The sequence below is a fragment of the Hymenobacter cheonanensis genome, assembly GCF_030581075.1.
Classification (GTDB): domain Bacteria; phylum Bacteroidota; class Bacteroidia; order Cytophagales; family Hymenobacteraceae; genus Hymenobacter.
Map to the genome: position 1 here is coordinate 281,805 of NZ_JAUQSW010000005.1, position 56,525 is coordinate 338,329.

Annotated in this window: 53 protein-coding genes (2 of these 53 cut by a window edge); 29 read left to right on the forward strand and 24 right to left on the reverse strand. The window is 61.0% G+C overall.

From position 1 onward, the window contains the following. The 8 genes from Q5H89_RS12200 to Q5H89_RS12235 all read right to left on the reverse strand — a co-directional run. Positions 1-1,354, reverse strand: partial view of a hypothetical protein gene (locus Q5H89_RS12200; RefSeq protein ID WP_305019595.1) — the 5' portion only. 200 nt of this gene lie to the left of the window's left edge; the window shows 1,354 of its 1,554 coding nt (coding positions 1-1,354); its start codon is at positions 1,352-1,354; the stop codon falls past the left edge of the window. Between the two features lie 105 nt (positions 1,355-1,459). Beyond that, complete coding sequence (locus tag Q5H89_RS12205) at positions 1,460-1,912, reverse strand: hypothetical protein (RefSeq protein WP_305019596.1); 453 nt, start codon at positions 1,910-1,912, stop codon at positions 1,460-1,462. A gap of 69 nt (positions 1,913-1,981) precedes the next feature. Next, positions 1,982-3,331 (reverse strand): hypothetical protein, encoded by a 1,350-nt coding sequence (locus Q5H89_RS12210; RefSeq protein WP_305019597.1) that lies wholly within the window; start codon positions 3,329-3,331, stop codon positions 1,982-1,984. A 96-nt stretch (positions 3,332-3,427) separates the two neighbouring features. After that, positions 3,428-3,715, reverse strand: a complete 288-nt coding sequence (locus tag Q5H89_RS12215; protein WP_305019598.1) for a hypothetical protein — start codon at positions 3,713-3,715, stop codon at positions 3,428-3,430. Positions 3,716-3,744: 29 nt separating this feature from the next. Further along, a complete protein-coding gene (locus Q5H89_RS12220) occupies positions 3,745-6,744 on the reverse strand; it encodes a DEAD/DEAH box helicase (protein ID WP_305019599.1) in 3,000 nt (999 codons plus the stop codon). 108 nt (positions 6,745-6,852) lie between these two features. After that, positions 6,853-8,085: an ABC transporter permease gene (locus Q5H89_RS12225; RefSeq protein ID WP_305019600.1), complete on the reverse strand. Its 1,233-nt coding sequence runs from the start codon at positions 8,083-8,085 to the stop codon at positions 6,853-6,855. Positions 8,086-8,311: 226 nt separating this feature from the next. After that, positions 8,312-9,121, reverse strand: coding sequence for a class I SAM-dependent methyltransferase (locus Q5H89_RS12230; protein WP_305019601.1), 810 nt, complete (start codon positions 9,119-9,121; stop codon positions 8,312-8,314). A 51-nt stretch (positions 9,122-9,172) separates the two neighbouring features. Continuing rightward, a complete protein-coding gene (locus tag Q5H89_RS12235) occupies positions 9,173-9,607 on the reverse strand; it encodes a ribosome-binding factor A (protein ID WP_305019602.1) in 435 nt (144 codons plus the stop codon). A gap of 245 nt (positions 9,608-9,852) precedes the next feature. Between Q5H89_RS12235 and Q5H89_RS12240 the strand changes: the two genes are divergently transcribed. After that, complete coding sequence (locus tag Q5H89_RS12240) at positions 9,853-11,283, forward strand: hypothetical protein (RefSeq protein ID WP_305019603.1); 1,431 nt, start codon at positions 9,853-9,855, stop codon at positions 11,281-11,283. Positions 11,284-11,397: 114 nt separating this feature from the next. On the opposite strand, the gene tatC is transcribed toward Q5H89_RS12240, so the two are convergent. Next, positions 11,398-12,282 carry a twin-arginine translocase subunit TatC gene (tatC, locus tag Q5H89_RS12245; RefSeq protein WP_305019604.1) on the reverse strand — a complete coding sequence of 295 codons (885 nt, stop codon included), beginning with the start codon at positions 12,280-12,282 and terminating at the stop codon, positions 11,398-11,400. Positions 12,283-12,471: 189 nt separating this feature from the next. Then, positions 12,472-13,779, reverse strand: coding sequence for a serine hydroxymethyltransferase (locus tag Q5H89_RS12250; protein ID WP_305019605.1), 1,308 nt, complete (start codon positions 13,777-13,779; stop codon positions 12,472-12,474). 85 nt (positions 13,780-13,864) lie between these two features. Here Q5H89_RS12250 and Q5H89_RS12255 point away from each other — a divergent pair, with 85 nt between their 5' ends. Then, the gene (locus Q5H89_RS12255; RefSeq protein ID WP_305019606.1) at positions 13,865-14,446 is read left to right on the forward strand and encodes a Crp/Fnr family transcriptional regulator; all 582 of its coding nucleotides are present in this window, start codon (positions 13,865-13,867) and stop codon (positions 14,444-14,446) included. A 95-nt stretch (positions 14,447-14,541) separates the two neighbouring features. After that, on the forward strand, positions 14,542-15,255 hold the full coding sequence (locus tag Q5H89_RS12260; RefSeq protein WP_305019607.1) for a hypothetical protein: 714 nt from the start codon (positions 14,542-14,544) through the stop codon (positions 15,253-15,255). Here the strand turns inward: Q5H89_RS12260 and Q5H89_RS12265 are convergent. The 3 genes from Q5H89_RS12265 to Q5H89_RS12275 all read right to left on the reverse strand — a co-directional run bounded on the left by Q5H89_RS12265 (position 15,252) and on the right by Q5H89_RS12275 (position 17,137). After that, positions 15,252-15,959, reverse strand: coding sequence for a metallophosphoesterase family protein (locus Q5H89_RS12265; protein ID WP_305019608.1), 708 nt, complete (start codon positions 15,957-15,959; stop codon positions 15,252-15,254). The two genes, Q5H89_RS12260 and Q5H89_RS12265, sit on opposite strands and share 4 nt — an antisense overlap. Positions 15,960-16,085: 126 nt before the next feature. Next, positions 16,086-16,298: a hypothetical protein gene (locus Q5H89_RS12270; RefSeq protein WP_305019609.1), complete on the reverse strand. Its 213-nt coding sequence runs from the start codon at positions 16,296-16,298 to the stop codon at positions 16,086-16,088. A 317-nt stretch (positions 16,299-16,615) separates the two neighbouring features. Continuing rightward, positions 16,616-17,137: a hypothetical protein gene (locus Q5H89_RS12275; RefSeq protein WP_305019610.1), complete on the reverse strand. Its 522-nt coding sequence runs from the start codon at positions 17,135-17,137 to the stop codon at positions 16,616-16,618. Between the two features lie 77 nt (positions 17,138-17,214). Between Q5H89_RS12275 and rsmI the strand changes: the two genes are divergently transcribed. The 6 genes from rsmI (at position 17,215) to Q5H89_RS12305 (ending at position 22,383) form a co-directional block, all read left to right on the forward strand. After that, positions 17,215-17,994, forward strand: coding sequence for a 16S rRNA (cytidine(1402)-2'-O)-methyltransferase (gene rsmI / locus Q5H89_RS12280; RefSeq protein WP_305019611.1), 780 nt, complete (start codon positions 17,215-17,217; stop codon positions 17,992-17,994). Then, positions 17,978-19,633 (forward strand): apolipoprotein N-acyltransferase, encoded by a 1,656-nt coding sequence (lnt, locus tag Q5H89_RS12285; protein WP_305019612.1) that lies wholly within the window; start codon positions 17,978-17,980, stop codon positions 19,631-19,633. The genes rsmI and lnt overlap by 17 nt, the downstream gene beginning before the upstream one ends. Positions 19,634-19,786: 153 nt before the next feature. Further along, the gene (locus tag Q5H89_RS12290; protein ID WP_305019613.1) at positions 19,787-20,605 is read left to right on the forward strand and encodes an inositol monophosphatase family protein; all 819 of its coding nucleotides are present in this window, start codon (positions 19,787-19,789) and stop codon (positions 20,603-20,605) included. 29 nt (positions 20,606-20,634) lie between these two features. After that, positions 20,635-21,681 (forward strand): TlpA disulfide reductase family protein, encoded by a 1,047-nt coding sequence (locus tag Q5H89_RS12295; RefSeq protein ID WP_305019614.1) that lies wholly within the window; start codon positions 20,635-20,637, stop codon positions 21,679-21,681. A 53-nt stretch (positions 21,682-21,734) separates the two neighbouring features. Then, positions 21,735-21,932 (forward strand): FeoB-associated Cys-rich membrane protein, encoded by a 198-nt coding sequence (locus tag Q5H89_RS12300; protein ID WP_305019615.1) that lies wholly within the window; start codon positions 21,735-21,737, stop codon positions 21,930-21,932. Between the two features lie 109 nt (positions 21,933-22,041). Further along, positions 22,042-22,383 carry a hypothetical protein gene (locus tag Q5H89_RS12305; RefSeq protein ID WP_305019616.1) on the forward strand — a complete coding sequence of 114 codons (342 nt, stop codon included), beginning with the start codon at positions 22,042-22,044 and terminating at the stop codon, positions 22,381-22,383. Positions 22,384-22,565: 182 nt separating this feature from the next. Here the strand turns inward: Q5H89_RS12305 and Q5H89_RS12310 are convergent, their stop codons facing one another. From Q5H89_RS12310 to radA, 3 genes are all read right to left on the reverse strand, one after another. Further along, positions 22,566-23,588 carry an SPASM domain-containing protein gene (locus Q5H89_RS12310; RefSeq protein WP_305019617.1) on the reverse strand — a complete coding sequence of 341 codons (1,023 nt, stop codon included), beginning with the start codon at positions 23,586-23,588 and terminating at the stop codon, positions 22,566-22,568. A 92-nt stretch (positions 23,589-23,680) separates the two neighbouring features. Next, positions 23,681-25,252, reverse strand: coding sequence for a TlpA family protein disulfide reductase (locus tag Q5H89_RS12315; RefSeq protein WP_305019618.1), 1,572 nt, complete (start codon positions 25,250-25,252; stop codon positions 23,681-23,683). A gap of 248 nt (positions 25,253-25,500) precedes the next feature. Next, the gene (gene radA, locus Q5H89_RS12320; RefSeq protein ID WP_305019619.1) at positions 25,501-26,901 is read right to left on the reverse strand and encodes a DNA repair protein RadA; all 1,401 of its coding nucleotides are present in this window, start codon (positions 26,899-26,901) and stop codon (positions 25,501-25,503) included. Between radA and Q5H89_RS12325 the strand changes: the two genes are divergently transcribed. Next, the gene (locus tag Q5H89_RS12325) at positions 26,894-27,049 is read left to right on the forward strand and encodes a hypothetical protein (protein WP_305019620.1); all 156 of its coding nucleotides are present in this window, start codon (positions 26,894-26,896) and stop codon (positions 27,047-27,049) included. The two genes, radA and Q5H89_RS12325, sit on opposite strands and share 8 nt — an antisense overlap. 52 nt (positions 27,050-27,101) lie before the next feature. On the opposite strand, the gene Q5H89_RS12330 is transcribed toward Q5H89_RS12325, so the two are convergent. After that, entirely contained in the window at positions 27,102-28,304 is a 1,203-nt protein-coding gene (locus Q5H89_RS12330) for a PQQ-dependent sugar dehydrogenase (RefSeq protein WP_305019621.1), read from the reverse strand. A gap of 124 nt (positions 28,305-28,428) precedes the next feature. Next, a complete protein-coding gene (locus Q5H89_RS12335) occupies positions 28,429-30,597 on the reverse strand; it encodes a sigma-54-dependent Fis family transcriptional regulator (protein ID WP_305019622.1) in 2,169 nt (722 codons plus the stop codon). Positions 30,598-30,785: 188 nt separating this feature from the next. Between Q5H89_RS12335 and Q5H89_RS12340 the strand changes: the two genes are divergently transcribed. The 4 genes from Q5H89_RS12340 (at position 30,786) to Q5H89_RS12355 (ending at position 35,566) form a co-directional block, all read left to right on the forward strand. Continuing rightward, a complete protein-coding gene (locus tag Q5H89_RS12340) occupies positions 30,786-32,171 on the forward strand; it encodes a TolC family protein (protein WP_305019623.1) in 1,386 nt (461 codons plus the stop codon). A 112-nt stretch (positions 32,172-32,283) separates the two neighbouring features. Next, a complete protein-coding gene (locus Q5H89_RS12345) occupies positions 32,284-32,673 on the forward strand; it encodes a universal stress protein (RefSeq protein WP_305019624.1) in 390 nt (129 codons plus the stop codon). A 92-nt stretch (positions 32,674-32,765) separates the two neighbouring features. Then, complete coding sequence (locus Q5H89_RS12350) at positions 32,766-33,893, forward strand: HlyD family secretion protein (protein WP_305019625.1); 1,128 nt, start codon at positions 32,766-32,768, stop codon at positions 33,891-33,893. A gap of 98 nt (positions 33,894-33,991) precedes the next feature. Next, a complete protein-coding gene (locus tag Q5H89_RS12355; RefSeq protein WP_305019626.1) occupies positions 33,992-35,566 on the forward strand; it encodes a DHA2 family efflux MFS transporter permease subunit in 1,575 nt (524 codons plus the stop codon). A gap of 131 nt (positions 35,567-35,697) precedes the next feature. Here Q5H89_RS12355 and Q5H89_RS12360 read toward each other — a convergent pair whose 3' ends face one another. Beyond that, a complete protein-coding gene (locus Q5H89_RS12360; RefSeq protein WP_305019627.1) occupies positions 35,698-36,729 on the reverse strand; it encodes a hypothetical protein in 1,032 nt (343 codons plus the stop codon). Positions 36,730-36,828: 99 nt separating this feature from the next. Further along, on the reverse strand, positions 36,829-37,551 hold the full coding sequence (locus Q5H89_RS12365; protein ID WP_305019628.1) for a pyridoxine 5'-phosphate synthase: 723 nt from the start codon (positions 37,549-37,551) through the stop codon (positions 36,829-36,831). Positions 37,552-37,714: 163 nt separating this feature from the next. Here Q5H89_RS12365 and Q5H89_RS12370 point away from each other — a divergent pair, with 163 nt between their 5' ends. The 15 genes from Q5H89_RS12370 (at position 37,715) to Q5H89_RS12440 (ending at position 52,773) form a co-directional block, all read left to right on the forward strand. Then, on the forward strand, positions 37,715-38,740 hold the full coding sequence (locus Q5H89_RS12370; protein WP_305019629.1) for a hypothetical protein: 1,026 nt from the start codon (positions 37,715-37,717) through the stop codon (positions 38,738-38,740). 63 nt (positions 38,741-38,803) lie between these two features. After that, positions 38,804-39,268: a GatB/YqeY domain-containing protein gene (locus Q5H89_RS12375; RefSeq protein WP_305019630.1), complete on the forward strand. Its 465-nt coding sequence runs from the start codon at positions 38,804-38,806 to the stop codon at positions 39,266-39,268. A gap of 97 nt (positions 39,269-39,365) precedes the next feature. After that, positions 39,366-39,887 (forward strand): CvpA family protein, encoded by a 522-nt coding sequence (locus tag Q5H89_RS12380; protein ID WP_305019631.1) that lies wholly within the window; start codon positions 39,366-39,368, stop codon positions 39,885-39,887. A 78-nt stretch (positions 39,888-39,965) separates the two neighbouring features. Further along, positions 39,966-40,550, forward strand: a complete 585-nt coding sequence (locus Q5H89_RS12385; protein WP_305019632.1) for an anthranilate synthase component II — start codon at positions 39,966-39,968, stop codon at positions 40,548-40,550. Between the two features lie 102 nt (positions 40,551-40,652). Further along, a complete protein-coding gene (locus Q5H89_RS12390) occupies positions 40,653-41,453 on the forward strand; it encodes an alpha/beta fold hydrolase (protein ID WP_305019633.1) in 801 nt (266 codons plus the stop codon). 221 nt (positions 41,454-41,674) lie between these two features. Further along, a complete protein-coding gene (locus Q5H89_RS12395; RefSeq protein WP_305019634.1) occupies positions 41,675-42,352 on the forward strand; it encodes a CBS domain-containing protein in 678 nt (225 codons plus the stop codon). Positions 42,353-42,361: 9 nt separating this feature from the next. Then, entirely contained in the window at positions 42,362-43,921 is a 1,560-nt protein-coding gene (locus Q5H89_RS12400) for a POTRA domain-containing protein (RefSeq protein WP_305019635.1), read from the forward strand. Positions 43,922-43,946: 25 nt separating this feature from the next. Then, a complete protein-coding gene (locus Q5H89_RS12405) occupies positions 43,947-44,846 on the forward strand; it encodes an NAD kinase (protein ID WP_305019636.1) in 900 nt (299 codons plus the stop codon). Positions 44,847-44,980: 134 nt separating this feature from the next. Next, complete coding sequence (locus tag Q5H89_RS12410; RefSeq protein ID WP_305019637.1) at positions 44,981-45,874, forward strand: DUF6089 family protein; 894 nt, start codon at positions 44,981-44,983, stop codon at positions 45,872-45,874. A gap of 42 nt (positions 45,875-45,916) precedes the next feature. Then, positions 45,917-46,681: a type IX secretion system protein PorG gene (gene porG / locus Q5H89_RS12415; RefSeq protein WP_305019638.1), complete on the forward strand. Its 765-nt coding sequence runs from the start codon at positions 45,917-45,919 to the stop codon at positions 46,679-46,681. Between the two features lie 154 nt (positions 46,682-46,835). Continuing rightward, a complete protein-coding gene (locus Q5H89_RS12420; protein WP_305019639.1) occupies positions 46,836-47,582 on the forward strand; it encodes an isoprenyl transferase in 747 nt (248 codons plus the stop codon). Between the two features lie 14 nt (positions 47,583-47,596). Next, positions 47,597-50,110: an outer membrane protein assembly factor BamA gene (bamA, locus tag Q5H89_RS12425; RefSeq protein WP_305019640.1), complete on the forward strand. Its 2,514-nt coding sequence runs from the start codon at positions 47,597-47,599 to the stop codon at positions 50,108-50,110. Between the two features lie 141 nt (positions 50,111-50,251). After that, on the forward strand, positions 50,252-50,947 hold the full coding sequence (locus tag Q5H89_RS12430; protein ID WP_305019641.1) for an OmpH family outer membrane protein: 696 nt from the start codon (positions 50,252-50,254) through the stop codon (positions 50,945-50,947). Between the two features lie 57 nt (positions 50,948-51,004). After that, positions 51,005-51,634 (forward strand): OmpH family outer membrane protein, encoded by a 630-nt coding sequence (locus Q5H89_RS12435; RefSeq protein WP_305019642.1) that lies wholly within the window; start codon positions 51,005-51,007, stop codon positions 51,632-51,634. 80 nt (positions 51,635-51,714) lie between these two features. After that, entirely contained in the window at positions 51,715-52,773 is a 1,059-nt protein-coding gene (locus Q5H89_RS12440) for an RluA family pseudouridine synthase (RefSeq protein WP_305019643.1), read from the forward strand. Between the two features lie 49 nt (positions 52,774-52,822). Here the strand turns inward: Q5H89_RS12440 and Q5H89_RS12445 are convergent, their stop codons facing one another. From Q5H89_RS12445 to Q5H89_RS12460, 4 genes are all read right to left on the reverse strand, one after another. Further along, positions 52,823-54,457, reverse strand: a complete 1,635-nt coding sequence (locus Q5H89_RS12445; protein WP_305019644.1) for a tetratricopeptide repeat protein — start codon at positions 54,455-54,457, stop codon at positions 52,823-52,825. Positions 54,458-54,528: 71 nt separating this feature from the next. Then, the gene (locus tag Q5H89_RS12450) at positions 54,529-55,539 is read right to left on the reverse strand and encodes a PstS family phosphate ABC transporter substrate-binding protein (protein ID WP_305019645.1); all 1,011 of its coding nucleotides are present in this window, start codon (positions 55,537-55,539) and stop codon (positions 54,529-54,531) included. Continuing rightward, positions 55,526-55,792 carry a hypothetical protein gene (locus Q5H89_RS12455; RefSeq protein ID WP_305019646.1) on the reverse strand — a complete coding sequence of 89 codons (267 nt, stop codon included), beginning with the start codon at positions 55,790-55,792 and terminating at the stop codon, positions 55,526-55,528. The genes Q5H89_RS12450 and Q5H89_RS12455 overlap by 14 nt, the downstream gene beginning before the upstream one ends. Before the next feature lie 130 nt (positions 55,793-55,922). Continuing rightward, on the reverse strand, positions 55,923-56,525 hold the 3' portion of the coding sequence (locus tag Q5H89_RS12460) for an energy transducer TonB (protein ID WP_305019647.1). It continues 231 nt past the right edge of the window; the window shows 603 of its 834 coding nt (coding positions 232-834); its start codon lies beyond the right edge, outside the window — the gene reads right to left on this strand; the stop codon is at positions 55,923-55,925.

The following is a 56,525-nucleotide window of genomic DNA, read 5'->3' on the forward strand; positions in this document are numbered from 1 at the left end:
CTGCTTTGTCGAAGTCCGGCTCCAGTAGGTCGGCCATGCTGTCCCAGTGGTTTTGCGGGTCGTAGCCGTCGCGCAGGTTGAAGGGCCGGAAGCGCCGGGCATTATCGCGCAGCTCGCGCAGCCAGGCGGTGTAGCTGATAAACTGCCGGTCGGGCGAGTTGTAGTCAAACAAAAATCGCCGTAAATCCAGGTAAAACGGGTCGCGGTCCCAGGCGTTTTTCAGCCCTAGATTGGTCGCGTAAGTAGCCGACATCGTGTCATCGAGGTGATGTTGCAGCCACGTAGCGAAAAAGTGGAAGCGCGTCAGCGCCTCGCCCACCTTCGGCAAGGTTTGGCGGCGGTCGAAGTGCTCGAAGCGCAGGTCGTTCTCGTCGCGCTCCAGCCCAAACTCATAGAAGTGCTCCTCGTGGGCGATGCTGTCGGGTTTATCTAGGAAGTCGAGCACCGCCAGGGCCCCCACCACCTCGATAAAGTGGGCGTTGTTTTGCTGGCCGATGCCGCCCTCGTGGTTATCGTTTTGCTTCTGCGCCTGGTCGCCGAGGTAGTACATGGCGTTCAGGCCGTGCAGGTTTTGCTGGTAGTACGCTAGGGCCGCCTTCGTCTTGGTAATGAACGTGTTAGAATCAATGGCGCTGGTGTCCTCACTTTTCAGGCTGAAGTAAGGCAGCAGGCTGAGCGCCCCAATCGGCGCCGTATTCAGCAGCTCGATATGGGGCAGGTTGGCATCGCGGTCGCGCAGGTTCTTGAGCAGCAGCGGGAAGCCCGCCGCGCCCGTGCCCCCAAAGATGGAGCTGATGAAGAAAATGCGGTCGCCCGCTCGAAACTCATTACCGAAAAACTGAAACTCAGGCGAGTCCACCAGTTGGTTCAGCACCACGCTGCCCACGTTGGGGCTGCCTTTGAACCCGACTTTGAGGTTCTCATCGAGGCTCTTAGGGTCGAAGAGTAAATCCACCAGGTACTGGCTCTCCACCGGCAGGCTGGTGTAGCGCAGGTAGTCGCGCAGCGGCTCTTCCATGCCGCTAAAGCTGTACTCGAAGGTGTCTTTTACCCGCGTATCACGCTGCTCGCCGGGCCTGGCCAGCGAGGCCAGGGTCTGAATGTCAGCCCCGAAGAACTGCCCGGCGGTGCTAGCCCCCGGCGCGGCCGGCTTTATCTGCGAGCGCAGGCGCTGGTAGGTTTTGAGCAGCTCGATGGTGCGCTGCTTGTCACCGTTAGTAGCGTCGGGGTCGATAATGATGGGCACCACCCGGTCGCAGTTCTTGAGTTCGACCCCGGCTGCCAGCAGCATTGTGAGTGAGCGGATAACCCGCGACCCCGTGCCGCCAATACCGAAGATGTATAGCGTGGACATAGTTGATTGTTAGAGGTTTCCGTTGGTTTAAGGTTGGTGTTTCTAGCGTCGGCCACTGCGTGACACCCGTAATGAGCCGGGTAATACCGGCAGCGCGGCGCTAGCCTAGTTGGGCCAGCGCACGGGCGTGGTGCGGGCGCTTACCGACAGCGGCTTTACCACAAACGACCAGAGTACAAAAAACAAGGCCCCGTACAGCGCATTTACCACCAAAAAACCCAGCACGTACCGGTCGTAGGCCGACTTCTCAACGGCCCCTAGCGTTTCCCCATCCAGGCTAGCGTACACCACCGAGCGCGCCTGCGAGTAGGCCAAAATAGCCGAGCCAACAGCCGTGAGCAGCAGCATAATAAGCCAGTGCGAGGTCTTGTAAAAAGATGTCGTCAGCACCCGGTTGAAGATGACGTAAAACAGCAGCGCCGCCCCCAGCGCCACGCCGAAAAGCGTGCCCAGGCCCACACCCGGAAAAATGCTTTTTTGGTAAACCGGAATCAGCGACGACGGCTCGGCGGTGCCCAGCAGCGCCTGGTAGAGGGTGGTGAACAGCTTCTGAAACATGAAAGAAAAATAGGGTTTCGGGGAAAAGGAGAACGGCCAGGCCCGGGCCAGCGGCAAGAAACGGGCCGTTTAGTCGGCGGCGCGCAGCTGCACGGGCAGCGCCCACACTTCGCGGCCGGCCGGCTGCTGGTCGTAGTAGTCCTGCACGCCTTGTATTACTTCGCTCAGCAAGAAAGTTTTAGGCCCTTGCGCGGCGATGTTGCTATCGTTGAGCGTAGTGTATTTGGCAACCCAGGTGGGCTGGGTGCGGGGCAGCACGAGGCGTAGCGTGGCGGGCTTTTGGCCGGGCAGGTGCTCCAGGTGCACCCTGGCCAGGTGCGTGTAAGTGGGTAGCGCGGGGCTGCGCGGCGCCTTGGGCTCGTTGCGGGCCGCCCATACTTTGGCGAGAGTGGCGCCCGTACCGGCTTCATCGAGCTGCAGCTTGGTGGGTAGGCTAGCGGCCTCGGCGGCAGGCGCATTGCTGAGGTCGAGGCCGAGCACAAACTCGGCCGGCTCCTGGCGCGACAGGCTCTTGGTGAAATGCAGCGTCAGGGGCTGGGTTTGGCGGCTGCCGGTTTTGTCTACGTACCACTCGCCCACATTGCCAAAGTGCTCAAACACCGCCGCCGGTGGGGCTAGCGTATTGAAGCTCACCCGCTCGAAGCCCTCGCCCATGAGTGGCTTCAGCCAGGGCGTGGCGGCGGCCACGGCGGTGGGCTGGCCCAGCACCCACACGTAGTAGGGCAGGCGGCTGCCATTCAGTACCTGAAAATGCGTGCGGTTGCCCGGAAAAAATTTGTCCCGAAACTCGGAAGTACCCGCGAAGATATTGATTGCCAGGTCCGCAGCCGCCGCTTCATTCAGGGCGTCCTTCACGTCGGTTTTAACTTTCCAGGTCTGCTTGGGGTCGGGCGGGGCGTAGATGAAGTCGGAAATTACTACGCTCACCGTGCCCGGCTTGCCCTTTTGGAGCTTCAGGATTTCGCGCAGCATAGTGGGCATTTCGGTGCCTAGCGCGGGGTTTTGAATGCCCGTGCTCACCGTGTTGCTCAGCTCGGCGTAGGTAGTCGGCCGTAGCGTATGCGGGTCCTTGGCGGTGCTTTCCTGCACGAAATAATAGGTTGGCGCTACCTTATTAGCAGCCCGCTGGTCGTTGATGTTGCTTAGCAGCTCGGTAATGGCGCGCTGAAACTGGCTGCCCGTTTCGCCCGGCGCATTGGGGTGCATGAAGCCGCGCATCCCGGTGGAGGCATCCACAAAAACACTGATTTGGCTGATGGCCGCGGCGGGCGTTTTGCTGGTTGCCGCAGTGGTGACTTTCTCAGTAGGTTTATCGGACCCGCCACAGCTGCCGAGCGTGCCGCCGCCCAGCAGCAGCGCCGCTAGCGGGTAAAAAGCCGAAGAGTACCAAAAACGGGCCGCCAATAGTCGAGAATGCATGGGCAAAGAGTAGCGGGCGCCCACATGGCGCCCATCTGCCGTGCAAGTAACGACAATTGGCGGCTTGAGGATATACGCTGCCGCCAATCCGGTGCATTACCGGCTGAGGCCCGCCCAAAAGAAGGCCGCTTTATTGACCACTAGCCCGATGGCAACCACCAAAAACCCTATGGGCACAAGCAGCAGCAGCGCGGCCAAGCGCCTAGTAGTAGCCGGAAAAGGGTCCGTTTCGGCTGGCTGGCTCCACCGCTGCCCCAGCAGCTTGCACAAGTGAATTATCAGCCACCCCATGCCCGCCACCAAGGAGGCGAGGGCAAAGAATAGTAAGAAGACGATGACCCCGAAAACCGGCGAGTCAAACACTTCTAAGAAGAGCGGTCGCATAGCTTAGCGGTAACAGGTTCTGGCAGCTATTACCCCAGCAGCTCCTCAATATCCTCGCGCGTCAGCGACTTGATTACGGCCTCATCGGTCGTTATCAAGTCGCTCACCAGCTGTAGCTTACGCTTTTGCAGGGCTAGTATTTTCTCTTCCACCGTGTTCTGGCTGATGAACTTGTACACGAACACCGGCCGCTGCTGCCCAATGCGGTGGGCGCGGTCTACGGCCTGCGCCTCCACGGCCGGGTTCCACCACGGGTCGAGAATAAACACGTAGTCGGCGGCCGTGAGGTTGAGGCCCACGCCGCCGGCCTTGAGGCTGATGAGGAAGATTTGCAGGTCGGGCGTGTGCTGGAAGCGCTCGACTTCGCCCTGGCGGTCGCGAGTGTGGCCATCGAGGTAGGCGTAGGCGAGCTGGCGCTCGTCGAGGCCGGCGCGCACCAAAGTCAGGTGCTGCACAAACTGACTGAAAACCAATACTTTGTGGCCTTCCGAAACCACGCTGCGAATCATACGTAAAATCTCACGCATCTTGCCCGATTCGCCTTCGTAGCTGCTGTCGGCCAGGTGCGGGTGGTTGGCAATCTGGCGCAGGCGCGTGAGACCTTGCAACAGCAGCAGCTGCGTGCCGCCGGCCGGCGTAGGCGCGTGCCCCTCCAGGCTTTCCAGAATTTTATTGCGGTAAAAGCTCTTGGTTTCTTCGTAAAACTGCGCCTGCTCTTCCGTGAGCGGGCAGTAGCTGAGGTGCTCCGTTTTTTCGGGTAGCTCGCTGGCTACCTGCGCTTTGTGGCGGCGCAGCACAAAGGGCTTGATGAGCGCGTGCAGCTTGCGGGTGCGGCTTTCGTCCTGGTTTTTCTCGATGGGCTTCACGAATTCCTTGCGGAAAAACGCCTGCGTACCCAGCAAGCCCGGGTTGATAAAGGTCATCTGCGACCATAAATCCATTGTCGAGTTCTCGACCGGCGTGCCGGTAAGGATAAGCCGGTGCCGGGCCCGCAGCTTGCGCACGGCCTGCGCCGTGGTCGAGCTAGGGTTCTTGATGGCCTGCGACTCATCAAGTATCACGTAGTCAAAGTGATAGCTGGCCAGCAGCTCAGTGTCGAGGCGCACGATGCCGTAGCTGGTCAGCACCACGTCGTAGTCGGCAAACTGCGCCACGTTTTTGTCGCGGTACGTGCCTGTGTACACCAGCAGGCGCAGGCTAGGGGTGAACTTGCGGGCCTCGGCCATCCAATTGTAAACCAACGAGGTAGGCAGCACCAGCAGCGAAGCGGCGCCCTGGCTGGCCTGGCTTTCCTGGCGCTCGAGCAGCATCACCAGGGTCTGCACCGATTTGCCCAGGCCCATATCATCGGCCAGGCAGCCGCCGAGGTGGTAGTCCTGCACAAAGCGCAGCCAGTTGTAGCCCGCCTGCTGATACGGCCGCAGCGTGCCCCGGAAGCCCACCGGCAGTGCTCGGTCTTCGACGGCGGCAAAGTCGCGCAGCTTCTCGAGCCGGCGCGTAAGCGTGACGGTAGCCAGGTTATCCTGCTCTAAATCATTGACTAATGACAAGTGGTGGCGGCGCAGGGCTAGCGGCTGGCCGTCGGTTTCTTCGGCAAAGGCGAAGAGTTCGAGGTAGTCGGTAAACCACTCGTCGGGGATGAACGCGACCTGGCCGTTGGGCAGGCGGTACTCGCGGCGGCGCTGCAAAATGTAGGGCCGCAGCCGGATAAACGGCACCGCGTACTCGCCAAACCACACCGTGCCGCGCACGTCGAACCAGTCGCCGCGCTCCTCAATACCCACTTCTACCCGCACCGGCCCAATGAAATAATCCTGGCTGGCCGAGGCACCGCCCTGCACCTGAAAACCCAGCTCGCCCAGCGCCGGGGCATTGTCGTGCAGCCAGCGAAAAGCCTCGGCTTTGGGCAAGCTGGCGTGGCCCTCGGCATCGAGGGGCAGGCCGCGCTGGCGCAGCTCTTCGGCGCGGTCACCTTCTTCTTTGGCCGAGCGCAGCAGGCGCCGAAAGATGTAAGAATCAGCATCTTCTTCCAGCTGCACGCTCATGGGGCGCGGCGGCGTCAGGGGCAGGTCGTAGGCGCCGTAGCGGAAGGTTAGGTTGAAAAACAGCGGCGCCTCATCGGTGCCCGCGCCCGGAATAACCAGGGGCTTGGGCAGCGGCACGCGGCCCCGCCGGGGCGGGCCGGGCGGGCGCACGGGCACCACCGGCGCGCCGGCCGCCGGCCCGGGCGGCACGTCCGAAAACGTGAGCTGGGGCCGGGCCAGGTAGCGCTCGGTGCGAATATCGAAGCCGCGCGCGTGCACATCAAACGACTCCATGAGCGGGGCCACGAACTTCTGGAAGTAGCTTTTCTCTACCGCCCTCGGCACGGTGATGAATTTCTTGTTCAGAAACGGCAGCAGCTTGCGCCCGTCCACATCGTGGCGGAAGCAGTAGAGCACGTCGTCGAGCAGCAGCCAGGCGGGCTGCTGGCACACCAGCACGGCGTTTTTAAACTGAAAGTCAAGCTTTTGATTCTGAAACTGAATCGTCGGGAAATAGTGCGTGCTCTCCTCGTTGCGCCGGAAGTGGAAGAGGATGGAGGCCGGCACGGGGGCTAGCCGTAGCTCGCGCCAAGTGGGCTCGCCGTCGCGGCCCATGATGAAGACGTGCTTGTCTTTGAGGCCCGCCAGCAGCCGGCCCAGCCGCGTTTGCACGTAGCGGGCAATGGCCTCCTGCAGGGGCTTATCGCCTTTTTCCGGGTTGTAAATCTTGAGGAAAAAATCGGCCGCCGTGATTTTGCGAGGCCAGAATTCCTTGATAACCGCGTCTTGCTGCAACTGGTCGCAGAGGGCGATAAGCTCGTAGTCGTCCTTTTCGAGGCCCGCCGCAAATTCCGGGGCGTTTTTGGCCGAAATCGTTTGGTGTTGCAGCGTGAGGCGGCCACCGGGGCCTAGCTGCACCACATGCGCCGTAAAAAGGTGACCCAGATACTCGTGCGCGAACAGCGAGTAAACTAATTGAAAAGGTTGCGCAGTAGAAACATTCATAGCCGAGCACGAGAACGTGCAAGTTAGCCCGCGCGGCCGGTATTCCCGATTGATTTTGCTCAATTTTACCGCAGCCCGCGCCAGGCTCCCGCCTACGGTCGAGGTTGGCTAGAGGTTCTCCCGAATTTGCATTCGCCCGGCATTCAGCGCGGGCCGGATGGATACGGCCAAGGTTATCGAGATGATAGCCAAGGAGATAAAAAAGATATCCGAGGCCTGCATTTTTACCGGATAGGAATCTACCACGCTCGTCGCCATGCCCATGCTCACGAGGTGGAAGGTTTGCTGAATCCAGCAAATAGTGATGCCCAGCGCCAGGCCCGCCACGGCACCCACCAGGGCCACAATGGCACCCACCAGCAAAAACGACTGCCGCACTGTCTGCTCGGTGGCCCCAATGGCTTGGAGCACAGCAATATCCTTACGCTTGTCGATAACCAGCATCGAGAGCGAGAAGAAGATATTGAGCGAGGCGATGAGCAGGATGAAGGCGAAGGTGATGAACACAAATAGCTTCTCAATCTTGATGGCCTTGAGCAGGCTCACGTGCTGCTCGTCCGAGTCGAGCACCGTAAAGCCATCGCCGAGGCGCTCGCGCAGCATTTCCTTCACCTTCTCGGCCTTGAAGCTAGCCCCCACGCGCACGTAGAGGGCGGTGCGACGGTTGCCGTAGCCGAGCAGGCGCCGGGCAAAGGTGAGGGGCACAAAGAGGTAGCTGTCGTCGAGGTGCTGCTCTATCTGGAAAACGCCGCCGGCCAGAATGGTTTCTTCATTGAAAGCCTTTTCGGGGTTGATATTGAGAGTTTTGCGGCCGGGCTCCTGGCGGGGGTAGAGCAGACGTAAGGGGGCCAGCCGATTGTCGAGTACCACGCCAAGCTCGCTTTTCACGCCTTCGCCCACCAGGGCATACTCGCGCTCGCCGCGGCGCAGGCGGTGGTCGCCGGCCAGCAGGTTCGAGTCGATGGGAATCTGGCCGAAGTAATTTTCCGACAAGCCGCGCATTTTCACCACCATCTGGCGGTCGTGGTATTGCAGCAGGGCATTGTCTTCGATAACCTCGGTGAGCAGGGCCACGCCGGGCGTAGTGTACACTTTGTTTAGCAGCAGCGTATCGACGGGAAACGACTTGCCTTGGCGCGCCGCAATGACCAGGCTAGGGTCCGACTTGCCGTAGAGCGAGCGCACGAGGTCTTCCAGCCCGTTAAACACCGAAAGCACGATGATGAGCGCCGCCGTGCCCACCGCCACGCCCACCATCGAGATGTTGGAGATGATGGTAATGATGTTGCGCTTTTTCTTGGAAAGAAAGTAGCGACGGGCAATGAGGAGAGGTACGTTCACAGAATCACGGATTACGCGGATTTAAACGGATTTCACGGATTTTGTGGACGTGCAGAACGACGCAAAATTGTGGAGAGAAACTCGATGGCTTGCCCCAGCCTGGCCGATTGGCAATTACCGGACAGCATAAATCGTGGCTGGAAGCAACGGCAGCGGCTAAAACGGCTAGCGGTAAAGTCGTCCACAAAATCCGTGAAATCCGTTTAAATCCGCGTAATCCGTGATTTTATTTCCAGGCTTTTACTATCAGGCCGGTGCCCGAGTCGTGCGTGTTGCGCGCATCGAACCAGTTGAGCAGCAGGCAGAACGGAAAAACAATGGCGTAGTAAAAAGGCAGCAGCACGAAAAACCAGCGCGACTTGCCGAGCATCAGAATCGGGTACTTCATGCTGAGGCGCCACGACACCTGGCCGGGCTCGCCGTAGCTGTAGCGCGCCTCGATGCGCTCGAAGCCGGCGGTGCGCAGCTTCTGCTGAATTTCGTGGATGTTGTAGCCGTCGCGCACGTGCTCCTCAATAAAGCTTGTCTCCGAGTCGGCGTGCACATCGGAGCCGCCCTGGTCGCTAGGGGTCGAGATGAGCAGCATGCCGCCATCCTTGAGCGAGGTGTGGATGTTACGAAACACCTCCACGTCTTCCAGAATGTGCTCCATTACATCCACCGCAATGGCCAGGTCGAAGGAATTGGGCTCCTGATAAAGCACCAGGTCCTGCACCGCAAACTGCACCTGCGGCCGGCCAATGGCCCGGAAGAAGTTGTTGGAGTCCATCACCTGCTCGTCCTTCACATCCACGGCCAGAATGTGCCACTGGCTGCTGAGGCTGCTGAGCCAATAGCTGTACTGGCCGTAGCCCGCCCCCGCGTCGAGGATGTTGAGCGGCTCGCGGGTGCGGCCCTTGGCCCACTGGCGCAGTTCGCGGTGCACGTGCCAGGTGCGTAGCAGCAGCAGGTCGAGCAGGTGGTAAAACAAGCGCCGCAGCCACGGCGAACGGTTGAAGACGTTGCCCAGGCTGCGCTTAATCGGGTCGTAGTACAAGGGAAATTATAAATTAGGAAGTAGGAGTTGTGAATTGCTCTTTCCGCAATTCTAGTCCTCATCTCTAGGTTTGAACAAGCGCGGGCGTGGGGCCTCGCTAGCCTCATCATCGTCATTTTGCTCGGGCGGCGCCGGCGGAATACCGAGCTGGCTGAGCACCGCATCCATATGGGCTGCGTAGGAGGCGCTGTCGTCGTGGAAAAACGTGAGTTCGGGCACCACCCGCACCTGGCTGCGAATGCGCTTGCCCAGCGCGAAGCGGATTTCCTTGGTGTGCTCCTTGATGGCAGCCAGACGCTCGGGCGCGTCGCTGCCGATGAGCAGGCTCAAATACACGCGGGCCACGGCCAGGTCGGGCGTCACCTTCACGGTGCTGATGCTGGGCACCAGCCCACCGCCCAGCAGGTGCGGCAGGTCGCGCTGCATCACCTGGGCCAGCTCCTGCTGCAGCAGGCTAGCCATCTTTTGTTGTCGTTTGCTTTCCATAACTTCTTGCTAAACCACAAAGGTACACCGCCCGGCAACGCCCGCCGTGCGCAGCCCGGCAAGTAAGCCAAGCAGCTTCGGGGGCAGCCGCGCAGGCTTTCGGCCCGCTACCGAGCGGCCGCTCCGGGCCCGCGCACTGAAATCTGCGCCACTGCCTGCCAACGCTAACGCTACCCTAGCGGCGATAGCCGCGGCAGCACGCGGTTTTCGCCCGCACCTTTGCGGGGCAAAACTCCTTTTTCATCGTGCTTCGCTTTTTCAAAAGCTCTCTGCCCGCCCAGTTACTGCTGCTGCTGGTGCTGGTGCTGGCCCTGCGGCTGCCGCTGCTGTGGCTCGGCGTGCCGCTGTCGGCGGCCGAGCTGCGCCTGCTGCTGCTCGGCGAGGGCGTGGCGGGCGGCGCCTGGCCCTACCGCGACCTCTACGATGGCACCGCCCCGCTGGCGGCCGCCGCTGCCGGCGTGCTTGAGCTGGCCTGGAACCGCCCGGTGCTGCTGTACCGGGCCGCCGCGCTGAGCCTGCTGCTGGTGCAGGCGCTGCGCTTCAACACGGTGCTCAACCGGGCCGATGTGCACCCCGAGCGCGGCTACCTGGCGGGCCTCACCTACCTGGCGGCGGCTAGCCTCACTACCGACCTCGATACGCTGTCGCCGCTGCTGCTGGGGCACACGTTTATCATCTTCGCCCTTAGTGCCTTGCTGCCCACCTCGCGTGAGGGCTACGACAACCGGCGGCTATTTCGGGCGGGTTTTTTAGTGGGGCTGGCGGCGCTGTGCTACCTGCCGCTAGCCTTCTTCGTGGGGCTGGGGCTGTTTGCGGTGCTCATTTTTGCGGCCAATTCGTTTCGGAGCGCGCTGCTGCTGGTGTGCGGGTTTTTGTCGCCTTATGCGCTGGTGGCCACCGTTTTTCTCTACGTGGGCGCGCTGCCCAACTTTGCCAGCATGCACCTGGAGCGCGGCTTGAGCCTGCCCGTGGCCGCTACCGATGGCCTGCCGCCCGCCGTGGCCTGGCCGCTGCTGGCCGGGGGCGGGGGGCTGCTGGCGCTAGGGCTGCTGCGCGCGGGTAGCACGGCGCTGGGCCTGGTATTTCAAAGCAAGTTCCGGCAGCTGATGCTGGTGTGGCTGCTGGTGGCAGTGGCGGTGCTGGCTGTTGGGCGCGGGCTGGCGCCGGGCTCGCTGCTGCTGCTACTACCGCCGCTTTCCTACTTCGGCTTGTATTTGTGGCAGCAATTGCCGGGGCGGGCGGGGTGGCTGCCCGAGCTGCTGTTTGTGGTGCTGCTGGGTTTGGTGGTGGTGCTGCGCTACCGCGACCTGGTGCCGGGGCTGCCCCGCTTACTGCGCCTGCCGCCTGAAAGTGCCTTTGCCCCGCAGCCCAACCCGGCGTATCGGCGCCTGGTGGCGGGCCGGCCGCTGCTGGTGCTAGGCCCCGACCGCCGCGCCTACCTGGCGCACCCCGCCGCCCGCCCGTATCTCGACTGGCCCCTGGCTGAGGCCGATTTTGGCCACCTCAATGAGTACGTGGCCGTGGTGCGCATCGGCCGCACGCTGGGCCCGCAGCCCCCGGCCTACGTGCTCGACCAGAACCACCTGCTGCCCCGCCTGCGCCATCTGCTGCCCCAGGTGTTCGGCCATTACGAGCCGGTGCCCGGCGTGCCGGATGCCTATGAGCTGCGAAAATGATTGCGCCAGCATATGAGTTAAAAGTATGTTCTACCTCACTTAACGCAAATGCTTTAAGCATAAAAAAGCCCCGCCGAACCTGGGTTCGACGGGGCTTTTTTATTAATCTAAGGTTTAGGCAGCGGGCCCGTTGTTTTGCACGGCTAGCTCCTGGTTGAGCCGGGCGGTGCTGTTGCGGCGCACCACGCGGGCAATGTGAATGCTAAGCTCGTAGAGCAGCAGAATGGGAATGGTAACGATAATCTGGGCCGAGATGTCGGGCGGCGTGATGATGGCCGCGATGATGAGAATGACCACAATGGCGTGCTTGCGGTAGAGCGTCATCAGCTCGGGCGTTACGAGGCCGGCTTTGGCCAGGAAAAACACTATCATGGGCAGTTCAAACACGAAGGCGCACGATACCGTCATGGTTGTGAGCGTGCTCAGGTAGCTCTGCAAGTCAATCTGGTTCTGGATGGTAGCATCGACGGTGTACGAAGCCAGGAAGTTGATACTCAGCGGTGCGGCGATGTAGTAGCCGAACAGCAAACCCAGAATGAACAGCACGGAAACGAAGAACACAGCGCCCCGCGAATTGGCTCGCTCGTGTGGGTAGAGGCCGGGTTTCACGAAACGCCATAATTCCCAGAATAAATAAGGAAACGACAGGCAGATGCCCACAATAAACGAGGTGCTGATGTGCATGGTCAGCTGCCCGCTCATCTCACGGTTCTGGATGATGAAGTTGACCTGGTTATCGCAGGGCGTAACGGAGCCAAACATGTTGCCGATTTTGCAAAACGTTTGGTAGGTCCAGAAATCGGAGCGCGAGGGGCCTAGTATCAGGTCGTGAAACAGGAATTGCTTGTTGAAAAACGCGACCAGCGAAAACACCACCACCGCGATGGCCGCCCGAATGATGTGCCAGCGTAGCGCCTCCAGATGGTCGATAAAAGACATCTCCGCTTCGCCTTCGGCGGCGGCGCGGTTCTGCTGAAATTTTTGAGTGGGGGAGGCCAAAGCTTGAGTAATGAATAAGTTAATAATCTGTTTTCATTGCGAGCGCAACGAAGTGGAGCGCGGCAATCTTTCCTTTTCGCTAGGAGTACTAATCCAACGACAAGGAAGGATTGCCGCGCTCCACTTCGTTGCGCTCGCAATGACAAACGGCTGATATGCGGCTCGACCGCCTAGCAGCCTTGTACGGCTTTAGGCCTGAAACAGCGGGTAGCCTTGCAGCCACTCGTTCACCTGCTGGCGCACGCCGCTGAGGCGGCTAGGGTCGGCGTGGTGGGTGAGGGCCTCGTCGATAAGCTCCACAATGCGCGTCATGTCGGCTTCGACCAGGCCGCGGGTAGTTACGGCGGCCGAGCCAATGCGGATGCCGCTCGTCACGAAAGGCGACTTATCGTCGAAAGGCACCATATTTTTGTTGATGGTGATATCGGCCTGCACCAAAGTGTTCTCGGCCAGCTTGCCGGTGAGGCCTTTCGAGCGCAGGTCAATCAGCATCAAGTGGTTGTCGGTGCCGCCTGAAATAATATCGTAGCCGCGGTTCAGGAATTCCTTGGCCAGCGCCTGGGCGTTTTTCTGCACCTGGTGCACGTAGCGGGTGTAGCCCTCGCCCAACGCCTCGCCAAAGGCGATGGCCTTGGCCGCAATCACGTGCTCCAGGGGCCCGCCCTGCGTGCCGGGGAAAACGCCCGAGTCGAGCAGCGCCGACATGGGGCGGATTTCGCCCTTCGGCGTCTTCAGGCCAAACGGATTATCGAAGTCCTGGCCCAGCATGATGAGGCCGCCGCGCGGGCCGCGCAGGGTTTTGTGCGTAGTGGTGGTTACGATGTGGCAGTGCTCGAAGGGCGAGTTGAGCAAGCCCTTGGCGATGAGGCCGCTAGGGTGCGAAATGTCGGCCAGCAGCAGGGCGCCCACCTCATCGGCGGCGCGGCGCAGGGCGGCGTAGTTCCAGTCGCGCGAGTAGGCCGAGGCCCCGCAGATAATCATTTTGGGGCGCTCGCGGCGGGCGGTTTCAATCACCTTGTCCCAGTCGATGAGGCCGGTTTCCTTCTCCACGCCATAGAAACTAGGCTGGTAGAGCTTGCCCGAAAAATTGACCGCCGAGCCGTGGGTGAGGTGCCCGCCGTGGCTGAGGTCGAAGCCCAGAATTTTATCGCCGGGGTTGAGGCAGGCCAGCATCACGGCCGCGTTGGCCTGCGCGCCCGAGTGGGGCTGCACGTTGGCCCAAGCCACGCCAAACAGCTCTTTCACGCGGTCGATGGCTAGCTGCTCTACCTGGTCAACTACTTCGCAGCCACCGTAGTAGCGCTTGCCGGGCAGGCCCTCGGCGTACTTGTTGGTGAGCACCGAGCCTTGCGCCTCCATCACCTGGTCGGAGACATAATTTTCGGAGGCAATCAGCTCCAGGCCGTGGGTTTGGCGCTGGCGCTCCTGCGCAATGAGGTCGAAAATGGCGGTGTCGCGCCCGGCGGCAACGGCGGAGGTGGGGGCAGTGGCTTGCATGGCCTCAAAAGTACGACCGGCTACCCTAGTGTTCGGTAGCGTTCCTTCGCGGTGGCGGGCCGCTCATGGGTTGGCCACTTTCGGTATGACCCAGGAAAAGCTCGTCTTGTTTTTGCAGCGCACGGCCCACCTCACGGCCGGGCAGGCCCTGGCCATTGCGGCTGAGTTTGAGCCAGTGCGCCTGCGCAAGCACGATTTTTTGCTGCAAGCCGGCACGGTGAGCGACGACTATCTTTTTCTGGAAGCGGGCCTGCTGCGCGCGTTTGCCTACGACCCGGCGGGGCACGACGTCACCACCGGGTTTTATGCGCCGGGCGAGGTGGTGTTTGAGGTCGCGTCGTTTTTTCAGCGCACGCCCTCGCTGGAGTATATGCAGGCGCTGGCCGACTGCACGGGCTGGCGCCTCACGTTTGCGCAGCTCAATGCCCTGTTTCACGCCCGGCCCGAGTTTCGCGAGTTTGGGCGGGCGGTGCTGGTGCGGGGCTTCGCCGCCCTCAAAACCCGCATGCTGGCTACTATCACCGAGCCCGCCGCGGCCCGCTACGAGCACCTGCTGCGGGCTAGCCCCGAGGTGGGGCAGCACGCGCCGCTCAAGCACATTGCCTCGTACCTGGGCATCACCGACACGTCGCTGAGTCGCCTTCGCAAGGCGCTGGTGCAGAAGTAAAAAAGAATAGGTAGGGCGACGCATTTCCTGCCAAATGGCAAGAGAAGAGGCTAGGGGCCGCTGGTTCCTTTGCAGGGCAACTTTTCAACTCGCCCATGCTACCGACCCTGCCGCTCTGGCTTTACCTGCTTTTTGGCCTGACTACTGCGCTGGCAGTGGGCCTGTTTTACCTGGCGGCCCACCGCTCGGGCCGGGCGCTGGCCGTGGTGCTGGCCTGGCTGCTGGTGCAAAGCGCGTTGTCGCTCAGTGGGTTCTATACCGTTACTACGGCGATGCCCCCGCGGCTGGCGTTTGCGTTGGGGCCGCCGCTGCTACTGCTGCTGAGCCGTCTGGCCACGGCGCGGGGCCGGGCTTTTCTGGCCAGTCTGCGGCTTGCTATGCTCACGCTGCTGCACGTGGTGCGGCTGCCCGTCGAGCTAGGGCTGTATGGCTTGTTTTTGCACGGCGCCGTGCCCCGCATCATGACCTTCGAGGGTGGCAACTGGGACATCCTGATGGGCCTGAGCGCACCGCTGCTGTACTGGCTGGTGCGGCGCCAGCGGGTGGGCCGCTGGGGGCTAGTGGGCTGGAATGTGCTGGGGCTAGGCCTGCTCAGCAATATTGTGGCGGTGGCGGTGCTCTCGGCGCCCTCGCCGGTGCAGCGCCTAGCCTTCGAGCAGCCCAATGTGGCGTTGCTGCACTTTCCGTTTGGCTGGCTGCCCGCCGTGCTGGTGCCGCTGGTGCTGCTGGCGCACGTGGCGGCTTTGTGGCAGCTGCTGGGCAAAAGCGCGCTGTTGCAGAGGGCCCGCCCGGCTAGCCCCATCGCTTAGCGTTTAGCAATGGAATAGTCTTCTTCGCGGTTCTCGACCAGGTGCAGCTGCCAGGTGTCGAGGTCGAGGGCGGCCAGGTGGCGCAGCTCGGGGTTGAGGCGAAAGGCGCAGCCGGTGTCGAGGCCGATGGCCCCGGCGCGGGCCGCCACGCTAGCCTGTACCTCGGCTACGGGTGTGGGCACGTGGCCGTGCAGCAGGCGCCGGCCGGCCAGCCGCGAGGGGTCAAACACGAAGTTCCTGGTGTAGAGAATACTGTGTGTATCCTGCTGCATCTTATCGGGCGGCAGGGCAAAATCGAAGCCGGCGTGTACGAGTACAAAGTCGGGCAGCTCCAGGGTAAGCGGCAGGGCGGCCATCCAGCGCACGTACTGCGCCGGAATATCGGCCGCCCGGGCCACGCCGAAGCTGGCCAGGGTCATGGCGCGCTCGGCCGCCAGCTTCCACATATCGTTGGCATTGGGCGTGCCGTGGATGGTGGCCAGCAGCTCGTGCTCGTGGTTGCCGCGCAGGCACTGCACCTGGTAGCCAAAGTCTTGCAGCTGCATAATATAGTCGAGCACGCCCCGGCTGTCGGGGCCCTTATTCACGTAGTCGCCCAGCAAGTACAGGTGGTCGGCGGGGCGCAGGTGCAGCTCCTGCTCCACGAGGTAGCGGAAGGTGCGCAGGCAGCCGTGCAGGTCGGTGGCGGCAAAGCGGCGGGACATCTCTTTTAATTATGAATTAGAAATTATGAATTATGAATTGGGTTAACCCGGAATAAACGGAAATGAGCGCGCGCAAAAAAGCCCCGGCCGGGAGGGACACGGGGCTTTTTGCTTTTTTAACTTGGGTTAGGCGTAGCTGCCTTTGCCGTTGTCGGGCTTGTTGTGGCCGCGGTTGGGGTGCGTGGTGCCGGCATCCTGGGCCTCGTCTTCGAGGCGCTCTTCGGTAGCCTCATCAAGGCTGCCGGCGGGCAGCGCGTCGGCTTTGGGATGCTCGGGCAGGCCGGCCTCATTTTTATTGGTCTGCGACTGTTTGTTCTGCTCAGTGTGGTGGGTGGCCATGGGAAAAGGAGTTTAGCAGTGAGTTAAAAAATAGCGCCGGCCCGGCTAGGCGCCTAGTGGCGGTTGGGGTGCGTTACGGGAGCGTCCTGCGCATCTTGCTGCAAGCGCTTCTCGGTTTTTTCGTCGCGCCCGGCGTCGTTGTCTTCGCCAGTGCCAGCGGCTTGCTTGGCTACGTTGGGGCCGCCCTAGTGCGATTCGCCCTGCTTGTTTGCTTTATGGTCTGCCATGATTGAAAAAAATTACAAATTAGAAATAAGGCATTGGCAGATTTGAGCCAGGGAATTTCCGATAGCCCCAGCCTGCCAACGGGTAGTCTATTAAAATCCTTGGTCGATAGCCGAGTCCTGGGCGCCGGGGTCAGTAAGCTCGGCATTGGTATCGGTACCCGTTGCGGGCTGCTGGGGCCTGGGTGCCATCTGGCCCATGCCTACGTGCGAGTTGCGGTCCTTCATTTCGTCGGGGCCTTTGCGCAGGTCGTCAGCCTCCAGCTCATCAACGGGGCCACGGTGGGGGCGGTGGCCGTCTTCGTCGCGCTCGTCGTCGGGGCTGGGCAGGTCCTGGTCGCGGCGCTGGTCGGCGCCCTCGGCGGCGGTGCGCATGTTATCGCCGGGCTGCTTGTCGTCGGGGCTGTCGGTGGGGGCATTCATGGCCACGGCCGTAATGCCCTCGCTGCTATCGGTGCCAAAGCCTTCCTTGCCATCGCGGTTGCCGAAGCCGCCGCGGGCTTTCTCATTTTTGGGCGGGTCGGCATTGGGAATGCGCAGGCCGGCGGCAAATTCTTCTTCGGTGGTATCGTCGTTGATGACGCGGATGGGACGGTTGTTCGGGTCGACTGACATAAAGAAGGAAAAGCTAAGCAATTGGTAGAGGGGTTTACTTAGGTTTGCCCGTTTGGGTTTACCGTACCTTTGCCGTCATGCCCGAAGCCGCTGCCCTTACCCTTGTGCCCACGCCCATCGGCAACCTCGAAGACATTACGCTGCGCGCCATCCGCACGCTACGCGAAGTAGACCTGGTGCTGTGCGAAGACACCCGCACCAGCGGCCGCCTGCTGCAACACCTGGAGTTGAAAAAACCGCTGCTAGCCTACCACCTGCACAACGAGCACAAGCAGGTGCCGCACCTGCTGGAGCGCCTGGCCAAGGGCGAGCGCATGGCCCTGGTGAGCGACGCCGGCACGCCCGGCATTTCCGACCCCGGCTTTTTGCTGGTGCGCGAGTGCCTGGCCAAGGGGCTGCTGGTAGAGTGCCTGCCCGGCCCCACGGCCCTGGTGCCGGCCCTGCTGAAATCGGGCTTCGGGGCCGAGCGCTTTGCCTTCGAGGGTTTTTTGCCGGCGAAAAAAGGCCGCCAGACCCGCCTGCAAGAGCTGGCCCGCGAAACCCGGACCCTCATTTTTTACGAGTCGCCGCACCGCATTGTCAAAACCCTCACGCAGCTGGCCGAGGTGTTTGGCCCCGAGCGCCCGGCCAGCGTGAGCCGCGAGCTGACCAAGCTGTTTGAGGAAACCCTCACCGCGCCGCTTGGCGAGCTGGCCGCCATGCTCGGGGCCCGCCCGGCCATTAAGGGCGAAATTGTATTGGTAGTAGAAGGTGCTAAACAAGAACGAAGTGAGCGCAGCAAATACAACTCCCGCGACGAGCGCGACAACGACCCCTCCGCCGACGACGGCGACGCCGACGATGACCCCGACGCCTAGCGGCCCGCTAGGCCGCCTGGGGCAGTCGGCGCCGCTGCTGGCCCTGCTGGGCGCGGGGCTGCTGTGGGCCGCCTGGCCGGTGCACCCGGCGCCGCTGGCGCTGCTGCTGTTTGTGGGCTTCGTGCCCTACCTGCGCCTCGAGCAGGTGCTGACGCGGCAGGGCGCCAGGCGCGGGCGCGTATTTGCCAACACCTACTTTTTTCTGTTCCTCTGGAATGCGTTTACCACGTGGTGGGTAAGCTTTAGCACGCTAGGGGGCGGCATTGCCGCCGTGGTGCTCAATGCCGCGCTCATGTGCCTGCCGCTCATGGCGTTCCGGCGCACCAAGGAGCGCTTCGGCAATAAAATCGGCTACCTCTCGCTGCCCATCTACTGGATAGCCTTCGAGCAATTGCACCTGACCTGGGATTTGTCGTGGCCCTGGCTCACGCTGGGCAATGGCTTTGCCAGCGCCACAAGCTGGGTGCAGTGGTACGAGTACACCGGCTTTTTGGGCGGCTCGCTGTGGGTGCTGGGCGTGAACGTGCTGATATTCCGGGCCTGGTTTGGCACGGGCGGCGGGCGCCCGTGGGCTTTTAACGGGCCGCGCCGCTGGCGCTGGGCGGGGCCGCTGGCGGCCATCTGGCTGCCGATTATTGTTTCGCTTGCCATCAACCGGAATTTGCAGGAAAAGGGCCCTGGCATCGAAGTCGTAGTGGTGCAGCCCAACGTAGACCCATACAACGAGAAGTTTCCCGAAAATCCCCATTTCATTCCCTACAACGAGCAGCTGACGCGCCTGCTCCAGCGCACCGAGGCCAGCATTACCCCGCAAACGCGGCTGGTGCTGTGGCCCGAAACTTCCTTGGAAGAGCCGCTCTTCGAAACCACCTTCGCCCAAACGCCGCAGGTGGCGCGCATCCGGCAAGAGCTGCTAGCCCGCCACCCGGGCCTGAGCCTGCTAGTGGGCGTCACGAGCCTTAGCACCTACCCCGACGAAGCTCACGCCTCGCCCACGGCCCGGCACCGCGACGATGTGGGCTACTACGACATCTTCAACGCGGCGGCCTTTTTTGCCGATGCCACCGCCGCGCCGCAGTTCTACCACAAAAGCAAGCTGGTGCCGGGCGTGGAGAAAATTCCGCCCATGCTCAGCAGCGTGCTCAAGAACATCGACCTCGGCGGTATTGTGGGCTCCTATGGCTCGCAGGAGGAGCGCACCGTGTTTGCGGCGCCGCCCGCCGCGCCCGGCCTGCGGCTAGCCCCGCTCATCTGCTACGAAAGCATCTACGGCGATTTTGTGGCCCAGTACGTGCACAATGGCGCCACGCTGCTCGGCCTCATCACCAACGACGGCTGGTGGAGCGACTCGCCCGGCTTCCGCCAGCACCTGGCCTACGGCGCCCTGCGCTGCATCGAAACCCGCCGCGACCTTGCCCGCTCGGCCAATACCGGCATTTCGGCCTTCATCGACCAGCGCGGCACTATTTCGCACCGCACCGGCTGGTGGGTGGGCGCCAGCAGCCGCGCCACCGTGCACCTCAATACCGAGCAAACGTTTTATGTGCGCTACGGCGAGCTTATCGGGCGCGGCGCACAGGTGCTGGCCGTGCTGGGGGTAATCGGGATGATTGTGCTGCCGTTAGTGCAGAAGAAATAAAATTTTAAAACCAAAGCTCAAAACGCCTGTCATTGCGAGGAGGCACGACGAAGCAATCGCATCAAGACGAGCCGTTATATAAGCCGTTCGGGTTCCGTTCAAGTGCGATTGCTTCGCTTTGCTCGCAATGACAATTCAATCTAACATCGTTTCATGACCCCCGACCTCCTCCAGCTTTCCCACGCCGTAGCCGACCTCTGCCGCCAGGCCGGCGCCTTTATTCGCCAGCAGGTCAGCAGCTTCGACCAGTCTAAAATCGTCACCAAAGGCCTGCACGACCTGGTTTCCTACGTCGATAAGGAGTCGGAGAAAATGCTGGTGGAAGGGTTGCAAAAGCTGTTTCCCGAAGCCGGCTTCGTGACCGAAGAAGGCACCGTGGCCAACTCCGACCCTAGCGTAGCATACCGCTGGATAGTTGACCCGCTCGACGGCACCACCAACTTCATCCACGGCCTGCCGTGCTTTGCGGTGAGCGTGGCCTTGGCGCGGGGCAACGAGCCGGTGCTAGGGGTCGTGTACGAGGTGAGCCGCGACGAGTGCTTCCGCGGGGCCGAGGGCCACGGCGCCTTCCTGAACGATAAGCCAATTCGCGTAAGCTCGGCCGCCAGGATGGATGACACGCTCATCGCCACTGGCCTGCCGTTCTACAAGTTCGACCACATGGCTGCCTACATGGCCATCCTCACCGAGTACGCGCAGCACTCGCGCGGCATCCGGCGCTGGGGCTCGGCAGCCACTGACCTGGCCTACGTGGCCTGCGGGCGCTTCGACAGCTACTTCGAGTTCAATATCAACGCCTACGACGTGGCCGCCGGCATCCTGCTGGTGCGCGAGGCAGGCGGCCGCGTCACGCAGTGGCTAGCCGACGGCGACCCCGTTTTCAACCGCGAGACCTTGGCCACCAACGGCCACGTGCACGACCAGATGCAGGCCGTGCTGAAGCGCCATTGGCAGGAAGGCTATAAGTCGTAGCTTGCGCACTACTTCCTAACGTATTGCTGATGAACAAACTCTGCTTACTACTCGCGCTGGCGCTGGCCGGTTCTTCCGCCTCGGCGCAGTCGTGCCTGGTGTCGGGTACCATTACGGGTATTGGGGCAAAGCCGATAATATTCCGGTACACGCAGCAGGGTAAGATGCACCACGATACGGTGCGGGCAGTAAATGACCGCTTCACCTACACGGCCAGGCCTAGCGATGACGGCAAAATAGTGTTGTTTGTCGCCCCGCCCAGGTATGATAGTTTCTGGGTTGAGCCTGGTAAGGTGACCGTAACGGGCGATGCCGCGCTGCTAGGCCACCTAGCCATTGCAGGCACGCCGGAAAACGACCTGCAAAACGAGTTTGACCGCACGATAGGCTGGAAATACGACGTAAGTGCGGCCAAGACCAGTGCCGAAGAAGCGTCAACTAAAGCGCTTTATAATCAGGGTGCTATCCGATTTATTAAAGCGCACCCGGCGGCCCGTACTAGTGCCGACCTGCTGTACTGGCAGATGCTGATGGCGCCCAGCGCACCCCTAGCCAAATACGAGCAGCTGGCCGCACAGCTAGCCCCGCCCGTGCGCCAGAGCCCGCAGGGCCAGATGGTAATTAAGCGGCTGCAAATTCTGCAGAACCAGCCTACGATAGGCCGGCCGGTGGCCGACTTTACCATCGCCGACACAGCGGGCGTCAAGCATTCGCTGGCTACTTACCGGGGCAAGTACGTGCTGCTCGATTTCTGGGGCCACTGGTGTACCCCCTGCGTGCAGGCCATGCCCAAGGTAAACGCGCTGCATCAGCAATACGCCGGCAAGCTGACCATCATCGGCATTGCGATGGAAGGCGCCACTTCTGCTCCGCTATGGAAGAAGGCCATCCGCAAGTACGCTGTGCCGGGCTTGCAGCTGTCGGAACTGCAAACTGACGAGGGCCCGGTTATCTCGGGCTACAACGTCACGGCCTATCCCACCTATATGCTACTCGACCCCAAGGGCATTCTGGTAATGAGCACTAATGACGTGGACGATATCACGAAGAAGCTAACTGCGCTCGGGACTTTGTAGCTAGCGCCTGCTACCGCAAACTTTCCTTTCGCGCCGCTGGTTTTACACCCATCATGGACGCTCAACTGCTCATTATCATCTTCTTATTTGGGGCGGCACTCTTCTATTTGGGGCGGCGCCTGTGGCTGGCCTTCGCGGCCAAAGGCCAGGCTGGCTGCGCCAAAGGCTGCGGTGGCGCGTGCGGCGCGGCCCTCGATGTCGATGCCCTGCAGCGCACGATTGAGGCGCGTAGCGCCGGCGCCCGGCCCTAGCCATAAAAACTCTCCCGGCGGTTAACCCCCGACCGCCCTGGCTCCGTATAGCCGGGGCGGCCTGCTTCAGGCTCTCCTCACCTTTTGCCAATCGAAAACACCTACCGCCATGCAGGACAAAGAAGAAATGACGTCGATGACGACTGTCGAAAAGAAGCTTAAAAGCCAGGGCTACACCCACGATTTTACCGTGCAGGATGGCCGCCTGACTACGATGGATAATGATAGCGCGCTCACCTTCAGCCCCGAAGAAACAACTATCGTAGATTATTTCCGCTTCGAAGGCGAAAGCAACCCCGACGATGCTGCCATCCTCTACGCCATTGAAACGGCTGATGGTGCTAAGGGTACCATTTCCTCGGCTTATGGCGCGTATGCCGACCAGGACGTAGACCAGTTCATCCTCAAAGTAGAATCATTAGGCAAAAACCTGATGAAAGGCAAAAAATAAATAACGGATTACGCGGATTTTAGCAGATTGCACGGATTTTGTGGACGGCTCCTGACGATGGTTAGGAGCCGTTTTTTTATGCGCACCAAAGCTCAGCTAACGTAATAAAGGGCTGCTTGCAGGCCCTTTTTTAATCGTCCACAAAATCCGCGTAATCCGCTAAAATCCGCGTAATCCGTGATTTAGCCCCACACCTTGGTGCCCTCGGTGCAGTTCTGGCACATCTCAATCTGGTCGCGGCCCTTGAGCAGCGCCTGCCGAAAGCCTTGGTACTTCTGGCCGTGCCAGAGGGCGCGGAAACTCTCGTGCTGGCTGTCGCCTAGCCGGTACTCGGCGTCCTTGTCGAAGCAGCAAGGTACCACTTTGCCATCCCAAGTTACTACGCACGAGTGCCACATTTTCCAGCAGCCGTTCACGAGCTTGTTTTTGAGGCTGAACGTGCCGTTGCCATTGTTGGCGTAGCGCGAGTAGTAGTCGATGGTCGGGATAAGCGGCGAGCCCTGCTGATAATCGTAAATCTGGGCAGTTTTAAACCACACGTCGTCCACTCCCATTGCCTGGGCCAGGGCCCTGGCGTCTTCAATCTGGTGCTCATTGGGCCGCACTACCAAAAATTGAAAGATGATGCGCGGCGTGCTGCTTTTCAGCTGCTTGCGCCACTTCACCACGTTGCGGGTGCCGGCTAGCACCTTCTCCAGCTTGCCCCCCACGCGGTACTGCTGGTACACTTCCTGGGTGGTGCCGTCGAGCGAGATGATGAGGCGGTCAAGCCCACTTTCTACCGTGCGGCGGGCATTTTCATCCGTCAGAAAATGCGCGTTGGTGCTGGTGGCCGTGTAAATGCCCTTCTTGCTGGCGTACTCCACCAAATCCAGAAATTGCGGGTGCAAGTACGGCTCGCCCTGGAAGTAAAAAATGAGGTACCACAGCCGGCTAGCCACCTCATCCATCGTCTTCTTGAACAGCTCGGCCGGCAGCATGCCCGTGGGCCGTGTAAACGAGCGCAGGCCGCTAGGGCACTCGGGGCAGCGCAGGTTGCAGCTGGTGGTGGGTTCGAAGGCCAGCGCCACCGGCAGGCCCCAGGCGCGGGCGCGCCCCGTGAGGCGGCTCAGCACGTAGGAGGCTACCACCTGCCCGGCATTGAGCACCCGGCCGGGCGTGGCCTTGCGCAGAAAAGAAACGGCGTCGCGGAGAGTAGAGCGCATAGGGCAAAGGTCGGCAGTAGCCGGCTAGCCCATGAGACACCCGACCGGGGCCAGAAGTTTTGGGTGCGCGCCGGAGCTAGGCCCCGGGCGCCCTACTTGGCCGCGCTCGGCAGCTGCGCTACGGCGGCGCTGTACACGCCGGCCCGGCCAAACGACTGGTTTATCTCATCCACGGCGGCGCGGCTGCTCAGGCGCTTGGGCTTGGGGTTGAGGATGGTGCCATCTTCGCCAAGCAGGATGTAAGTCGGTACTTCCTGCAAATTATACGCCTTAGCCACCTCCGAGCGCAGGCCGCCGAGCGCCCGCACGTGCACGCCGGGCAGCTTCTTTATCGTCACGAGTTGGCGCCAGGGCAGCTCCAGCTCATCCAGAGCCACGTTCACGAAGACAATGTTCTTGCCTTCGAAGCGCTTGGCCAGGTCCTGGGCGTAGGCCAGGTCGCGCAGGCACAGGCCGTTGGTGGTTTTCCAGAAGTTCAGGTACACCAGCTTGCCCTGGAAGCTGCTTAGCCGCACCGAGTCGCCGGTGGCCGACAGCAGCCGGAAATCGGGCGCGGGCGCCCCAATGGCCAGGGTTTTGTGCTTGCCAAAGTCAGCATCGAGCGCGGCTACGTACCGCTTCTTGGTGTCGAGCGTGCGGAAATCGGCGAGCATGGCCGCCGACTGCCGCACGTGCCCAAAGCGAAACGACTCTTGCAGGATGCGGCCCAGCGTGAGCAGCTTCATCTGCCCATTGAGGCGCTTGCTGGCCAGGGCGTAGCAAAACGGATAGAAATCGGGGTCGGTGCGCAGGTGCTTTTGCTGCGCGGCCATGTAGTGCACGTAGTTGAGCAAAAACTCCTGAAACTGCTCGTTGCCCACGGCCGTCTGGTCGTTCAGCAGGTTGGGGTCGCGCAGGTAGTCGTAGTAGCCGGGCGTCATGGTCAGGCGGCCTTCAGTGCTTACCACCTGTTCACGCAAATCTGCAAAAGTCAGGCGGTCGTTGGCGTTGGAATAAGTAATCTCCGCCTTGGCATAATTATAAAAATCGATGGTAAAAGACTGTCGGGCCGCCCGGTCCTCCAGGAAGTTGCGCTCGTGCTTAATCCGGTAGTCAAGAAACGACACGAAAGGCGCTTCGTAGAGCTGAATGTTATCCGGCAGTACTTGAAAGCCGTCGTTCGACACGAACTGCTCGTCGAACTCGGCCAGGTACGAGTTGGCATTGGCCATCTGCTGGCGGTGGCGCTGGGCATCGGTCAGGTTCGCGCTGTTGCGAAACTTGGTGGCAAAGCCCGTGGGCACATCATTGGCCTTGAACTTCACCGTGCCGGGTAAATCTTCGGCTTTGAAGCGCACGTCGAGGTCGGTGCCCGGGTCCAGAAACAGGTCGGCTACGGCGTCGCCATACACCAAATCGGCCTTGGTGGAGCCAGCAAGCAGAATGCTGAGCCGAAACTCACCTTTCTCGTTGAGGCGCGCGTAGCTGATGCGCTCCTTGGTATCGAATGGGCTGTCGTGGATAGAGACGGCGATGCTATCGGTCGTGGGGTTGGAAACGCGGCCCGTGAGCACGGCCGCGCCCGCCACTTCGGCGGGCCGGCCAGCGGGCGCCTGTGCCTGCGCGCCCGTCGCGAAAGCCCAACTTAGTACCCAGGTAAAAAGACACGTAAATGGTAGCTTCATATAGTAGCAGGACAGGGGCTCAGCAGCCTTAATATGCTAAATAAACAAAAAGGTGTAATACGTGTACCTATCTGTTTTATCGGTAAAAGTCAATTACGACACCGAAGATAAGGGACGTTACCCACTCCAATAGCACAACTTCTGAGCAAAAATAAAATGCCCTGAAATTGTGCTATTAGCTATTTGATTTAGCCTAAAGTGCTGGCTTTGGTACTGCTGGCAGCTTAGCGGGCACCGGCCCAATTGTCTTATCCAAATAGGGCCTGCAATACTTCATCGAGCCGGCTCACGGCCTGCACGCGCAGGCCGGCGCGTCCCTGGTCGGCCAGGTTCTTGCCGTTGAACTGCGACACGTACATTTCGCGGAAGCCCAGCTTTTCGGCCTCGGCCAGGCGCTGGTCGAGGCGGGGCACGGCGCGCATCTCGCCGCTGAGGCCCACCTCGGCGGCCAGGCACACGTCGCCGGCAATGGGCAGGTCGTTGAGGCTGCTTACCACGGCGGCGCACACGGCCGCATCGAGGGCCGGGTCGTCGAGGCGCAGGCCGCCCGCAATGTTCAAAAACACGTCGTGCTGGCCTAGCCGCAGGCCGGCGCGCTTCTCCAGCACGGCCAGCAGCATTTGCAGGCGCTTGGCGTCGAAGCCGGTGCTGCTGCGCTGCGGGGTGCCGTAGGTGGCGGGCGTCACAAGGGCCTGCACCTCCACCAGCAGCGGGCGGTTGCCCTCCAGCGTGGCCCCGATGGCCATGCCGCTCAGGCTTTCGGCGCGCTGCGAGAGCAGGATTTCGGAAGGGTTCGATACTTGGCGCAGGCCACTGCCCTGCATTTCGTAAATACCCAGCTCGGAGGTGCTGCCGAAGCGGTTTTTGGTGGTGCGCAGAATGCGGTAGCTCAGGTGGCGGTCGCCCTCAAACTGCAGCACGGTGTCCACCATGTGCTCCAGAATTTTGGGGCCGGCAATGCTGCCATCCTTGGTAATGTGGCCGATGAGCAGCACCGGCGTGCCGGTTTCCTTGGCAAACTTGAGAAACTCGGCAGTGCACTCGCGCACCTGGCTCACCGAGCCGGCGCCGCTCTCCACGAGCGTCGAGTGCATGGTTTGGATGGAGTCGATGACGAGCAGGTTGGGCTCGACCTGGTCAATCTGCCGGAAAATGTTCTGGGTGTTCGTCTCCGTGAGGATGTAGCAGTTCTGGTGCTGGCCGTCGGCCAGGCGCTCGGCGCGCATTTTTATCTGGGCTTCGCTCTCCTCGCCGCTCACGTAGAGAATGCGTAGCTGCTTCATCATCAAGGCAATCTGAAGCATGAGCGTACTTTTGCCAATGCCCGGCTCGCCGCCAATGAGCACGATGGAGCCCGGCACCAGGCCGCCGCCCAGCACACGGTTCAGCTCGCCGTCGGGAGTAATAATGCGCGGCTCCTCTTCGTGGCGGATGTCGGCTAGCGGGCGCGACTTGGCGGCCTTTTGCAGGTTGCCGCCGGGCACGGTGCTAGCGGGCTTCCACTGGCCGGTGGTAGTGGCGGCGGTTTCCTTCTGCACCACTTCCTCCACGTAGGTGTTCCACTCGCCGCACGAGGGGCAGCGCCCTATCCATTTTGCCGACTGCGCGCCGCAGTTCTGACAGAAAAAAACCGTTCTTGCCTTGGCCATTCTTGCTAAAATTATTCGCAAGAATAAGGCGAAAAAGGCTAAAAAAGTTGCGGTGCCTTATGCCGGTCAAAATAACTCACCTCGCAAAAACGTCTGTCATGCTGAGCTTGCCGAAGCATCTCTACCGCTTCATCTAACGGTGCGGTAGAGATGCTTCGGCAAGCTTAGCATGACAGACGTTTTCAAGCGCAGCTACTCGGCTAGCCCTTCTTCTTGCCCGTGTAGGCCACGCGGTAAATCACGCCGTTGTCGTCGTCGCCCATTAGTAGTGAGCCGTCGGGGGCCTGCACCAGGCCGCAGGGGCGGCCAAACTCCGACTTGTCATTCTCAACCAGGAAGCCGGTGATGAAGTCCTCGAATTTCTCGGGCTGGCCCTGGGCGTTGAAGTGCACGCGCACCAGCTTGTAGCCGCTAGGCTGCGCGCGGTTCCAGGAGCCGTGCATGGTCACGAAGGCGTCGTTTTGGTATTCTTTCGGAAACTGCTGGCCTTTGTTGAAAACCAGGCCTAGCGGCGCCGAGTGGGCTTTGTAAAGCAGCAGCGGGCGCTCATTTTTGGCATCGAAGGCCTCGTAGCTTTCGCCGCTTTTGGGCTTGTTGGCGGGGTAGTGCTGACCGTCGGCGATAATGGATGGCCAGCCGTAGCCGGCGCCAGGCTTTATTTGGTTCAGCTCTTCCTGCTGGGTTTCGTCGCCGAGCCAGTCGATGCCGTGGTCCATACCGAAAAGCTGCTTGGTGAGCGGGTGCCAGTCGAAGCCGATGGTATTGCGCAGGCCATGGGCCACTACCTGGCGGCCCGAGCCGTCGGTGTTAAGCTTCAGGATAGTAGCGTTTTCGGGGTTGTCCTCGTCGCAGGCGTTGCAGGTGCTGCCCACCGAGAGGTACAGGCTGCCGTCGGGCCCGAAGTGCAGCACCCGGTTGGCGTGCTGGCCAGCGTCGGGCAGGTCGTGGTACAGCTCTTTTAGCTCCGAGAGGCTGCCATCGGGGCGCACGTCGGCCACGTAGATTTCGCGGATGGCCGTGAAGTACAGCTTGTTGCCTTGCAGCGCTAGTCCGTGTAGGTGCGGCTTTTGGGCAACCTGGCGCATCACTTCGGCCTTGCCATCGTGGTTGGCATCGCGCACCAGCGTCACGGTGCCCTTCACGCGGTTGGTCACGTACACGTCGCCGTTGGGGGCCACGGCCAGCATGCGCGGCATATCGAGGCCCTCGGCAAACTTGCTGATGGTAAAACCAGTCGGCACTTTGAGGCTAGCCACGCGGGCATCGGTAGCGGGCAGCTTGTTGGGCAGGTAAATGTTGCCCTGCATCTGGAAGGGCGTGGCGGGCGGCGGCACATTCTGGGCCAGGGCCGGGCTAGCGGCGAGCAGAGCCGCCAGGGACAGCAGGTGAGGTAGCAAAGTCATAATAAGGCGTTGAGTAACTGCGCCGTTCAACTACTATTTCGTGCCTGAGGTTGCACCCTGGCAGCTAGGGGCTTTGGCAACAGGCTGGTAAGCCGAGGCAAGGTTGACCTTAACACCGGGTAGCTTATTCGGCCACCACGGTGCGCCGGATGCCCAGCTTTTTCATGCGCGCTTCCAGGGTTTTAGGGTTGATATCCAGGATGGTAGCCGCGCCCTGCACGCCGCTCACGCGCCCGCCCGTGCGGCGCAGCGCGGCCAGGATGTGGTCGCGCTCCTGCTCGCGCAGCGTTTTGAGCGGCGCATCGCTAGCCCCGGCGGGCTCGGTAGGGGTGTTGGCCGGGGCTAGCGAGGTGGCCGGGCCGGGCGGTAGTGCCCGCAGGGTGGGCCCGGCCGCGAAGCCGCCAAACTCCAGCCAGGCGCCCTGGCTCACAATGATGGCCTGCTCAAGCACGTGCTCCAGCTCGCGGATGTTGCCGGGCCAGGGATAAGCCTGCAAAGCCACCATATCGACCGGCCGAATGGGCCGGGGCGGCCGCGCCAGCCGCTTGCTGAGGCTAGCCAGGTAGTGCTGCACCAGCGGCTCAATATCCTGCGGGCGCTCGCGCAACGGGGCTAGCTGAATGGGAAACACGTTGAGCCGGTAGTAAAGGTCGGCGCGGAAGCGGCCGGCGCGCACTTCCTCTTCGAGCACGCGGTTGGTGGCGGCCAGCACGCGGGCATTGGTGGTGAGCACGCGGTTGCCGCCCAGGCGCTCAAACTCCTTTTCCTGCAGCACGCGCAGCAGCTTGGCTTGCAGGTCGAGGGGCAGCTCGCCCACTTCATCCAGAAAAATGGTGCCGCCGTCGGCCAGCTCAAACTTGCCGATGCGCCGCTCCACGGCCCCCGTGTAGGCACCTTTTTCGTGGCCAAACAGCTCGCTCTCAATAAGCTGGGCCGGCAAGGCCGCGCAATTTATCTTTACCAAAGCCCGGCCCTGGCGGGGCGAGGCCTGGTGCAAGGCCCTGGCCACTACCTCCTTGCCAGTGCCGGTTTCGCCCGTGATGAGCACGGTGGCGTCGGTGCCTGCTACCTGGGCAATGCGCTGGCGCACCTGCTGCAAGGCCGGGCTCACGCCGATGAGGCCATCGGCGGGCCGGTCGGTATTGATTTCGTCTATCAAATAGGTGCGCTCCTGCTCTACCTGGGCCTTCAGCTCCTCAATCTGCTCGAAGGCAAAGAGATTTTCGAGGGCGAGGGCTATCTGCGGCACCAGGGCCTGCACGGTGGCCAGGTCGTCGGGCCCAAACCCGTCGGGGGCAGGGGAGGCTAGCAGCAGCACGGCTGCCTCATCGGCCCGCTGCCAGATGGGCACAATGAGCATGGCCCGCACCCGGTGTTCGTCGTAGGCGGTGCGCATGGCGGGGTAGCGCACCGCCAGCTGCCGGAAATCTTCGCCCCGGTACAGGCCAGCCGATTGCAGCAAGCCGCTCATTTGCCGGTACATATCCACTATTTCGTGCGGGTGGCGCTGCTGGTGGCGGTTGGGGTCGAGGGCTAGCAGCGCGCCGCTAGGGTCATCGGCCAGGCGGGTAAATTCGGCAAAGCCCTCGAATGCCTCGCGCTGCCCCGCCCGCTGCACGCGAATGCCGAAGTAGTCGAACGGCACCACCTGCCCCAGCTCGCCGGCAATGGCCCGAAACAGCGGCTCGCGCTGCTTGATGCTGAGCAAAGCATTCGTGACGTTGAGCTGCAGCGTGCGCTGCTGCTCGCGGCGCGCTACCTCTTCAAAATCAAGCGAGTTGCGCACGGCTACGGCTACCAGCGAGGTTATTTTTTCGAGGAGCTGCTCATCAGCGGCCGAGTACGCGGGCGGCCGAATGGTAGCGAGAATGAGGTAGCCCGTGAGCTGGCCGCTCAGCCACATGGGTACCATGGTCATGTACTGAATGCCCTGGCGTAGCAAGCGTTGAAAAGGCTCAAAATCAGCATAGTGGCGCACGTATTCGCGCAGCTCGATGTGCTGAATGCGCGGGTCTTGCAGTAGCAGCTCGACCGGCGAGCCGATGATAGGCGTAAACACGCTTATGTTGGCCGGGGGCGGCTCGGGTGGGTCGATGGTAGTGTAATCCTTGAAAAACAGCCGCTTATTAAGCAGCTCCTTATCAAAGATGCTGATGCCCATCATGTCGAACGGAAAAATCAGCCGCAGCTTGCGGGCGATAATCTGAAAGAGCTGCTCCTTATCGCGAATAGTGGCAATGGCCTCATTAAGGTGGAGAAGGAGCGACTCGTCTTGGTTGACCTGAATGGACATGCTGATTTTGGATAATTCCTGATATGTAAGGAAACCCTCAGAATAGGTTATTGTTTGCTAGGGCCCAACGGAACTGGTGGGTTAAATTATCTTGCAGATAATAAGTAGGTTATAAAAATCGAACTGCGCCGCAACCTATTGGCACAGCATTAGGTAAGCCGAGGACACACTACTACGCCACTTGGCTTATGTTTTCTAGATATCAACTTGCCGGCTTTGCGGGGCTGACGCTGGCTGGCGGCCTGCTTGCGCAGCCAGTAATGGCCCAAAACCAGCCTAGCGTTCCGGCTGCCAACCAGGCCATTGGGCTGGTTAGCGACTCGCTAACTTTGGGCGGTACCGTGCAGGCGGTGCTCGACGCTAACCCGGGCGTGACGAACCTCACCGAGCTGGCCAATGCGGCCAACAGCCGCCTCTCGCAGACCCAGGCTGGGTTTCTGCCCCAGATAACGGGCTCGGCTACCTATACGCGCATCGACCCGGTGTCGCAGTTTCAGATAGCACCGGGCAGCGAGGCCCTGGCTTTTGCGCCCAACAACAACTTCGATGCGCACCTCACGGCGCAGTACGAGTTGTACGATTTTGGCAAGCGGGCGGCTTCCACCAACCTGTCGCGCTCGCAGGTGCAAACTGCCCAGGACAATGTGCTGGTGGCGCGCCGCGACCTGGCTTACAGCGCCGCGCAGGCTTATTATAACATCCTGTTCGCCCGCGAAAGCATTCGGGTGCAGGACCAGCAGATTGCCTCGCTGGTGGCGCACCGCGATGAGATGCAGAAGCGCGTGGACGCCGGCGTGAGCACTAAGTTCGACGTGACGACTACTGACGTGCGCATTACGCAGGCCCAAAACCAGAAGCTGGATTTGCAAAACCAATTGCAAAACCAGCAGGTGCAGCTGGCCCGCCTGCTGCACAAGCCCCAGCAGGCCGATATTCCGGTGCGGGGCCGCCTAAGCTACGAGCCGCAAACCGTGAACCTGGAAGCCGAGTTGGCCAAAGCGGCTGCCAACCGGCCCGAGGCCAAGCTGGCCAAAGACGCTGAAGCCAGCGCCGACCTGCAAAGCAAGCTCACGGCTAAGAGCAACCTGCCGGTGCTAGGGGTGGGCGTGCAGGCCGGCGGCAAAAACGGCTACCTCATCCCGGGCGTGCCGCCCGGCGAGGCCCTGCAGCGGGTGCGCTTCAACACGGTGGGCGTGGCCCAGCTGAGCTTGCCCATCTACGACGGGGGCAAAAACCGCAAGCAGCGCGTGGAAGCCGCCGCCAACTACCGCGCCGCCCAGGCCCGCACCGAGGATACGCAGGAGCAAATCCGGGCCGATGTGCGCCAGGCTGCTAACAACATGCAGTTCAGCCAAGCCCGCTACGACAATGCCGTGCAGCAGGTAGCCCAGGCCACCGACGCCCTGGAGCGCGCCCGGGGCCGCTACCGCTACGGCGTGGGCCAGAACCTCGACGTGCTCGATGCCGAAACCCAGCTCGCGCAGGCCCGGCTAGCCCGCGCCCAGGCCATGTACAACTACACGCTGGGCCAGTACCAGCTGCGCCGTGCCACCGGCGAGCAGATTTGGCAATAGCTTTTTAGTGGTTAATGATTAATGGTTGATGATTGAGTGCGCAGTGCGAAAGGCTGCCTGTTTATTGACCACAAATCGTTCATAATTAACCATTAATCATTGATAATTAACAATGACTCTCAGCACCATCCTTTGTCCGCTTGACTTTTCGGCTGCCTCGGCGGCGCTGGTGGCCTATGCCGCCGCGCTGGCAGTGGGCAGCGGGGCCGAGCTGCGCCTGCTCTACGTGCAGGAGCCCGCCGTGCCGGTGCCGGCCAGGATGGAGGCCGAGCTATTTGCCCATCGCGCGGCCGCCGAAGCTGCCGGGGCTAGCCGCGTGTTTACCAACACGGCGCATGGCGAGGCGGCCCCGACCATTTTGGCCGAGGCCCAGCGCCACCACGCCGACCTCATTGTGATTGGGGCGCATGGCCAAACGGGCCTGAGCCGCTTTTTGATGGGCAATACGGCCGAAATGGTGGTGCGCACCGCCCCTTGCCCCACGTTGCTTGTTAGAGAATAACCCGTTGGCCCGCCGGCCGACGTTGCAAACACTCCTTTTGGGCTAGCAGCCCCCTAGCTACCAACCTTTAGTAATTTCTCCTCCTTATCTCCATGGCTACCCAAACTGACCTCCAAGACGCCCCTCCGACCGCCGTGGCCGAGCCGCTGGAACCCGAAAAGAAGCGTAACCCGCTTATCCTTATTGTTGTGGCCTTAGTGCTGCTGGCCGGTGCCTTTTATGGCTACACGCGCTACCGCTTTGCCCAAGCCCACGAAAGCACCGACGACGCCTCCGTAGAAGGCGATGTGTACCCCATCATCCCGCGCGTATCGGGCCCGGTGCTGAAAGTATTTGTGAATGACAACCAGGTGGTGAAGAAGGGCGATACGCTCGTAACTATCGACAAGGCCGACTACGTGCAGCGCGTAAATGCCGCCCAGGCCGCCCTGCTAGCCGCCCAGGCCCAGGTAACTGCCGCCCGCGCTGGGGTAGGCTCTGCCCAGGCTGGCGTGGGCACTGCCCAGGCCAATGTGCGCACTGCCCAAACTACCATCGGCGTGAGCGCTGCCAACCGGGCCCGCTTGCAGCAAGATTTAGCTCGCAGCACCAAGCTCCGCAATCAGGATATCATTCCGCAGAGTGAATACGACGCCGTAGCCGCCAACCTTAAGGCCACCAGCGCTCAGCAAAACACTGCCCAGGACCAGGTGAGCGTGGCCCGCAACCAAGTGACGGCCGCCCAGCAGCAGGTAGCGCAAGCCCAGCAGCAGGTAGCCGTGGCCCAGGCCGTGGTAAAGCAGCGCCAGTCGGACCTCGACAATGCCCAGCTCCAGCTGAGCTACACCACGCTGCTAGCCCCGGCCAACGGCATTGTGAGCAAGAAAAGCGTGCAGCCCGGCCAGGTAGTGAGCCCCGGCCAGCAGCTCATCGGCCTGGTGAGCAGCGGTAAAACCTGGGTGATTGCCAACTTCAAGGAAACGCAGCTCGAAAACATGAAGGTGGGCCAGCCCGTGAAGCTGGAAATCGACGCCTACCCCAACGAAGAGTTTGATGGCCACATCGAGTCGCTGTCGGCCGCTACGGGCGCCCGCTTTGCCCTGCTGCCCCCCGATAACTCGACCGGCAACTTCGTGAAAGTAACCCAGCGCGTGCCCGTCAAAATTGTGCTCAACAAGGAAGACCCCCAGCACCCGCTGCGCGCTGGCATGAGCGTGAACGCCATTGTGGCGGTGAAGTAGCCTTGGGGCTCTGTAATAAGGAATGTCATGCTGCGCTCCGCTCAGCATGACGCTTTTTTACAGCTATTCTGACTAATTAATCCCTTTAGCCTTACCTAATGGAAACCGGATTTAGAAAGTGGATTATCGTCGTGACGGTGGTTTTCTGCTGCCTGCTGGAGCTGATTGACACCAGTATCGTGAACGTGGCCCTGACCCAGATGATGGGCAATCTTTCGGCCACGCAACAGGAAGTAAGCTGGGTTATCGCCTCCTACGCCATTGCCAACGTAATTGTGATTCCGATGACCGGCTTTCTGGCCGAGCAGTTTGGGCGCCGCAACTACTACCTGGCTTCGGTTATTTTATTCACCCTGGCCTCCATGGCTTGCGGGCAAAGCACCACCTTGCCCGAACTGGTAATCTTCCGCTTTATTCAGGGCGTCGGCGGCGGGGCGCTCATGGCTACGTCGCAGGCTATTCTGATTGACACCTTTCCGCCCAAGCAGCTACCGCTCGGGCAGGCGCTGTTTGGCATGGGGGTTATCATCGGGCCCACTATCGGCCCCACGCTAGGGGGCGTTATTGTGGATAGCACCCTGGGCTGGCCCTGGATTTTTTACGTGAACGTGCCGGTGGGCATCCTGGCCAGCATCTTCACCATCCTGTTCATCCGCGACCCCGAGCGCATCAAAAACGCTATTCCGCGGCCCCTGCGCGATATCGACTGGGCGGGCGTCGGGCTGCTTATTCTGGGCGTGGGCTCGCTGCAATACGTACTGGAGCAGGGCGAAACCAACGACTGGTTCGACGACAACGTCATCAAGCTGTTTAGTGTGCTGGCGGCCGTGGGGCTCATCGGCTTCATCTGGCGCGAGCTGACGGCCAAGGCGCCTATCGTAGACCTGCGGGTGCTGGCCAAGAGCCGCAACCTGGCCGTGGGCGCTTTCCTCTCGTTTGTGCTCGGCTTCGGGCTGTTTGCTTCCGTGTTTGTGTTCCCCATTTTCACGCAGCGCATTCTGGGTTTCTCGGCCGAGCAAACCGGCTGGATACTGCTGCCGGGTGCCCTAGCCTCGGGCTTTATGATGCCCATCGTGGGCCGTATGCTGATGGCGGGCATTCCGCAAAAAGCTATGCTGCCGGTGGGTTTCGCCATTTTCTTTGGCTTCACCTTCTGGATGGGCAGCCGTATTTCGCCCACGGCCGGCGAGCACGACTTCTTCTGGCCGCTCATTGTGCGGGGCGTGGGGCTGGGCCTCATCTTTATGCCCATCACCACCATGAGCCTGGCGGGCCTGCAAGGCCGCGACGCCGGCCAGGCCGCCGGCCTCACCGGCATGATTCGCCAGCTAGGGGGCTCGTTTGGCGTGGCCATCGTGGGCACTTACCTAGAGCGCAGCATCCAGAATAACCGGGTGGCCCTGCTGCCCAATCTCTCGCTCTACAACCCCGAAACGGTGCAGCGCCTGCAAGGCTTCACCCAAAGCTTCATGGCGAAGGGCTACACCATGGCGCAGGCCCAGCAGCAGGCCTACGCCGCCATGGAAGGCATGCTCATGAAGCAGGTGTCGCTCATCACCTACACCCAGATTTTCTACGCGCTGGGCTTCTTCTTTATCTCCTGCGTGCCGCTGATTGCCCTAGTGAAACGGGCAAAGACCGGCGAGAAAATCGACCTCAACGCGGCCCACTAAAAAGCGGCCCGTGTTTTGCAACTACCTATTGCACGTGGCTTACTTAGGTGACGATTATTAGGCACTAGGTTATAGAAAAGGGCTCCCGGCACTATGCCGGGAGCCCTTTTTGCGTTAGCAAGGCCTAGCCACTATTGATACTGAATGTAGAGCGGCGTGGGCTTGAAGTTGAGCGTGTCCAGCACTTCTTTGGGCGTGAAAATGTGGTGCGGAGCTTTGCGGGCATCGTACTCGTAGAACAGCTTGAGGCCCGTGTACTGCACCGGCTCCTTCTGCACGTACGCCTTATAGGAGTCCTTCTTGAGGGTAGGGTCGCCCCAGCCGTCCATGTCCACAATCACCTGCACGCGCGGGTCGAGCTTGATGTTCTTGTAGTTAGTCAGCATACCCTTGGTAAAGCGGTGCACCATCAGAAGCTTGGGTGGCAAGTGGTTTTCGCTCACAATGCGGGCCAGAAAATTGATGGCGTAGTTCACGTCCTTGGCGTCGTAGGTACCAATTTTCTTGCCGGGGCGCACCCCCTTGGTTTGCATCGCAAACTCGGGGTCGATGCCCAAGTGAATGGTCGGGTCCTTCATGTACTCGGCCAGCTTGGGCAGCTCGTGCGCCAGGTCGCTAAGGCCCACCTGCACGTCCATAAACAGGATGGCGTTTTTCTCCTTGGCCCAGGCGCGGGTTTCCTCAATAGTGCTCTTCGAGTTCATGAGGCGGTACTTGCCGTCGCCGGCGCTGCCCTGCGCCGTGATAGTGACGCTGTGCAGGCACGGCAGCACCGGCAGGCTAGGGTCGGCGGCCTGCCACTCCTTCAGCACCCCGTCAAACTTGCGCATCATCTGGGCCTTGGGCTCGCGGCCCAAAATGCCCATGCCCTTCGAGCGAATGTTACCGTAGAACGCCACAATGCGGTGGCCCGGAAGCAAAGCCCCCGGCAGCTGGCCGGTTTTTTTAGCAATGCTGTCGGCCTTGAGCGAGTCGCGGCGCATGGCCTGCGCCTTCAGCTTCACGGTATCGAGGGGGGCCGGCTTGTTTTCGGTGGTGAGGGTGTCGGCACTGCCGGCCGCGCTTTCGCCCTGGCCCGAACGGTTGCAGGCGGTGAGACTCAGGCCGGCCAGCAGCCCCAGGCCCAGCGCACCGCGCCAAGCCGAATTAATACGTGAACGCACTACAGTTGAGATGGGTAAATGAGGGCGCAAGTTACGGCCCAGACCCAGGCCGGCAAGGCAACCCCGTGAAAGAGGCATGAAGCCCGCGCCCCCTGTTGCTCAGCTAGCCCGCAGCTGGCGCTTATAAAGCTGCACCGTATTTTCCAAACCCAGGTACAGCGCATCGGCCACCAGCGCGTGCCCAATGCTTACTTCCTGCAATCCTGGCAGCTCCTGGGCCAGGTAGGCCAGGTTCTCGAGGTCGAGGTCGTGGCCGGCGTTCAGGCCCAGGCCGGCGGCCACGGCGGCGCGGGCCGTGTCGCGGTAGGGCAGCACGGCAGCGGCACGGTCGGTGGCGTAGTGGCGGGCGTAGGCCTCGGTATACAGCTCGATGCGATGGGTGCCGGTGTGGGCGGCGGCATCAATCAGGCTAGGGTCGGGGTCGAGGAAGATGCTTACGCGGGCGCCGTAGCTTTTCAGCTCGGCCACCACCTCGCGCAAAAAGCCTTGGTGCTTTACCACGTTCCAGCCGGCGTTGGAGGTAATGGCGTCGGGCGCATCGGGCACCAGCGTTACCTGCTCGGGGCGCACCTCGCGGCACAGAGCCAGAAAGTCGGGCGTGGGGTTGCCCTCCACGTTGAGTTCCGTCGTGACGACACTCTTGAGGTTGCGCACATCGTCGTAGCGAATGTGGCGCTCGTCGGGGCGCGGGTGCACCGTAATGCCTTCGGCCCCAAAGCGCTCGATGTCGCGGGCAGCTTGCAGCAAATCGGGGCGGGCGTGCAGGCCCCGCGCGTTGCGCAGGGTGGCAATTTTGTTGATGTTAACGCTCAGCTTAATCACGGATGACACTGATTTTAGACGGATTTGGCTTGCGCCTTCCTTCGGTTCACGGATTTTGTAGTCGGCCCTGGCCAGTAGATGAGGGCTAGCCAGCGGCGGCGCAAGGTACATTTGCCGGCCGCCCTGGCCCGGCGGGCTTTCCTTATACTTAACCACTCACCGTATGGCTGGTTTGCTTCGCTTGCCGGCCCGGCTAGGGCCTGGGTTGCTGTTTGGGCTGCTGGCGGCGGGCATTATTGCCACCGAATATGCGGTGGTGCACCGGGCTGATTTTGGCCAGCACCCGGCCTTGCCCCCAGCCGTGGCCGCCGACCTGCTGCTGGTGCTGCCGGGCTTGTTTTATTTGTGCGTAGTGCGGCGCTACCAACTGTCCATCAGCACGGTAGCTGCGGCCTTTGGTGGGGGGCTAGCCCTGAGCCATTGGCTGCTGCCGGCCACGGCGCTGCCGCTGCTGGCCTGGGCCGGCCGGCTGGCGGCGGTGGGCGAAGTGGCCACCGTAGCCTACGCCGGGGTGCGGGTGCGGCGCATCTGGCGCGGCTACCAGGCCGCCCGCTCGCAGTCGGCCGATTTTATCGGGAATCTGCGGGCGGCTACCCAGCCGGTGCTGGGCCGCCTCACCGAGGCTATTATCACCGAGGTAGCGGTGCTGCGCTACGCGCTGCTAGGCCCGTGGGCGCGGCCCGAAGTGGCAGTGGGTGAGGTGCCCTTCACCACCTATCGCCAATCGGGCTTTGCCGCGCTGCTGGCCACTTTTGCCGGACTAAGCGTGCTGGAAATGGCTGTGGCGCACCTATTGGTAGGGCACTGGTGGCCCACGGCCGCGTGGTGGCTCACGGGCCTGAGCGCCTACACGCTGCTGTGGCTGGGGGCGCACGGGCAGGCAGTGCGCTGCCGGCCGGTGCTGCGCACGCCAAAGGCGCTGGTGGTGCGGGTGGGGCTGGCGTGGCACGCGGCCATCCCCTACGAGCAGCTCCTGAGCGTCGAGCTGCTCACCGATGCCCCCGCCCCGGCGCCCGGCCTGCTTAACACCGCCCGGCTCTTGCTGGCGCCGCCCAACCTGTTGCTTACCCTGGCCGCGCCGCTAGTGGTGCAGGGCCCGTATGGGCTGCGCCGCCCCGTGCGCCGCCTGGCTATTTACGTAGACGAGCCGGCGGCCCTGCGCCAGCTGGTGGCCGCATCCCGGGCCTAGTCGTTATTTTACCTGTGGCGAGCGGCTCTGCTGCCCGTCGCTTTTACTTTTCCCACTCCCAAAATGCCTCTTAAAGAAACCATCGACGCCGGCATCAAGCAAGCTATGCTGGCCAAAGACAAAGTGCGCCTCACGGCTTTGCGCTCCATCAAATCGCAGATTTTGCTGGCCGAAACGGCCGAAGGCGCCAGCGCCACCGGCCTCAGCGCCGACCAGGAGCAGAAGCTGCTCATCAAAGCCGCCAAGCAGCGCCGCGACTCGGCCGCTACGTATAAAGAGCAGTTTCGCTCGGACCTCGAAGAAACCGAGCTGGCCGAACTTGCCATTATCGAGGAGTTTTTGCCTCAGCAGCTCTCTGAGGCCGACCTTGTGGAGAAGCTCGTGGGCATTATTCAGCGCGTGGGCGCCACCGGCCCCTCCGACCTGGGCAAGGTGATGGGCGTAGCCGCCCGCGAGCTGGCCGGCCAGGCCGACGGCAAAGCCATCTCGCAAACCGTGAGCAGCCTGCTGAATAACACCAATTTTTAATTGTCGCTGGTTAGTTGTTGGTTGCTAGGGTATAATCGCCTGCGGTATGCCTCAGAAATGGCAATCAACAACTAACAAGCCACAAGTAGATTGACGCATGACTGCGCTCGACATCCTGCTGCTGCTGCCGCTGGCCGTGGGCACCGTGAAAGGCTACCGGCGCGGGCTGGTGCTGGAAGCAGTGTCGCTGCTGGCGTTTGTGCTAGGGGTGGTAGGTGGGCTAAGCCTGCTGAGCGCCGCCATTCCGGTGGTGCGCTCGTACCTGGGCGAGCTGTTTGGGCTACTGCCGCTGGTGGCGTTTTTGCTGGTGCTCGTGGCCATTATGTGGGGCGTGCACCTGGTAGGGGGGCTAGTGAAAAAGGCCGTGCACCTCACCCCACTAGGCATGCTGGATAACCTGCTGGGCGCCGCGGCCGGCGGCCTCAAGTGGCTGCTGGGCCTGAGCCTGCTGCTGCACGGCACGGCCCTGGCGGGCCTGCCGCTGCTGGCGCCCGGCCTTGTGGCGGGTTCGGTGGTGCTGCCCTGGGTGCAGGCGGCCACGCCGCTGGCCTTGCAAATCACGGGCTACGTGCTGCCCTTCAGCCACAACCTGCTGGCCCGCCTCAAGGGAGCCATGTAGCAAGTTGCTTCCTACGTGTCTGCCAGTCGTTTGCTGGCTGCCAGAACCGTTGAATGACACTAACAACAAACAACAAATTTGACGCTGCTGCTGCTCGATAATTTCGATTCCTTTACCCACACGCTAGCCGACTACCTGCGCCAGCTAGGGGCTGAAGTGCTGGTGCGCCGCAACGACGTGCCGCTGGCCGAGCTGCGGCAGCTGTCGTTTCAGGGTATTGTGCTGTCGCCAGGCCCTGGCTCGCCCGCCGCGGCGGGCAATTTGCTGGCCGTCATTGAGGCGTATCACGTGCAAGTTCCCATGTTGGGCGTGTGCCTGGGGCAGCAGGCGCTGGGCGAGTTTTTTGGGGCTAGCCTGCGCCGGGCGGCCCGGCCCTGGCACGGCAAGGTGTCCGAGATAGAGCTGCTGGGCGATGACCCCTGGCTGGCCGGGCTGCCCCGCCGCCAGCCCGTAACGCGCTACCACTCGTTGGCTTTGGAGGCCAGCACCTTGCCCGCCAGCCTGCGGCCGCTGGCCATCACGGCCGATACCGACCGCGAGCTGATGGCCCTGCGCCACGCCACGCTGCCGCTCTACGGCGTGCAGTTTCACCCCGAGGCGCTGCTCACCACCTACGGCTTGCGCTGGCTGGCAAATTGGATAGCCTGTTGTAACATTGCATAGGTTGATTTTTCGCTGCTAGGCCGGCTTTCGCGCCCCCGGTTTCCCGGGCCGCTGAGGGTCAGTAGCCAAGGACGAAAAAACGAAATCACTAAGCCGAAAATTATGGAGCTACGCCGCCAGCAGCAACACGGGTTTGACTACGTCGACGAGGGCCAGGGGCCGGTGTTGCTGCTGCTTCACGGGCTATTCGGGGCGCTCAGCAACTGGCACGACGTAGTAGCAGAGTTCTCGGCCGAGTACCGCGTGGTCATCCCGGTACTACCCGTTTATGACATGCCGCTGCTGCAAGCCACGGTGCCGGGCCTGGTGGCCTATGTGGAAAACTTTGTGGATAAGCTGCAATTGCCCCGCGACTTCACACTGCTAGGCAATTCGCTGGGCGGCCACGTGGCGCTGGTGTATACGCTTAAAAACCCCGGCCGCGTGCGCCAGCTGGTGCTTACGGGCAGCAGCGGCCTGTTTGAGGACGGCATGGGCGGCTCGTTTCCGAAGCGCGGCGACTACAACTTTGTGCGCGAGCGGGTGGGCTACACGTTCTACAACCCTAGCGTAGCCACCAAGGAGCTGGTCGATGAGGTATTTGCCGTCACCAACTCCAACGCTAAGTGCCTGCGCATGATTAGTATTGCGCGCTCGGCCCAGCACCACAACCTGGCCGGCGACCTGCACCGCATCGCGGTACCCGTGCTGCTGGTGTGGGGCCTCAACGACACCATAACGCCGCCCTCCGTGGCCCACGACTTCGGGCGCCTGCTGCCGCAAGCCGAGCTGCGCTTTCTTGACCACTGCGGCCATGCCCCCATGATGGAGCGGCCGGCGGGCTTCAATCGGTACCTGGCCAGCTTCATGCGCCGCACCACGGCGCAGCTTTCGCCGGTGGCCGCTATCGGCTCGGCGCGCTAGCTGGTATATTGGCCGATACTAGGCGCGTTTTTTGCCTTAAACTGGCAACCTTTCCCACCCGTTAGTAGTCCTATCCGTGCATCCCCGCGCAAGGCGTGGCGCCCGGCTGCCGTTGGCCGCCGCCCCCTAGTCCACTGGGCCCCCGGCGCTCGCCAGGGCCGGTCGCTTGTCTCGGATTGGCTGGTATTCTCTTTATTACCCGCTATTTAGCTTGTGTATTTATGCCTGCCCTACTCGCCGAAGACCTTCTCAATCAGATGATTCCGCCGCTGAAGGGCACCGACACGACCGCTAAGGCCGCTAGGTGGCTGGAGGAGTTTCATGTGAGCCAGCTGCCGGTGGTGGCCGGGCGGCAGTACCGCGGCCTCATCACCGAGCACGACCTGGCCGACTACGAAAACCCCGATACCCAGCTGGCCGAGCTGCCGCTGGGCTACGCCAATGTGCACGTGCAGCACGACCAGCACTTTTACCGGGTGATGGAGCTGGCCATTGAGCAAAAAATCCAGCTCGTACCCGTGCTCGACGAGCAGCAAGAGTACGCGGGCGTGGTAACCGTAAGCGATGCGCTGGCCGCCTTCGGGCCGGTGCCCGGCGTGGCAGGCCAGGGCAGCATTCTGGTACTCACGATGGAAGAGCGCGATTATTCGCTTTCGCAAATCAGCCGCTACGTAGAGGAGAACAACGCCAAAATTCTGTCGGCCCACGTTATTGCCGACGAGCACGACCCCTACCGCATTCGCCTCACGCTGCGCCTCAACACCGATAACCTGGCCCGCATCACGGCCACGCTCGAGCGGTTTGGCTACGTAGTATCGGCCCAGTTTAGCGGCACGCCCGCCGTGGGCGACGACGAGCAGGAGCGCTTCGACGCGTTGCTGCGCTACCTCAGCGTCTAACTTTGCGGGGTGAAGCACCGCGCCCGGCTTTCTTTTTTTGCTGCCGCAAGCTGGCTGCTGGTCTTCACGTTGCTGCTATTGTGGGCTAGCCCCTGCCACGCCCAAACGCCGTTGCCAGCCGCCCCGCCCGACAGCCTGCGCGAGCTAAGCCAGGAAGCCCGCCCGCCCGCGCTAGCCCCCGTAGTGGCCCCCACCGATACCCTGGTGCGCGTGGGCACGTGCCCCGGAGCCCGGGCGCGGGTGTCGGCCATCTTATTCGCGGGCAACAACCGCACCCGCGAGCGCACGCTGCGCGCCGAGCTTGATTTTCACGAAGGGGATTCCCTTACGGTGGCCGACCTAGCTGGCCGCCTCGAAGCCAACCGCCGCCGGCTGTTCAACTTGCAGCTCTTTCATGCAGTGCTGGCGCAGGGTAGCTGCGGCGGCACGGGGCAGCTTACGGTGCTGTTTAGCGTGCAGGAGCGCTGGTATATCCTGCCCGCGCCCATCCTGTCGCTGGCCGATGATTTCAACCGCTGGCGCACGCGTCCCGACCGCTGGCAGCGCATCGATTATGGCCTGCACCTGGTCGATAATAACTCGCGAGGCCGGGCCGAGCAGCTCACCGCCAATATTCAGCTAGGCTTTAACCGCAAGTACGAGTTGTTTTATGAGGCGCCCGGCCTGGGCCGCCGCCGCCGGGTAGGGGCGGGGTTTGGTATTTCGTATTACCAAAGCCGCAACCTCGACTACACTACCCTCAACGACCGCCTGCGCAGCCTGCCCGACGCCGAAACCGACGCTTTTCCCATTCAGCGCTTCTACGTGTCGGGCGGGCTGCGGCTGCGCCACACCGTGCAGCTAGTCTCGGCCTTCGATGTGTCGTACCACCGCGAGCAGGTCAGCGGCCTCATCTACCAGCTCAACCCCGACTACCTGCTGGGCCACGTGCAGCGCCACTACCTGGAGGCCAGCCTCGTGACCACTAATAACCGCCGCAACACCTTTGCTTACCCGCTCACGGGGCAGTTTTTGCAGGCTAGCCTTACCCTGCGGCAATTTGTGGGCCCCGACCGCTCGCCCGCCTACGCCACGGCGCGGCTGCGCTATGCCCGCTACCTCAGCCTGGGCCACGGCTTCTACTACGCCGGTGGGCTGGGGGGGCAGGTGCGGCTAGGGGCCGCCAGCCTGGCATATGCCGATGCGCGTAGCTTCGGCTACGACGCGCTGGTGCGCGGCTACGATTTTTACGTAGTAGAGGGCCGCGCCTACGCCCTCACCCAGCAGGGCCTGAGCCTGCGGGCCTGGGCGCCGCCCCCCTTGCACCTGCCATTTATCCACAACCCCAAAGTGGGCACGCTGCCCCTGGCCGTGTACCTCAATGCCTTTGCCGATGCGGGCGTGGCCGGCGGCAGCGTTGGGCGCTTTCAGTCGCCCACCAACCAGCTGCCCGGCCAGCTGCTGGCCTCGGTGGGGCTGGGCCTACATTTGGTAACTTACTACGACCGCGTTTTTTGCATCGAGCTTATCCGCACGCTCACTGTGTACCCGAGCACCGGGGTTTTTCTGCGCACCGCTTTTCCCATCTGAGGCGGGCGTATATTAAGTTTTTGTTATGAAAATTGCGATTCTGGGCAAACCATTCGACGAAGCAGTTACGCCTTTCCTCCAAACCCTGCTCGATGAGCTGGCCACCCGCGGGGCCGAAGTACTCATCGTGGAGGCCTTTCGCGCCTACCTGGATGCCCATTTGCGGCTGCCGCCCGGCACCGGCAGCTTCCGGCGGGGCGATTCGCTGCGCGGCGTGCAGTTCGTGCTCAGCATCGGGGGCGACGGCACGCTGCTTGACACCGTTACCTACGTAGGCGCGCTCCAGATTCCCATCCTCGGCATCAATACCGGCCGGCTGGGCTTCCTGGCGCCTATCAATCCCGACTATATTCCCCAGGCCATTGATGCCTTGTTCAAGGGCCATTTCACGCTCGAAGACCGTAGCCTGCTGCGCGTCGAAACCGACCCCGACGTATTTGGCTCGCTCAATTTTGGCCTCAATGAATTCAGCATTCTCAAGCGCGATACCTCCGCCATGATTGTGGTGCACACCTACATCAACGGAGAATATTTAAATTCGTATTGGGCTGATGGCCTAGTGGTTTCTACGCCCACGGGCTCCACAGGCTATTCTTTAAGCTGCGGCGGGCCGGTAATGCTACCCCAAACAAACAATTTTATCATCGCTCCCGTATGCCCCCACAATTTGAACGTTCGCCCACTCATTGTATCCGACCAAAGCATTATTTCGTTTGAGATAGAAGGGCGCGCCACCAGCTACCTGCTAGCCCTCGACTCGCGCTCCGTGCCCGTCGAAGCAAGCGTGCAAATGGCCGTTCGGAGAGAAAACTTCAACGCCCGGCTAGTTAAACTAAACCACGTCAATTTCTTAAGCACCTTGCGTAATAAACTCAACTGGGGCCTCGACCGCCGCAATCCGGTAACTGCGCCTCAGTTGAAATAAGGCTGGTTTGTCGTAAAAAAAATGACCTAAGTTTTTTTAGTTCCCTTTAACTCTTACTTTTGTACTCGCTGCGAGCCACGCCCTTACCGGTTTACGCGCGCCATTTGCTCGATTAACTCTCTACTCTGCGCCTTATGACTAAGTTCTTCACGTATTCAACGGCCATGCTTGCCGGCCTAGCCCTGCTAGGCTCTACGCAGCACGCCGACGCTCAACAGTTCAGCAAGCGTAAGCAGTATACCTCTATCGGGGTGAGTCTGAATGCGATGAACTATTTTGGTGACCTCAACCCGCTCACCAATTTTGCCTCGTTCCACGCTGGCGATACCCGGCCCAACATCGGCCTTAATATCACGCACCGCTTTTTCCCGCGCGTGTCGGGCCGCTTTGCTGTGGCCTACGGTCGCATCACGGCCGATGACAATACCAACGCCAACCGGGACGATGCCAACGCCCGCTACCGCTACACCCGGAACATGAACTTCCGCAACGATATCTACGAGGCCTCGGCCGTGGTTATCGTTGACCTGATTGAAAACCGCAACAACTACCTCAAGCGCCCCGACTTCGTGCCCTACGTATTTGGTGGCGTGGCTGGCTTCCACCATAGCCCCCAAGGTAAGGATGCCAGCGGCAACTACGTAGATTTGCAGCCCCTAGCCACGGAGGGTGTAAGCTATAGCAAGTTCCAGTTTGCGCTGCCTTTCGGTGCCGGCGTGCGCTATCGCATCAACCGCAACTTGGACGCCTCGTTCGAGATTGGCTTCCGGAAGACCTTCACCGGCTACCTGGACGATGTGAACAACAATTACGCTAACTTGGCCGGCGCTACTGCCCCCGCACAATATTTCGGCGGTTACAGCGGTGGTACCTATGGCAAAGGCATCACCAACAACTCGACGGGCCTGGCCGGTGGCTTCGTTCCCGGCGAGAAGCGTGGCCAGGGCAAGAACGACTGGTACGTAGTAACCGGCTTCTCGCTCAACTATATCCTGAACCCGAAAATCAAAAACCCCAAGTTCCGCTAAGCGCTTGCTAGTAGGCTGGGATGTTACCTTACAGTCTGCTGCATGTTCGTTTTCCGGATTTCCTACGCACTCCCCGCTGGCTTACTGCTGGCGGGGAGTGCGTTTTTTGTCGCTACCCCCGCCTTGGCTCAGCACACCAGCGAACTGGGTATTGGTGTTGGGGCTACTAACTACAAGGGCGAAGTATCGCCTCAGTTTCAGTGGCAGAATAGCCGGCCGGCCCTCACGGTTTTTTACCGCCGCGATATCTCGGCGCCCGTTACGCTCCGCGCCAGCCTGACGGCCGGCTTCCTGCGCGCCGCCGATGCCAACGTGGAAGGTGTTAACGGGAGCGTGCCGCCCCTCCAGAGCTACCGCCAGCTCAGCTTGAAAGGTGGCTTACTGGAGGCAGCCGGGGTAGTAGAGTATAATTTTCTTGATTACCACGACCGCAAGGACCACCGCCGCCTGCACCTGTCGCCCTACCTGTTTGCCGGGCTAGGGCTGTACTACGTCAACACCACGGTGAGCAGCGCTAATGCGGCCTTGCAGCTGGCGTTCGACCGTAAGGGGGCAAAGGTGGGCCTGGCCATCCCGGCGGGCGCCGGCCTCAAGCTGGCCCTCAGCGAGCATTTCAACCTGGGCCTGGAAATGGGCGTGCGCAAAACCTTCACCGACCAGCTAGACCACACCGGCGACCAAACGCCCCTGCTTGTGAACAGCCACGACCAGGATTGGTATTACTATTCGGGGGTAAGCTTGTCCTATACCTTCTACAAAATCCTGTGCCCTCCGCCGTATAAGAACAACAAACGGCTTCTGAAATAAGGGATTCTACGGCGCTTCGCGCTTGACGAAGGAGCTAGTAGCTAAGAAGTTAGGCTGCGTTGTAGCTATTGCCCGCTGGGTTGGACTTAACAACGGCGGTGCCCGACTGCAACCCTTTGCGTAACTTGCGGCCTCTTATACGCAAACCGCAACGATGGCCGAACGGTCCGAAATTGACCTCTCTAATATTCCTGCCCACGTGGCTGTTATCATGGATGGTAACGGGCGCTGGGCCAAGCAGCGGGGAGGCCTGCGTGTGTTTGGGCACCAAAGTGCGATTACTTCCGTGCGCGACACCGTGGAAGAAGCCGCCGAGCTAGGGGTGCAGTACCTAACGCTCTACGCGTTTTCGACCGAAAACTGGAACCGCCCGGCTTTCGAAGTAACTGCCCTGATGCAGCTGCTGGTGCACACCATCCGGCAGGAAACCCCCACGCTGCTGAAAAACAGCGTGCGCCTGCAAGCCATTGGGGAGGTGCAAAACCTGCCCAAAAACTGCCAGCGCGAGCTGGCCGAAGCTATTGACCTAACCAAAGGCGGCACCCGCATGACGCTGGTGCTGGCCCTGAGCTACAGCGGCCGCTGGGACCTCACCCAGGCAGCCCAGCGGATGGCGGCCGACGTGGCTGCCGGGCGCTTGCAGCCCGCCGCAGTAAACGAAGCCACGATTACCGGCTACCTGGCTACCGCCGGTATGCCTGACCCTGAGCTACTTATTCGCACCAGCGGCGAGCAGCGCATCAGCAATTTTCTGCTGTGGCAGCTCGCTTATACGGAACTTTATATCACCCCCGTTCTGTGGCCTGATTTCCGCCGCAGCCACTTCCGCGATGCCTTGCTAGCCTACCAGGGCCGCGAGCGGCGCTTTGGCAAAACCAGCGAACAGCTGTCGGCCTCCTGATTTTATTAACTAGAATGATGCGTACCTACTTACGTAGTGGATTGTTGAGTGTACTACTGCTGGCCGGTGGGCTGGCGGCCCGGCCGGTGCATGCCCAACAGGCAGCGGCTGCCGGTGAGGAGCCGCGCAAGTACGAGCTAGGGGGCATTACGGTAAGCGGCGCCCGCTCGCTAGACCCTAATACGTTGATTAGCCTGTCGGGTTTGCGAATTGGGGATGCCATAAACGTGCCCGGCGATGAGTTGGGGAAGGCCATTCGCAAAATCTGGGCGCAGGGCCTCGTGGCCGACATCTCGGTGAGCATTGCGCGCACGGAAGGCAATAAGCTTTTTCTGGATTTCAACGTGCGCGAGCGGCCCCGCCTCTCCAAGTTCTCGTTTGAGGGCATCAGCAAAGGCCAAGCTACCGATATCGAGAAGAAAATCAAGCTCATCCGGGGCAAGGTGGTAACCGATGCGCTGCTGGCCAACACCCGCACGCAGGTGCGGAAGTTCTACACCAACAAGGGCTTCTTGGATACCAAAGTCATCATCCGGCAGGTGGCCGACTCGGCGCTCTCCAACAGCGTGGCGCTGAAGATTGACGTGGACAAGGGCCAGAAGGTGCGCATTCACGATATTGAGTTTGAAGGTAATACCGCCTTTAAGGACGGCAAGCTGGCCAAGCAGTTCAAGAAAACGAAGGCCCGCAAGCCGTATAAAATCCTGACGCCGGGCAAATTCCAGCGCTCGGAGTTTGAGGATGATAAGAAAAAGCTCGTTGACTTCTACAACGACCAGGGCTACCGCGACGCCACCATCCTTTCGGATACGATTGAGCGCGATGCTAAAGGCCTGATAGTGAAGCTGCGCGTGAACGAAGGGCACAAGTACTTCTTCCGCAACATCACCTGGAGCGGCAACTACCTGTATGACAGCAAGACGCTATCGTCGGTGCTGGGCATTAAGCGCGGCAGCCCGTATAGCAAGGAAAGCCTCGACAAGCGCCTGCACTACAACCCCACCGGCCAGGATGTGGAGTCGCTCTACATGAACGACGGCTACCTGTTCTTCCAGCTCGACCCGGTTGAAACCAAGGTCGAAAACGACTCCATCGACATCGAGATGCGCATCTCGGAGGGGGTGCAGGCACGGGTAAAGGATATCAACATTGCGGGTAATACCAAGACCAGCGACCACGTGCTGCGCCGCACGCTGCGCACGCTGCCCGGCGACAAGTTCAACCGGGAACTGCTCATCCGCTCGCAGCGCGAGATTGCCACGCTAGGCTACTTCGACCCCGAGAAGATTGGCATTAACCCCGTGCCCAACCAGGCCGACGGTACCGTGGACATCAATTACACGGTGGTGGAGAAGCCCTCGGACCAGATTACGCTCTCGGGCGGCTGGGGTGGCTACGCGGGCTTCATCGGCACGGTGGGCCTAGTGTTCAACAACTTCTCGCTGCGCAAGGCCAGCGACTTCCATAACTGGACGCCTGTGCCGGCCGGCGATGGCCAGCGCGTGGCCCTGAACGTGCAGGCCAACGGCTTCCAGTACCAGGCGTACTCGTTCAGCTTTACCGAGCCGTGGCTAGGCGGGCGCAAGCCCAACTCGCTCTCGTTCAGCCTGAACCGGAGCGTGTCGCGCCTGGGTACCAACTTCGACGCTACCACGGGCAGCTTCATCAAGGTGAATAGCGCCACCATTGGCCTGGGCCGCCAGCTGCGCGTACCGGATGACTACTTCTCGCTTAGCAATTCGCTGTCGTTCAGCCAGTACCAGCTGCAGAACTATTCCATTTTCTCGGACTTTAGCACGGGCCGCGCCAACAACATCACGCTTAACACCACGCTCTCGCGCAATAGCATCGACAACCCGACCTACACCCGTCGGGGCTCGTCGCTCAGCCTCAGCGTGAGTTTGACGCCGCCGTACTCGGCCTTCCCCGGCTCGCACCCCAATGTGTACGAGTGGGTGGAATTTCACAAGTGGATGTTCGATGCCTCGTGGTTTACGCCCATTGTGGGCAAGCTGGTGCTGAATACCCGCGCGCACTTCGGCTACATCGGCACGTATAGCAAGGACCGCACGCCGGGGCCGTTCGAGCGCTTCAAGATGGGCGGCGCGGGCCTGGGCTACGGCGGCGGCGGCTCGTTCCTGGTGGGTACCGACTACATCGGTTTGCGCGGCTACGACGACCCTAACGGCGCCTATGCCATTCCGACGGCCCAAACGGGCAAGAGCGGCGGTGTAGCCTACAACAAGTACGTGGCCGAGCTTCGCTACCCGGTGAGCCTCAACCCGGCCGCTACGGTCTACATCCTGGGCTTTGCCGAGGCTGGCAACGCGGTGGATGTGTACAGCCAGTACAACCCCTATAAGCTGTACCGCTCGGCTGGTTTCGGCGCCCGTATTTTCATGTCGGCCTTCGGTTTGCTGGGCTTCGACTACGGCCGGGCGTTCGACACGGTTATCCCGCCGGCTGGCACTACTACCGCGCAGGATTTCAATCACTTCCACTTCATTATCGGCCAGCAGATTCGCTAGGCCAGGGGCGGGCTGAACGTTTTGGCCCGCGCTGGTGGTTTACAAACAGCCTGGCAGCTTGCTGCTTAGACTAAAAGAACTGGCCCGGTCGTTGTACCAGGCGCCGAAACTGGTTTCGAACTGCGCTCTTCTGTTTTCTGCATGACTCACGTTGCTCGTTTTGCACTGGCGCTGTTGCTGCTGGTAGCCTGTGCCCCGGCCTGGGGCCAGAAATTCGGCTACATCGACACCGAGTTTATCATGAGCAAGATGCCTGAGTATGCCCAGGCCCAAGCCGAGCTAACCAAGCTCACCGACACCTGGCAGAAGGAAATCGAGTTTCAGAAGAAAGACCTCGACAAGCTCTACCGCACCTACCAGGCCGAGGAAGTAGTGCTGACCGAGGCCATGAAAAAGAAGCGCCAGGACGAGATTCTGAAAAAAGAACAGGATATCAAAGCCTACGAAACCAAGCAGTTTGGCTACGAAGGGCAGCTTTTTAAGAAGCGGGTGGAGCTAAATAAGCCCGCGCAGGACAAGATTTTTGACGCCGTAGAGAAGGTAGTGAAGGCCCGCAAGCTGGACTTTATGTTTGACCGCAACGGCGATCTCACCATGCTTTACGCCAACCCCACGCACGACTACACTGAATTTGTGCTGGAGGAGCTGGGGCTAGGGTCGCCCACCCGCAACCAGCCCGGCCCCAAAGGCCCCGTAAAAACGGTGAAGCCGCCTAAAACACCCACCGCCAGCACCGACCCGGCTTTTGAGTCGGATTCGGGCACGCCCGACCCGGCTATTCCGGCTAAAACCCCGACTACCAAGGCTTCGAAAGCCGCCGCTGGCAAACAGCCCTAGCGTACGTAACTTTGCAACCGAAAACTTTTTAGACCCTTGACTTTCTTCGTAAACCGCGTGAAAAAACTTCACCTGACCTTCGCCGCCGTGCTGCTCGCAGCCAGCTCTTTTTTCGCTTCGAACGCCCAGGCGCAGGCTCCCCTTAAGATTGGCTTTACCAGCGTAGAATACGTGTTGAGCCAGATGCCCGAAAGCAAGCAGATTGAGTCGGACCTGAAAACCTACGGCACCCAGCTGGAGGCCCAGCTAAAAACTAAGACTACCGAGTACCAGACCAAGCTGGACGCTTACCAGAAGGGTGGCTCCACGATGACGGCTGTAGTAAAGGCTGATACCGAGAAGGAACTGACCCGCTTGGGCCAGAGCATCCAGGAGTTTCAGCAGACGGCCCAGCAGTCGATGCAGCAGAAGCAGCAGACCCTGCTGCGCCCCGTGCTCGACAAGATTCAGAAGAACATCGATGCCGTGGCTACCGACCAAGGCTACACTTACATCCTGAACTCGGACTCGGGTAGCAACCCCATCTTGCTGCACGGCCCAAAAGACGGTGATGTATCGGATGCTATCCTGAAGAAAATGGGCATCACGCCCACGGCTCCGGCGCCCGCCGTACAGGCTCCTAAGCCTCCGGCTTCCATCGTACCGGCTGCCCCGGCTAGTGGCAAGACCAAGACCAAGAGCAAATAAGTATCGCCTATCATTGGCCAAAAAGCCGGAGCCTGTGGCTCCGGCTTTTTTCGTATTGGCTACCTAGCAAACGCCTTTTTATGCTGCCGCCCACTACCGACTTTGACCCTGACCTGGAACCCGAGGACGCGGGCGAGGGTGACGAACTTTACGAGCACCACCGCATCGTGGCCGACCGGGGGCAGGAGCTGCTGCGCCTCGATAAGTTCTTGCTCAACCGGCTGGCCAACGCCTCGCGCACCAAGATTCAGGACGCCATTCGGGCCGAGGCGGTGCAAGTGAATGGCCGCGTCAGCAAGCCCAATTACCGGGTGCGCCCCGCCGATGTGATTACCATCACGCTGCCCGAGCCGCCGCGCACCGGCAAAGTGGTGCCCCAGGAAATGGCCTTGGACATCCGCTACGAAGACGCTGACCTGCTCATTGTGAACAAGCCCGCTGGCATGGTGGTGCACCCCGCCTATGGCAACTGGGAGGGAACGCTGGTGAATGGCCTGGCCTACCACCTCGAAAACCTGCCCACGGGCCGCAACGGCGAAATCCGCCCCGGCCTTGTGCACCGCATCGATAAGGATACCTCGGGCCTGCTGGTGGTTGGCAAAACGGAGTGGGCCATGACGCACCTCTCGCAGCAGTTTTTCCACCACGCTATCGAGCGGAGCTACCGGGCCCTGGTGTGGGGTAAGTTTGACGAGGACACGGGCACGGTACGCGGCCACATTGGCCGTAGCCTGCGCGACCGCAAGGTGCAGGCAGTGTACCCGGGCGGCGAGCAAGGCAAGCACGCCGTAACGCACTACCGGGTATTGCAGCGCTACGGCCCCGTTACACTACTGGAATGCCGCCTCGAAACCGGCCGCACGCACCAGATACGGGCCCACATGCAGCACCTAGGCCACCCGTTGTTTAGCGATGCTACCTACGGCGGCGACCGCATTCGGGTGGGGCCGGCTAGCGGCGCCTACAAGGCGTTTGTAGAGCAATGCTTCGCCGTGCTGCCCCGGCAGGCGCTGCACGCCCGCTCGCTGGGCTTCGTGCACCCTAGTACCGGCGAGCGGCTGTACTTCGAGGCCGAGCTACCCGAAGACTTTACCGCCGCCCTGGCCAAGTGGGAGAGCTGGGCCGCCACGCACGAATAAAAAAAGCCCCGCTGCCACTGGCAGCGGGGCTTTTTTAGGCTACTACTCGTTATTTCTTCTTGACGGTAGTCGTAGTGGTTTTTTTGGTCGTGGTCGTCTTAGCGGGCACGCCTTTGATAATCTTCATGGCGTTGGTTGCGTCGGCGTTGGTGGGGTCTAGCTCCAGCACCTTCTGGTAGTAGGGCATAGCGCCGGTCTTGTCGCCGCTTTGCAGCGTGTAGTAGCCCAGGTAGTTGTTGGCTTCTACGAGACCGTTCTTATACTTTGTCGGGTCGGCGCTGGTCAACTCGATGTACTTCTGGTAATAAGGCTTAGCTAGGCCCTTTTTCGAGTCTGGGTCGAGGTGGAAGTTGGCCTGCGCACGCGCCTGGTAAGCCGGCGCGTAAGTGGGCTTGGCCGTGGTGATAATGTTGTATACACTATCAGCCTGCGTGTACTGCTTGTTGCCGCTGTATGCGCTGCCAATGCGGAACTGGTCAGCCAAGTCAAGGTTGCCCTTGGCCTTGTAGATACGGATAGCCGAAGCGTAATCCTTTTTAGCTAAGTATGCCGAAGCCAAGTCATTCTGCAGGTCAGCCTTCTTTGCAGGGTCGGTAGTACCTGCAATAGCTTTTTGCAATACGCTCAGCGCCTCATCGTTACGGCCCGTTTTCAGCAAAATTTTGCTTTGGTACGAGTAATCTTCGGGCAGCACCTTTTCGGGGGGCGCAATCTTCATGAACTGGTCCATCGCAGCAGCGGCCCCGGCGTAGTCACCGGTTTCGTAGAGCGACGTAGCCTTCACGCGGTTCATCGTCAGGTTGTTCGGGTTGATAGCCAGCGCTTTGTTAGCCTCGGCTAGAGCCTCCGGATACTTCTTCGATAGGTAGAGGAAGGCTGCGTATTTCTCCGTAGTCGAAGGCGATTTCTCCGCAGCGTTGGAGTACTTCTGGAAGGCATCAAGTGCCTTATCGTACTGGCCGGCCGAAGCATACATGCTAGCCATGTCCGAGTAAGCCGGCGCATAAGCTGGGTCTAGCGCAATCGTCTTACTAAAGTTCTCCTGAGCGCCGGCACCATTATGGCTGCGCACGTTCAGCACGGCGCGCTTGTAGTAGGCCTCCGTGTAGTTAGGGTTAGCGGCAATGGCGCGGTCGTAGCTGCTCATAGCCTCACCACCACCCTGGTCGGTGTGCAGATAAATGTCGCCACGGGCTACCATCAGCGCCGGGTCATCCTTGCCCTTGCTTAGGGTTTCGGCCGTTTTCACGTAGGTCAGCGGCTTGGTAATGTCTTTTACAGCCGAGTTATCAGCCTCGCCGTAGGCCTGCGCAATCATGGTCAGTACCTTGGCGTCCTTGTTCTTGGTTGCTTTGGCGGCAGCGTCAAACTTGGCATCGGCTTCGCCCGTTTTGCCTTTGGCCAGCAGGGCACGGCCTTCGGCTACCTGGCCAAAAGGTGTAGGACCGGCGGCACGGCTGAAGTAGTAGCTAGCCGAGTCGGGCAGGTCGCGCATCTGGTATAGGCGGCCTAGTTCAAAATTAGCTTCGGGGCTGCTGTTGCCGCGCAGGTCGGCGCGGGCCTCATTATAACGGCCCAGCTCAATGGCTTTCTGGGCAGCGGTTACTTGGGCGGTGGCGGCCGTAGCGCCGGCCCCCACGGTGAGAGCAGTCAGCAGCAGCGGTTTCCAGGGCTTGTAAGGCATAAGAGGGAAGGGGAAAGTAAACTTTAGGTGAAAGATTGGTGCTTATACTACGCTATCCGGCGCAAGGTAGTTCACTGGCGTTTATTCGTAGTTACAATGCGCGCCTGCATGTTGGCAGGCATCAGGCCCGATTTTTGAAAGATAAGCTGGCCCTTCTGGCCGGCTACAAATGTCACAAACCCCGAGCCTAAGCCGGCGCGTGCTTCGCGGCTAATAGCGTAGATATTGCGCAGCAGCGGGTAGTTCTGCAACTCTGGATGTTGCTTGAGCAACTCTTGCGATTTTGGGGCCAAATACACCTGGTCGGGCTGTATGTAGTCGTCCTTAGTAGGGTTGGGGCGGCTCGTGATGCTGGCCACCCGAATCATGCGGCGGTACTTGCGAGCGCTAGGGTCATCCATATCCGAAACCCAGTTGACGCCCACCACGCCTATTGCCGTAGGGTGGTTGGCCACGTAGTCGAGCAATTTAGGATTCGACTGCGCCGCAAATGCCTTGGTAGTGAGAGTAGCCCCGCGGAGCAGCGAGTCGCGCATGAAGCGGCTGGTGCTGCTGCGGTTGGCATCAAACACCACATTGATGGCGCCGAGCTTTTTCTGGCCACTCACCTGGCTCCACTGCGTAGCCTGGCCGCCGAAAATGCCCCGCAGCTGCGTAAGCGTGAGTAGCGAATCGGGGTTGGATGGGTGCAGAATAATAGCTAGGCCGTCGATACCCACCTTGGTAGTAATGGGCAACATTTCCTGTTTTTTCAGTACCTGCTGCTCCTCAGCACTTAACTCCCGCGATACGATAATGGCCTTAACCTTATCGTTGAGCAAGTCAAGAAATACTTTTTCCTCGGGCTGATAAGAAACCTTGAGGTGCGCATCGGTGTACAGCTTTTGGAACGTATCGACCTGCGACTCCAGAACGGGCGCAAACGTTTCGTCGACGCTGATGCCAACGTTGCCGCTGGTGGGCGTGTCGGTAGCGTCTTCGCTGGTGCCTTTCGAGCGGTCCGTGTAGCAGCCGGGCAGCAGGCACAGGGCTAGCAGTAGCGCGCTCAGGGTCGGCCGGGTGGGCAGGTTAGCTAAATTCATCGGGAGTAGGTTTGCGAAACTGCGTGCGGAGCGTGCGCACAAAACGAATGAGGCCGTAGAGAATAAACACGGTACCGAGCACCATACGGGTTTTGGGGCCTAGCGGCAGTAGCGCGCCCGCCGCCGATGGTCGGTTGGCCGTCAGCCACAGCCATACGCCCAGCGAGGCGTACACCAGCGACATGATGAGGGTGAAGAAGCGAACTATCCGCTGGGGCGACCCCAGGCGCTCTTCGGTGGTGGGAAGGGCCATGAAACAGAAGGAGATTGGAGAATACCCATAACCCGCGCCAGGCCCCAATTTGTTCGGGCCCGGCGCGGGTTGGTAACGGACCTGCAAAAAAGGGGACAAAACCCGGATTCTCCTACTAGGCCCTTCTTTATTACTGAATACTGAACGTAATAGGTAGGGTAAAGCGCACGGGCACCGGGTGCTTGCTCTGGTAGCCGGGTACCCAGGCGGGCATCTGGCGTATTACCCGCTGAGCTTCCTCATCGAGGCCATAGCCCAGGCCCTTCAAAATGGTCACTTCCGAGATACTACCGTCGGCGCCTACTACAAAGCTCATGAATACCCGGCCCCCCACGCCCGCCGCCAGCGCCGAGCTAGGGTAGCGCAGGTGCTTCTGTAGGTAGCGCAGCAGAGCCGCCTGTCCGCCCGTAAACTCGGGCATTTTTTCTACGGCCACAAACGGTTCACTGGACGTTGGGGCCGTAGAGGGCGTGTTTTCTGCGCCGTCTTTGCCCACGCTCGTCGTTAGGCTAGGGTCACCAAGGCCATCGATATCTGTTGTGCTGGTGCTGGTAGCGCCATCCACAATCTCGGTCGGCAGCGTTTTAGCTAGTTTAGGCTGAATCACATCGTCTTTAGCTACCTGCGTAGGAATGGCGGGTGCTACGTGCGTAGCTGCGGCCCTGGCGCGGGGCGGGGCTACCGCCACCTTTGGCTTTTCGATGATGACTTGAGCCGGTGGCTTAACATCAAT

Excerpts from the sequence above, each read along its gene's own strand:
- Q5H89_RS12305 (WP_305019616.1), top strand. The coding sequence starts at position 22,042 with ATGCAGGACAAAGAAGAAATGACGTCGATGACGACTGTCGAAAAGAAG.
- Q5H89_RS12410 (WP_305019637.1), top strand. The coding sequence starts at position 44,981 with ATGACTAAGTTCTTCACGTATTCAACGGCCATGCTTGCCGGCCTAGCC.
- Q5H89_RS12215 (WP_305019598.1), bottom strand. The coding sequence starts at position 3,715 with ATGCGACCGCTCTTCTTAGAAGTGTTTGACTCGCCGGTTTTCGGGGTC.
- Q5H89_RS12350 (WP_305019625.1), top strand. The coding sequence starts at position 32,766 with ATGGCTACCCAAACTGACCTCCAAGACGCCCCTCCGACCGCCGTGGCC.
- Q5H89_RS12405 (WP_305019636.1), top strand. The coding sequence starts at position 43,947 with ATGAAAATTGCGATTCTGGGCAAACCATTCGACGAAGCAGTTACGCCT.
- lnt (WP_305019612.1), top strand. The coding sequence starts at position 17,978 with ATGACCCCGACGCCTAGCGGCCCGCTAGGCCGCCTGGGGCAGTCGGCG.
- Q5H89_RS12355 (WP_305019626.1), top strand. The coding sequence starts at position 33,992 with ATGGAAACCGGATTTAGAAAGTGGATTATCGTCGTGACGGTGGTTTTC.
- porG (WP_305019638.1), top strand. The coding sequence starts at position 45,917 with ATGTTCGTTTTCCGGATTTCCTACGCACTCCCCGCTGGCTTACTGCTG.
- Q5H89_RS12370 (WP_305019629.1), top strand. The coding sequence starts at position 37,715 with ATGGCTGGTTTGCTTCGCTTGCCGGCCCGGCTAGGGCCTGGGTTGCTG.
- rsmI (WP_305019611.1), top strand. The coding sequence starts at position 17,215 with ATGCCCGAAGCCGCTGCCCTTACCCTTGTGCCCACGCCCATCGGCAAC.
- Q5H89_RS12265 (WP_305019608.1), bottom strand. The coding sequence starts at position 15,959 with ATGTCCCGCCGCTTTGCCGCCACCGACCTGCACGGCTGCCTGCGCACC.
- Q5H89_RS12380 (WP_305019631.1), top strand. The coding sequence starts at position 39,366 with ATGACTGCGCTCGACATCCTGCTGCTGCTGCCGCTGGCCGTGGGCACC.
- Q5H89_RS12430 (WP_305019641.1), top strand. The coding sequence starts at position 50,252 with ATGACTCACGTTGCTCGTTTTGCACTGGCGCTGTTGCTGCTGGTAGCC.
- Q5H89_RS12375 (WP_305019630.1), top strand. The coding sequence starts at position 38,804 with ATGCCTCTTAAAGAAACCATCGACGCCGGCATCAAGCAAGCTATGCTG.
- Q5H89_RS12315 (WP_305019618.1), bottom strand. The coding sequence starts at position 25,252 with ATGAAGCTACCATTTACGTGTCTTTTTACCTGGGTACTAAGTTGGGCT.
- Q5H89_RS12335 (WP_305019622.1), bottom strand. The coding sequence starts at position 30,597 with ATGTCCATTCAGGTCAACCAAGACGAGTCGCTCCTTCTCCACCTTAAT.
- Q5H89_RS12260 (WP_305019607.1), top strand. The coding sequence starts at position 14,542 with ATGCTACCGACCCTGCCGCTCTGGCTTTACCTGCTTTTTGGCCTGACT.
- Q5H89_RS12290 (WP_305019613.1), top strand. The coding sequence starts at position 19,787 with ATGACCCCCGACCTCCTCCAGCTTTCCCACGCCGTAGCCGACCTCTGC.
- Q5H89_RS12255 (WP_305019606.1), top strand. The coding sequence starts at position 13,865 with ATGACCCAGGAAAAGCTCGTCTTGTTTTTGCAGCGCACGGCCCACCTC.
- Q5H89_RS12450 (WP_305019645.1), bottom strand. The coding sequence starts at position 55,539 with ATGAATTTAGCTAACCTGCCCACCCGGCCGACCCTGAGCGCGCTACTG.
- Q5H89_RS12330 (WP_305019621.1), bottom strand. The coding sequence starts at position 28,304 with ATGACTTTGCTACCTCACCTGCTGTCCCTGGCGGCTCTGCTCGCCGCT.
- Q5H89_RS12310 (WP_305019617.1), bottom strand. The coding sequence starts at position 23,588 with ATGCGCTCTACTCTCCGCGACGCCGTTTCTTTTCTGCGCAAGGCCACG.
- Q5H89_RS12295 (WP_305019614.1), top strand. The coding sequence starts at position 20,635 with ATGAACAAACTCTGCTTACTACTCGCGCTGGCGCTGGCCGGTTCTTCC.
- Q5H89_RS12340 (WP_305019623.1), top strand. The coding sequence starts at position 30,786 with ATGTTTTCTAGATATCAACTTGCCGGCTTTGCGGGGCTGACGCTGGCT.
- Q5H89_RS12210 (WP_305019597.1), bottom strand. The coding sequence starts at position 3,331 with ATGCATTCTCGACTATTGGCGGCCCGTTTTTGGTACTCTTCGGCTTTT.
- Q5H89_RS12390 (WP_305019633.1), top strand. The coding sequence starts at position 40,653 with ATGGAGCTACGCCGCCAGCAGCAACACGGGTTTGACTACGTCGACGAG.
- Q5H89_RS12420 (WP_305019639.1), top strand. The coding sequence starts at position 46,836 with ATGGCCGAACGGTCCGAAATTGACCTCTCTAATATTCCTGCCCACGTG.
- Q5H89_RS12270 (WP_305019609.1), bottom strand. The coding sequence starts at position 16,298 with ATGGCCACCCACCACACTGAGCAGAACAAACAGTCGCAGACCAATAAA.
- Q5H89_RS12440 (WP_305019643.1), top strand. The coding sequence starts at position 51,715 with ATGCTGCCGCCCACTACCGACTTTGACCCTGACCTGGAACCCGAGGAC.
- Q5H89_RS12345 (WP_305019624.1), top strand. The coding sequence starts at position 32,284 with ATGACTCTCAGCACCATCCTTTGTCCGCTTGACTTTTCGGCTGCCTCG.
- Q5H89_RS12235 (WP_305019602.1), bottom strand. The coding sequence starts at position 9,607 with ATGGAAAGCAAACGACAACAAAAGATGGCTAGCCTGCTGCAGCAGGAG.
- Q5H89_RS12205 (WP_305019596.1), bottom strand. The coding sequence starts at position 1,912 with ATGTTTCAGAAGCTGTTCACCACCCTCTACCAGGCGCTGCTGGGCACC.
- Q5H89_RS12300 (WP_305019615.1), top strand. The coding sequence starts at position 21,735 with ATGGACGCTCAACTGCTCATTATCATCTTCTTATTTGGGGCGGCACTC.
- bamA (WP_305019640.1), top strand. The coding sequence starts at position 47,597 with ATGATGCGTACCTACTTACGTAGTGGATTGTTGAGTGTACTACTGCTG.
- radA (WP_305019619.1), bottom strand. The coding sequence starts at position 26,901 with ATGGCCAAGGCAAGAACGGTTTTTTTCTGTCAGAACTGCGGCGCGCAG.
- Q5H89_RS12275 (WP_305019610.1), bottom strand. The coding sequence starts at position 17,137 with ATGTCAGTCGACCCGAACAACCGTCCCATCCGCGTCATCAACGACGAT.
- Q5H89_RS12445 (WP_305019644.1), bottom strand. The coding sequence starts at position 54,457 with ATGCCTTACAAGCCCTGGAAACCGCTGCTGCTGACTGCTCTCACCGTG.
- Q5H89_RS12250 (WP_305019605.1), bottom strand. The coding sequence starts at position 13,779 with ATGCAAGCCACTGCCCCCACCTCCGCCGTTGCCGCCGGGCGCGACACC.
- Q5H89_RS12455 (WP_305019646.1), bottom strand. The coding sequence starts at position 55,792 with ATGGCCCTTCCCACCACCGAAGAGCGCCTGGGGTCGCCCCAGCGGATA.
- Q5H89_RS12220 (WP_305019599.1), bottom strand. The coding sequence starts at position 6,744 with ATGAATGTTTCTACTGCGCAACCTTTTCAATTAGTTTACTCGCTGTTC.
- Q5H89_RS12395 (WP_305019634.1), top strand. The coding sequence starts at position 41,675 with ATGCCTGCCCTACTCGCCGAAGACCTTCTCAATCAGATGATTCCGCCG.